Here is a 56,004-nt window from a genome sequence, read left to right on the forward strand (position 1 = left end):
GCGCAGGGAAGGCCGTGTGTTGGGCTTCACCTGTATGCTGCTGTGCGGTTTCCTGCGTGCACCTTTTTGCGCAGCAGACCGCGGGTGCCGCCGGCACCCGGCCTTCCCTGCGCCCTCTTGGACGAGAGGGCGGAGCGATCAAGCAAAGCTCGGGCGAAACACGCCGCGAGAACAAGAAGGCGTGTCTTGCCACCTCACGTTCGCTGTCATCGCCCGGTTCGACCGCACGACAGTTCCGAGACGGCAGCAGCACTTCGCGCTGCATCGCGTCCGGGATAGCGGGTCCGATCACCAGGAAATCGGAATTCGCTGCATGAGTCCGCCCAGGTCCGCATCCGGGCTCAGCGGCTGTCTATCGAGCGGCCGGTTGTTGTTGCTACGCGCGAACGAAGCACCGGGTGGAAAGGCATAGTCTGTGAACTTCCGCTCGCCGGGCAGCACTTCGGTCCCGCCATCCAGCCACGACCGCTTGCTCACATAGATGCGCGTTCGCGGACCGGATTGGTAAGACCGATTGGGGCCGCGCGGACCGTACTCGTAGACGGCATTCTGCGTCGTCTGTTGTTGATCGCGCTTGCCGGTGTTTGCGGCATGCGCGGTGAGGGTAGAACTGAGGAGGAGGGCGACCAGCACCGTTCTGGTCGCGACGAGCGCGTTCATCGGCAGATAATCCATGCATGTTCACGATGCCGCGGCCTCTCGCACCGGCGTGGGAGGCTGTAAAGAACTCTGGCGTTGCGCGATGTTGCTGCGCCCTTGTGCGGACTGGCGGCATGCCCGGCACGCGCATTGCGGTCGTTCGCTCCCGTAAGGCTCGCGCGGTCGGCATGGTGTCCGTATTGGCGCGGCTCATCCGCCCATCAATTTCAACGACCTGAAACAGTGCAGCAATCTGGAAGCCACATCGCGGCCACAGCCGTTTCGTTTCAGAGCAGCAGGTGCTCTTGAGGTGTGGAATGTCGGTTTGGCGGGCCTTGCTGATCGTGGTGGCGATGAGTGGTGTATCGATTGCGAGTTCAATTCCAGCGGTGCTATTGCCGCAGCCGGCGTCCGCGCAGAACGTGGACACGATCGTGGTCGAGGGTAACCGCCGCGTCGATGCCGAGACGATCCGCTCCTACTTCCGGCCCGCCGCGGGAGGCCGCCTCGATCAACCGGCCGTCGATGAGGGAATCAAGGCTTTGATCGGGACAGGCCTGTTCCAGGACGTGAAGATCAGTCGGGCCGGCGGCCGCCTCGTGGTATCGGTGGTGGAGAACGCCGTGATCGGTCGCGTCGCCTTCGAAGGCAACAAGAAAATCAAGGACGAGCAACTCTCGGCCGAGATCCAGTCCAAGCCGCGCGGGACCTTCTCGCGGGCGCTGGTGCAATCCGACACGTTGCGTATCGCCGAGATCTATCGGCGCTCGGGCCGCTACGACGTGCGCGTCACGCCCGAGATCATCGAGCAGCCGAACAGCCGCGTCGACCTCATCTTCACGATCGAGGAGGGCGGCAAGACTCCGGTCAAGTCGGTCGAGTTCATCGGTAATAGTGCATTCTCGGCCTCGCGCCTGCGCGACGTCATCAAGACTCGCGAGAGCAACCTGCTCAGCTTCCTCGCCAGCAACGACATCTACGATCCTGATCGCGTCGAGGCCGATCGCGACCTGATTCGCCGCTTCTATCTCAAGAATGGGTTCGCCGACGTCCAGGTCGTCGCAGCGCTTACAGAATACGATCCCGAGAAGAAGGGCTTTCTCGTCACCTTCAAGATCGAGGAAGGACGGCAATATCGAGTTGGATCGGTCGACTTCCGTTCCAGCATTCCCAGTTTCGACGCCGGTTCGCTCCACACCTATTCGCGCGTCAACGTCGGCTCGCTCTATAACGTCGAAGCGATCGAGAAGTCGACCGAGGAGATGCAAATCGAGGCCTCGCGCCGCGGCTACGCCTTTGCCGTGGTTCGCCCCGCCGGCGACCGCAATTTCGAGGCGCACACCGTATCCGTCGTGTTCAACGTCGACGAAGGTCCGCGGACCTATATCGAGCGCATCGACCTGCGCGGCAACACGCGCACGCGCGATTACGTGATCCGCCGCGAATTCGATCTCTCGGAGGGCGACGCCTACAACCGTGCGCTGGTCGACCGCGCCGAACGGCGGCTGAAGAACCTCGACTTTTTCAAGAGCGTCAAGATCGTCACTGAGCCCGGCTCCTCCAGCGATCGCGTGATCCTGATCGTCGATATGGAAGAAAAGTCGACAGGCGACTTCTCCGTCTCGGGCGGCTATTCCACCAGCGACGGTGCGCTGGCCGAGGTCTCGATCTCCGAGCGCAACCTGCTCGGTCGCGGTCTGTACGGCAAGGCGTCGGTCAGCTACGGCCAATATTCGCGCGGCATATCGTTGTCCTTCGTCGAGCCCTATCTGCTCGGCTACCGGATCGCGCTCGGTTTCGACACATATTGGAAGCAGCAGAAGTCGAACAGCTATACGAGCTACGGCGTGACCACGCTTGGCTTCTCTCCCCGGATTGGGCTGGCCTTGCGAGAGGACCTCTCACTCCAACTCCGCTATTCGCTCTATCAGCAGAGCATCACGCTGGCCAGCGCCTACAACAACTGCAACAACAACGCGTCCAACCCCTCGCTCGCGTACAATCCCACACCGGCCTACATCCAGAGCGTACTGGGGGGCGCGGATCCGACCAACTCGACGGATTCGGGCGTCTATGGATATGGCTGCTACGGCGACGGCGAGTCGAGCCTGCCGGTTCGGAAAGAACTGGCCAACGGCGCGGCCTGGACCTCGGCGCTCGGCTACACGCTGAACTACAACACGCTGGACAACACCAGGAACCCGACGGACGGGTTGCTGGTCGACTTCAAGCAGGATTTTGCAGGTGTCGGCGGTGACGTCACCTATCTGAAGACGGCGTTGGACACCAAGTACTACACTCCGCTCGTGTCTGACATTGTGAGCGTGATCCATCTCCAGGGCGGTCTCCTCAGCAAGCTTGGTAACCAGGATCTGCGCATGCTGGATCACTTCCAGATGGGCCCGAACCTCGTGCGCGGCTTCGCGTCCAACGGCATTGGTCCGCGCGACATCACCTATCGGAGCCTGGGTGCGAGCGGCGATTCGCTTGGCGGCACGAAGTATTGGGGTGCCTCCATGGAGTTGCAGATGCCGTTCTGGTTCCTGCCCAAGGAAGTCGGTCTGAAGGGCGCGGTCTACGCCGATGCCGGATCGCTCTGGGGCTACCAGGGGCCGACCTCGTGGTCGGCGACGGGCGAAGTCAACACCAAGGCGTGCCCGACCTGCGGACTGCAATACGACGACGGCAATGTGGTGCGATCGTCGGTTGGCGTCGGCCTGATCTGGGCCTCGCCGTTTGGACCGCTGCGCTTCGACTATGCCGTGCCGATCACGAAGGGCAAGTACGACACCGTCCAGGAGTTCAGATTCGGCGGCGGCACGTCGTTCTAGCCCCCGAGTATCCGCCGGCAGGCATCGACGAAGACCTCTGCGCCGGTGACGATGTCGGCATCAGCGGTATTCTCGGTCCAGTGGTGACTGATGCCGCCGATTGATGGCACGAACAGCATGCCTGCGGGCATCACGGTCGCGAGCATCTGCGCATCGTGCCCGGCCCCGCTGGGCATGCGGATGGACCGGGCACCGGCGACGGCCTTGCTGGCTGCCTCGATCGCGTCCTGAAAGCCCGCATCCATCATTGCGGGCGCACCAGTGCGCAGCTTCGTGACCGTGACGGTGCAGGGGCCAATCGCACTGGCCTCGTCCGCCATGGTCCGCAGCAGCTGCTCCAGCCGCGCGATCACGGCCGGATCATCGTCGCGCATCTGGAACAGCATCTCTGCCCCGCCTGGAATGATGCTCGGTGCGCCCGGATCGAGCGTGATGCGACCGGTGGTCCAGACCGTGCGCGGGCCGCAGTCAGTCGGAAAGCGCTCGTCGATCGCGACGCAGAACTTGGCCAGGGCGAGCCCTGCGTCCTTGCGCACCGCCATGCGCGTCGTGCCGGCGTGGTTCTGCTCGCCGACAAAGTTGATCTGGTACTGCCAGATGCCCACGATGGACGTCACGACGCCGATGGCGAGGCGCCCGCTCTCGAGCGTGTCGCCTTGCTCGATATGGGCCTCCAGATACCCGACGTGTCGTCCCGGCTCGGCGGTTACGCGCGGGCGTCCCGCGAGGCCCATGTCGGCAAGGGCCTCGCGCATGGCGCGGCCGCTGGTGCGGTCACGCGCGGCATCGATTTCGGTGTCGGTCACTTGTCCGACATAGGAGCGCGAGCCGAGGAAATGACCAAAATGTCCTTCCTCGTCGCACCAGGCGGCGACTTCCACTGCGCCATTGAACGAAGGATCGGTGTTCAGCACGCGCGCAGCTTCCAGCGCGTAGACGACGCCGAGCGGGCCGTCGAGCCAGCCGGCGTAGTTCTGGCTCTCCAGATGCGAGCCTGCCAGCAGCTTGGGCCCATGCTTCGCGCTTGTGCCGAAGACATTGCCGATGCCGTCTACAGCCGCGGAGAGATTGGCCTCTGGCAGCTTCTGCACGAGCCATTCCAGGGAGAGCTTGTGCGGCTCTGAGAAGGTCGGCTTGTGCACGCCGGTCTTGTAGGCGCCAAAGGCGCGCAGCGCATGGAGGTCAGCGAGGACGCGATGTCCGTCGGCGCGAGTGTCAGGCATGTTCAGCAACCTTGAGCGCTTCAGCGCGGATCTCCTCGACCAACCGTTCCTTGAGCTGGACGAATTCCGGCGTGGTCTTGATCTTGTAGGAGCGGGGATGCGGCAGGTCCACATTGATCTCGGCCTTGATGCGGCCGGGACGCGCGCTCATGACGATGACGCGGCTGCCGAGGAAAATGGCTTCCTCGATGTCGTGGGTCACGAACAGCACCGTCTTCTGGTCACGCTCCCAGATCCCGAGCAGCATCTCCTGCATCAGCGCGCGCGTCTGGTTGTCGAGCGCACCGAAGGGCTCGTCGAGCAGCAGGATCTTCGGATCGTTGGCGAGCGCACGCGCAATGGCCGTGCGCTGCTGCATGCCGCCGGAAAGCTGCTTCGGCCAGTGGTTCTCGAAGCCCGACAACCCGACTTGGCGAATGAAGGCGTCCGCGACCTTGTTCCGCTCCGCCTCGGCCACGCCGCGCTCGCGCAGGCCGAAGGCGATGTTCTCGCGCACGGTCAGCCAGGGAAACAGCGTATAGGACTGGAACACCATGCCGCGATCGGCGCCCGGGCCGGTTACCTCGCGTCCGTCGAGCGTGACCCGTCCGCTGGTCGGACGGTCAAGGCCGGCGACGATGCGCAGCAGTGTGGATTTGCCGCAGCCGGAGGGGCCGAGGATGGTGACGAAGTCGTTGTTGCCGATGACGAGGTCGGTCGGCTCCAGCGCTTTCGTGGGCGCATTGCCGTGACGTGCGGGAAAGGTGCGAGAAACCTGTTCGATCCTGAGCGTCGTCATGCCAGCTTCCACGGAAAGAGCCAGGCGTTGAACGCCTTGAACAGAAAGTCCGAGACGAGGCCGATCAGGCCGATCACGATGATGCCGAAGATGATCTGGCCGGTGTTGAGCAGGGCCTGACTGTCGGTGATCATATGACCGATGCCTGAGGACGAGCCGATCAGTTCGGCGACGATGACATAGGTCCAGGCCCAGCCCAGCACCAGCCGCAGGATTTCGGCGATATCAGGCGCAGAGGAGGGCAGCAGCACGCGGCGGATGATGCCGCGATCGCCGGCGCCCAGCGTATAGGCTGCCTCGACAAGGTCGCGGCGCGTGGCGCCGACGGTCACCGCAACCATCAGGATCACCTGGAACACCGAGCCGATGAAGATGACGAGCAGTTTCTGCAACTCGCCGATGCCCGCCCACAGGATCAAGAGCGGGATGAAGGCGGAGGCAGGCAAGTAACGGGCGAAGGAGACGAACGGCTCGAGGAACGCTTCGACCGGCTTATAGGCGCCCATCAGAACGCCGAGCGGCACGGCGATGATTGCCGCGAGCGCGAAACCGCCGACGACGCGCCAGATCGTCATGCCGATGTCGAACAGGAAGCCGTGCTTGGTGAGGAGCTCAAGGCCTTCCTGCACCATGGTCAGCGGATTGGCGAGGAAGGTCTTCGACACATGGCCGCCGAACGTCGCCCAGGACCAGAGGGCGACGAACAGCACGAAGAACGCAAGGCCATAGGCCGCGCGCTGCCTCGATGTAACGGGATCCAGAGGGCGCATCAGACTGCTTATCCGAGAATCGACGCGCCGGTCCCGCACTCGGGCGGCACCGGCGGCGCGAAGGTGTTACTTGATGAAGCTGGCGTCGTAGAGGTCCTCGACCTTCGGCACGGCCTTGATGATTCCGATCTCGAGCAGGAGCTCGGCCGCCTCCTTGTTGAAGGTCAGGAAATCGCCGGCGAAGAACTTCTGGTTCGCGGCCTTGTCCTGCCAGCGCAGATACTTCGCCGAATTGCCGAACTGCTCGCCGGTCTGCTTCACGTCGGCGCCCATGATCTCGTAGGATTTGGCCTGGTCCTTGGCGATCATCTCGAGCGCCTCGAAATAGCTGTCGGCGAGGGCCTTGGCCGCCTTGGGATTCTCGGTCAGGAACTTCGGCGTGCAGCCGAAAGTATCCATGACCATCGGATAGTCGAGCGTGGTCGCTATGATCTTGCCCTTGTCGGGCGCTGCACGCACCGTCGAAAGATAAGGCTCATAGGTCATCGCGGCGTCGTTCTGCCCGGAAACGAAGGCCTGCGCAGCGGCAGCCGGCTCCAGGTTCACGACGGTGACGTCCTTCACGGACAGCCCGTTCTTCTTGAGCATCCAGGCCAGCGCAAAGTAGGGCGAGGTGCCTGGTGCGGAGGCGGCGACCGTCTTGCCCTTCAGGTCCTTGATCGCGGCGACGTCGTTGCGCACGGCCATGCCGTCGGCGCCATAGCTCTTGTCGAGCTGGAAGATCTGCTTGGTCGCAACACCGTTGGCGTTCCAGGAAATCCAGGTCTCGACCGTGGTCGCCGCGCACTGGATGTCGCCGGATGCGATGGCGAGATGGCGGTCCTTCTGCGGGATCTTCTTGATGGTGACGTCGAGGCCGTTCTTCTTGAAGATGCCGGCCTCCTTCGCCAGCGTCAGCGGCGCGAAGCCGGTCCATCCGGAAATGCCGATGCCGACCTTGACGCCGTCGGCGAGCGCGGGAGTGGAGGCGGCGAGAGCAATGATTGTCGCAAATACCTTTGAACTACGCATGATTGTCGTCCTCTTACAGATCGGTGGATTGACGTTCTGTTGATCACTGCCGGCCCATCCGGACCGTTGCTCGAAGCTTTGCACGATTTGTGCCGACATCTCCTCTCAGCCTCCCTTGAATCGTGCGACAAGGCGGTGAGAGTCACCGGGATAGAGCAGGCGCACGGCGGTGATCGTGCGCGCGCTGCGCCAGGTGTAGCGGTCGATCACGAGGCAGGGCGCGCCGACGGCGATGTCGAGCGCTTCCGCCGCGCGTTCGTCCGCAACGATGGCACTGATGGTGTGTTCCGCCTCCGTCCATGGGACATGGTGAAGCAGCCAGGAGCCGGGCGGCTCGCGCGAGAAATCCGCGGTCGCGGCATCAGGGACGGACGACAAATCGATCAGCCTGTCCTCGACGGCGAAGGGCACGTTGTCGGCGCTGTGCCGGCAGGCGATCGCGACGACCTTGCCGGCTTTCGAGACGCCGAGACGATCGCGGTCAGCGCTGGTCGCTGTCCGCAGCTTGCGTTGGATCAGCTCGTAGCCGTAGGTGCGGCCGAGCGCGGTAATTTCGGCGCGGATGTCCGCGATCTTGAGCACCGCCGACTGATGCTGCGGCCGCCGCACGAACGAGCCGGCCCGGCGGCGCCGCTCGATCAGATCGGCCTGTGCCAGCTCCGACAGTGCCTTGTTCACCGTCATGCGCGAGCAGCCGTAGCGTGCCACCAGTTCGTGCTCGAAAGGGATGCGGTGACCGGGCGGCCACTCGCCGGTCAGGATGCGCTTTTCGATGTCGGCGCGGATGCGCTTGTAGAGCGTCGGCTTATCGGTATCAGTCACGAGGCTCATGCGACGAGCCTCCGCACCGTCGCGTTGAATCGCTCGCGCGCGGCTTGGCGCAATCCGTGCCGGCCGCCTTCGACGACCTTGCGGCCGCCGGCCCAGACGCAATCGATCGCACCGCTGCCCGCCGCAAAGATCCAGCCGTCGATGGCGGCATCGCCGGTGCGTCCCGCCAGCGATGGATGCGACGTGTCAAGTGTGACAATGTCGGCGTGCGCACCTGGCGTGAGGCCCGCCTTCGTTTGCGCCAGCGCTTGGGCGCCGCCAGCGAGTGCGTGGTCGAACAACGTGCGACCGGTGGAACGTCCGGCGCCGCTTGAGAGCACGTTGCGCTGGCGATGCTGCAGCCGCTGGCCATATTCGAGCTGGCGCAGTTCATCGGCGACGCCGACCAGCACGTTGGAATCGGTGCCCACGCCGAATGCGCCACCTGCGGCGAGAAATTCGTGCGCCGGGAATATGCCGTCCCCGAGGCTCGCTTCGGTGACAGGACAGAGGCCGGCGACCGCACCCGTTTCGGCAAATGCGCTGATCTCTTGGTCGGTCATGTGGGTTGCGTGGATGAGGCACCAGCGCTGGTCGACCGGCGCGTGCTCCAGCAGCCATTGCACCGGGCGCCGCCCGGACCAGGCCAGGCAATCCTGGACCTCCTTCACCTGCTCAGCTGCGTGAATGTGCACCGGCCCGCCGTCGGCCAGCGGAACGATCGCCGTGAGCTCGTCCGGCGTCACCGCGCGCAGGCTGTGCGGCGCAATGCCGATATTGCCGCCAGGCAATGCTGCGACCGCCTTGCGCGATGCGGCCATCAATGCGGCGAACTGATCGACCGAGCAGACGAAGCGGCGCTGGCCGGCATGAGGTGCAGCACCGCCGAAGGAGCCGTGCGCATAAAAGCTGGGCAGCAGCGTGAGGGCAATGCCCGACGCCTCGGCAGCCTGCGCAATCTTCGTAGCCATTTCGGCGACGTCGGCATAGGGCGAGCCGTCGCGATCATGATGCAAGTAATGAAATTCGCCGACACGGGTAAAACCCTGCTCGAGCATCTCGACATAGAGCAGCGTCGCAACAGCCGCGACGTCGTCCGGCGTCATTGCGAGCGCGAAGCGATACATTGTTTCGCGCCAGGTCCAAAACGTGTCGGTGGAATCGCCGCGCAGCTCGGCCAGCCCCGCCATGCCACGCTGGAAGGCGTGGCTGTGCAGGCTCGCCAATCCCGGAAGCGCGATGGCGTGGCGCTCGTCCCCGACAGCCGGCGCCACGCCCGGCATCACCTCTGCGATCGTGCCGGCGGTGATCACCACCTGCACGTCATGGGCCCAGCCTGAAGGCAGGAGCGCGGAGGCGAAATGCAGTCGGGACATGATTGATGACACGCCGGCTGGACAGAACGGTCCCACGATTATATGTCTAGACATATAAGTCAAGCATCCCACGCGAAGGGACCGTTGCATGGCAGAGCGCTTCGACCGGATCTGGCACAATGCCCGGCTCGCCACGATGCGGGCCGACCGTCCCGATCTCGGCGAGATCGAGCTTGGCGTGATCGCAGCGCTCGGTGGCCGGATCGTCTATGCCGGAGCGCAGGCCGATTTTCCGGCGGACGCCGATGCGATTGAGCGGATCGACTGCGACGGACGCTGGATCACCCCCGGCCTCATCGACTGCCACACTCATCTCGTCTACGGCGGCAACCGCGCGCACGAATTCGAGTTGCGCCTGAAGGGCGCGAGCTATGAGGAGGTCGCGCGCGCCGGCGGCGGGATCGTGTCGACCGTGGCCGCGACGCGCAGGGCGAGCGAGGCGGACCTCATCGCGAGCGCGTTGCCGCGGCTCGATGCGCTGATCGCCGAGGGCGTCACCACGATCGAAATCAAGTCCGGCTATGGTCTCGACACTGAAACCGAGATGCGCCAGCTCGCCGCCGCGCGCAACCTTGGCCGTCAGCGTCCGGTTGCGATCCGTACCTCCTTTCTCGGTGCACATGCGCTACCGGTCGAGGCTGATGGCGACAAAGACCGTTACATCGACCTTGTCTGCAAGGAGATGCTGCCGGCGGTGGCAAGGACTGGACTTGCCGATGCTGTCGATGCGTTCATGGAAGGCATCGCGTTTTCCGCCGACCAGACCGCTCGGGTGTTCGAGACGGCGAGGGGACTTGGACTGCCAGTCAAGCTCCATGCCGACCAGCTGTCGAATCTTGGCGGTGCCGCACTCGCCGCGAAGTTCTCGGCGCTCTCGGCTGATCATCTGGAGCACACCGACGAAGCCGGCGCTGCCGCAATGGCGAGATCTGGAACGGTGGCCGTGCTGTTGCCTGGTGCGTTCTACTTCATCCGCGAGACGCAGAAACCGCCGGTCGAGACGTTTCGCGAGGCCGGCGTCCACATGGCGTTAGCGACCGACTGCAATCCCGGCAGCTCGCCGCTGACCTCGCTGCTGCTCGCGATGAACATGGGCGCGACGCTGTTCCGGATGACGGTCGCCGAATGCATCATCGGCGTCACCCGTGAAGGCGCACGGGCACTCGGCGTGGTCGATGAAACCGGCACGCTGGAAGCAGGCAAATGGTGTGACCTTGCGATCTGGGACATCGAGCGCCCGGCCGAGCTGGTCTATCGCATCGGCTTCAATCCGTTGCATCGCCGGGTCTGGAGGGGACAGTGACGGAGCAGAACGCAGCGATCGTCGTCACCCCAGGAACGGTCGGTCTTGATGACCTCGCGTGTGTGCTCGAAGGTGCGCCCGTTGTGCTCGATGCCTCGTTCTGGCCGCGCGTGGAGGCCGCGGCGGAAATTGTCGCGAAGGCGGCGCGAGCTGACACGCCGGTCTACGGCATCAACACAGGCTTTGGGAAGCTGGCGTCGAAGCGCATTCCGCCCGATCAGACTGCACGGCTCCAGCGCAACCTGATCCTCTCGCATTGCTGCGGTGTCGGCCAGCCGACACCCGAGCCGATTGTTCGCCTGATGATGGCGCTGAAGATCGTCTCGCTGGGTCGCGGCGCCTCCGGCGTTCGCCGCGAGGTGATCAAGCAGCTGCAGGACATGTTGGCGCAGGCCGTCCATCCGCTGGTGCCGCAGCAGGGCTCCGTCGGTGCCTCTGGAGATCTTGCACCGCTGGCGCACATGGCGGCCGTGATGATCGGCGAAGGGCAGGCGATCATCGACGGGAAAACCGTATCCGGCGCCGAGGCCCTCAAGCGCGCGGGCCTCACGCCGCTGACGCTTGGTCCCAAGGAAGGCCTCGCGCTGATCAACGGCACGCAGTTCTCGACGGCTTATGCCGTCTCAGGCGTGCTGCGCGCGTTTCGCCTGGCGCGCGCGGCTCTCGTGACCGGTGCATTGTCGGTGGACGCGGCCATGGCCTCGACGGCGCCGTTCCGCCCCGAGATCCAGGCATTGCGGGGCCATGCCGGGCAGATCGCGGCGGCCGCGACGCTGGTCGCGTTGCTCGACGGCAGCGACATCCGCCTGTCTCACCTCGAAGGTGACGAGCGCGTGCAGGATCCCTATTGCCTGCGCTGTCAGCCACAGGTTGCCGGCGCAGCGCTCGATCTGATCACGCAAGCCGCGCGCACGCTGATCGTTGAGGCCAATGCAGTCACCGACAATCCGCTCGTCCTGGTCGAGACCGGCGAGATCGTCTCCGGCGGTAACTTCCACGCCGAGCCGGTGGCCTTTGCTGCCGATGCGATCGCGCTGGCTCTGTCCGAGATCGGCGCGATCAGCGAGCGGCGCATCGCGACGTTGGTCGATCCCGCGCTCAATTTCGGCTTGCCACCGTTCCTTACCCCCGATCCCGGCCTCAATTCCGGATTCATGATCGCCGAAGTCACCGCCGCGGCGCTCTATGCCGAGAACAAGCAGCGCGCGCTCGCCTGCTCTATCGACTCGACGCCAACCAGCGCCAATCAGGAGGACCATGTCTCGATGGCCGCGCATGCCGCGCGGCGGCTGTCCGACATGGCCGACAATCTCGCCGCCATCCTCGGCATCGAGCTCCTGGTCGCAGCCCAAGGCATCACGCTGCGCGCGCCGCATGCGACCAGCAGGCCGCTGGCTGCCGTTATGACTGCATTGCGCGAGCAGGTGCCCGCACTCGGTGCTGACCGCTACATGGCCGGCGATCTTGCCAGGGCCGCCGCATTGATCGAAGCCGACGCTCTCCCGGCCATTGCGATCACCACACTTCCATCCGATCCGTTTCCGAGACTCGATTAAGAGGTCTGCATGAACCGCCGACTGGATAATGACCGCACCATTCGTGCCCCCCGCGGCAGCGAGATCAGTGCCAAGAGCTGGCTCACGGAAGCGCCGTTGCGCATGCTGATGAACAATCTCGATCCTGATGTCGCGGAGCGCCCGAGCGAACTCGTGGTCTATGGCGGCATCGGCCGCGCCGCACGCGACTGGGAGAGTTTCGACCGGATCGCGGCGGCTCTGCGCAAGCTCGAAGCGGACCAGACGCTGCTGGTCCAGTCCGGCAAGCCGGTCGGCGTGTTCCGTACCCATGCCGACGCCCCCCGCGTGCTGATCGCGAATTCGAACATCGTGCCGCATTGGGCAACGCTCGATCATTTCAATGAGCTCGATCGCAAGGGCCTGATGATGTACGGCCAGATGACCGCGGGCTCCTGGATCTATATCGGCAGCCAGGGCATCGTGCAGGGCACCTACGAGACCTTCGTCGAGGTCGGCCGTCGCCACTATGGCGGCAGCCTCGCCGGCAAATGGATTCTCACCGCCGGCTTAGGCGGCATGGGCGGTGCACAGCCGCTGGCAGCAACCATGGCCGGTGCTTCGATGCTCGCGGTCGAATGCCAGCCGAGCCGCATCGAGATGCGCTTGCGCACCGGCTATCTCGATCGCCAGGCCGCGAGCCTCGACGAGGCGCTCGCGATCATGGCGGATTCGGCGAAGACGATGAAGGCGGTATCGGTCGGCCTGCTCGGCAACGCAGCGGAGATCTTTCCGGAACTCGTGCGCCGCGGCGTCAAGCCCGACATCGTCACCGACCAGACCAGCGCACACGATCCGATCAACGGATATTTGCCGAAGGGCTGGACGCTGGCGGAGTGGGAAGCAAAGCGCGCTTCCGATCCCAAGGGAGTCGAACGCGCATCGAAGACCTCGATGGTCGAGCACGTCCAGGCCATGCTGGATTTCCACGCGCTGGGCATCCCGACACTCGACTACGGCAACAACATCCGCCAGATGGCGCAGGACATGGGCCTGAAGAACGCCTTCGATTTCCCAGGCTTCGTCCCCGCCTATATCCGCCCCTTGTTCTGTCGTGGCGTCGGGCCGTTCCGCTGGGCCGCGCTTTCAGGGGATCCAGAGGACATCTTCAGGACCGATGCCAAGGTCAAGGAACTGATGCCGGACGACAAGCATCTGCACAATTGGCTCGATATGGCCAAGCAACGCATCAAGTTCCAGGGCCTGCCTGCGCGCATCTGCTGGGTCGGTCTTGGCGATCGTCATCGCCTGGGCCTTGCCTTCAACGAGATGGTGGCGCGCGGCGAACTGAAAGCGCCCATCGTGATCGGCCGCGATCATCTCGACAGCGGCTCGGTGGCGAGCCCCAACCGCGAGACCGAGGCGATGAAGGACGGATCGGACGCGGTGTCCGACTGGCCGCTGCTCAACGCCTTGCTCAATTGCGCCAGCGGCGCGACCTGGGTCTCGCTGCATCATGGCGGCGGCGTCGGCATTGGTTATTCCCAGCACGCCGGCATGGTGATCGTTGCCGACGGTACGCCGGAAGCGGCAGAGCGGATCGAGCGCGTGCTCTGGAACGATCCCGCCAGTGGCGTCATGCGGCATGCCGACGCCGGTTACGACATCGCGATCGACTGCGCCCGCGACAAGGGGCTCGATCTGCCGAGCATGGCGAGCTAGCGGCCTCAGTCGCTTTCCAGGAGCCTTGGCATCGTCGTCTTGGCGCCGTCCATGAAAGTCCGGACCGCGTCGCGGACAATGGCGTCGAGGTCGGATGGAATTGGCGTCGCGTAGATGAACTTGCGAATGGCGAGATAGAAGATGCGGCCGTGCAGGCCCCAGAACAGCTCGGTCTCGCGCTCGCTCAAGGCGTGAACCTCTGTCCCGGGCAGCTTCAGCTCATGACGCAGCTCGGCCGCCGCCGGCTCGATGATCTCGCGGCGGACGATGTCGAGATAGCGGCTGGTGATGCCGAACGACTTCATGCCGGAGAACACGAAGATCCGTACCCAGTTATATTCGAACACGCGGTCGACATAGTCGAGATAGAAACGCGTGAGCCGGGCCTCCAGCGGCAGGGCCCGCTCGCGGATCATGGCACCCCAGTCGGGCGACCAGCGGCTGAGATAAACCTCCTGATAGACTCGCTCGATCAGCGCCTCCTTGCTCGGGAAGTGCCGGTAGATTGCCGAATGTGTGATGCCCATCCGCTTGGCGAGCTCACGTGTCTGGCCTTCGAAGCCGTGCTCGGCGAAGAAACGGATCGCCTCCTCGACGATCGCACGCTCGCGATCTGCCGCACGCATGTTGCGGCGCTTTGGCGCAGACTTGCTGCCTGCCTCGGTCCGCTTGCGGACCGGTCGTTTCGCGGTTCTCTGCGCTTTTCGGGCCATTTCGTCGATGAATCGCACGTATCGAGTCCTTCTTAGCCCAAGGTGCATTTGTGACCAAATGGTCATTTCCTATTGACCGATCCTGGGCGGCGTGTCAGGATTTTGAGACCAGATGGTTACAAATCTGACGTCCCGGCTGATGAGCCGACGGATCTCGAGGAAACGGCAGTGAAGGCGAGGGCTTTCAGCTATTTTCGTGCTGCGACCATCGATCAGGCGCTGGACGCTCACGCGCGCGCAGGGGACGATGCTCGCTTCATTGCCGGCGGCCAGAGCCTCGTGCCGGCGCTTTCGCTTCGGCTGCAGGCGCCGCGGCTCTTGATCGACATCACCCACATCGACGAGCTTCGCGGGGTCAGGCGCGAAGGCGGTTACCTGCGCATCGGCGCGCTGACACGTCATTGCGAGATGCTGACTGAGGCGTCGATCGCCGAGTCCGCCCCGCTCTTGCACGTGGCGGCGCCGTTCGTCGCCCATCCCGCGATCCGCAACCGCGGCACTATTGGCGGCAGCGTTGCGCTCGCCGACCCCGCTTCTGAATTTCCGGCGATGACGCTGGCGCTGGACGCCGAGATCGAGATCGTCGGTCCCTCAGGTCGCCGCCGCGTCAAGGCCGATGATTTCTTCATCGACCTGTTCGAGACGGCGCTGCAACCCGGAGAGCTGATTGCGGCGATCCACGTTCCACTGTTCAGGGCCGATCAGCGCTTTGCGTTCGATGAGCTGGCGCGGCGGCGCGGAGACTACGCGCTGGTCGGTTGCGGGATCATGGCGACGTGTCAGGGCAGCCGCATCGAGGACATCCGCATCTCGTTCTTTTCCGTCGGAAATACGCCGACACGGGTGAAGGGGGCTGAACGCGCCCTGATCGGCGCGCGTCTCGATGTTGAGCGTATCGCGGCCGCGCAACGAGCGCTCGAATGCGATCTCGCCCCGCCCGAGGGTGACGAGGTGCCGCCGGCCATGCGGCTGCATCTTGCCCGCGTGCTGCTTGGCCGCCTACTCGGACGTCTTGGAGAGGGCGCATGAGCGGCTTCGACGAGACCCTGTTGGGTGAGGCCGACGAGACAGTGCGGGTGCGTTTCGTCGTCAACGGCCGCAAGGTCGCCTGCGAGGTCGCGCCGCGCGAGACGCTGGTCGACTGCCTGCGCGAAAAGCTCGAGCTGACGGGCACGCATGCCGGCTGCGAGATGGGCGCCTGCGGTGCCTGCCTGATCCAGCTCGACGGCCGCGCCGTGCATTCCTGCCTTATCTTCGCGGTGCAGGCCGACGGCGCCAGGATCGATACAATCGAGGGGCTGTCGGAGAGCGGCGTGATTGCGGACCTCCAGGCCGAATTCCACCGCCGAAACGCGCTGCAATGCGGCTTCTGCACGCCGGGTATGCTGGTCAATGCGGAAGAACTGCTGTCGCTTGTGGCGCAGCCGAGCCGCGAGCAGATCCGCGATGCGTTGTCGGGCAATTATTGTCGCTGCACAGGCTATGAGGCGATCATCGACGCCATCTACGCGGTGGCCAAAGCGCGCTCCGGCGGAGTCACCACATGAGCGCGCCTCTGATTTCGCTCGACCGGCCCAATTCCTATATCGGCCGTTCCCTGCCGCGGCCGAATGCCAAGCGCCTGCTTGCCGGGCGAGGCCGGTATGTCAGCGATCTCCATCTGCCACGCATGCTCCATGCTGCGTTCCTGCGCAGTCCGCATGCCCATGCGAAGATCGTTTCGATCAATACCGACGCAGTGCGCGCGGTCGAAGGTGTGCATCTCGTCGCGACGGGGCCGGATCTCGCAAAGATCTGCACGCCCTGGATCGGCACGCTCGACCATTTCAAGGGCATGACCTCTTCACCGCAATTGCCGCTGCCGCTGGATCGCGTGGTCTGGTCCGGGCAGGCGGTGGTCGCCGTCGTCGCTGAAAGTCGCGCGATCGCGGAAGATGCGCTCGAGCTGATCGAGGTCAACTACGAGGAGCTTCCCGTCGTCGTCGATGTCGACGGCGCGCGTGAGGTCGGCAGCCCCTTGGTCAATCCGGGCAGTGCCAATAACGTTTGCTTCCGCAGCCAGCTTGATAACGGCGCTGTCGACGACGCGTTTGCGAAAGCCTCCCATGTGGTGGAGGAGGAGTTCTCCTTCGGCCGCCATACAGCGGTGACGCTCGAGCCGCGCGCCATCGTCGCCGACTACGATCCGGCAGCCGGCATGCTGACCGTGCATCATGCGACGCAAACGCCATACCAATTCCAGGACCTCTACTCGCGGCACTACGGCATTCCCGAGGCCCGCGTTCGCGTGATCGCGACCGACATTGGCGGCTCCTTCGGGATGAAGCTGCACGTCTATCATGAGGACATGGCGGTGGTCGGGCTCTCGATCCTGCTGGGACGGCCTGTCAAGTATGTCGCCGACCGTATCGAATCCTTCGTCTCCGATATCCACGCCCGCGACCACCGCGTCCGCGCGCGCATGGCGCTGGACGCCAGGGGCGGGATTCTCGCAATGGACGTTGTGGATCTGACCGCGATCGGCGCTTTCTCGACCTATCCGCGCACCAGCGTGGTCGAGGGCAACCAGGTGATCCGCCTGATCGGCGCGCCCTATTGCTTCAGGAACTACCGCGCCACGCTGGAGGTGATCTTTCAGAACAAGGTGCAGACCAGTCAGTACCGCGCCGTCGGCCATCCCATTGCCTGTGCCGTCACCGAGCGGCTGCTCGACATGGCGGCAAGCAAGGTCGGCCTCGATCCCTTCGCCATACGCGCGCAGAATGTCATTGCCGACGATGCCTATCCGCATACCTCGCCGACCGGCTACCGTTTCGAGGCGCTGTCGCATCAGGCCTGCCTCAAGCGCCTGCATGAGATCATGGACTATGACTCGCTGCGAGCCGAGCAGGCGGACTTGCGCAAGCGCGGCGTCTATCGCGGCATCGGCATTGCCACGTTCGTCGAGATCACCAATCCCAGCCCGGCATTCTATGGGGTTGGCGGCGCCCGCATCTCCTCTCAGGATGGCGCGATCGTCAGCCTGACGCCGTCAGGTGAGGTGCGTTGCCTGATCTCGGTCACCGAGCAGGGGCAGGGCACCGAGTCGATCATCGGCCAGATTGTGGCCGATCAGCTCGGCCTCGCGCAGGAGCGCATCAAGGTCATCACGGGAGATACCGAGGTGACGCCGCATGGTGGTGCCACCTGGGCCTGCCGCGGTGCCGGCATCGGCGGGGAAACCGCGCTGCAGTCCGCCCGCGCGCTCAAGCGTAACATCCTGGAGATCGCGGCGCTCGTCCTGCAGGAGCAGCCGTCCGCGCTCGACATCGTCGATGGCGAGGTCGTGGACGCGTCGACCCGGAACCAGCGGATGCCGATCTCCGAGATCGCGCGCATCGTCTACTTCCGTTCTGATACGCTGCCACCCGGTACGCAGGCTCAGCTCACCGTCAGCCATCATTTCGCGCCGCAGGGCTATCCGTTCGCCTTCACGAACGGCATTCAGGGCTGCCTGCTCGAGGTCGACGTCGAGACCGGCTTCGTCAAGCTTCTCAAGCATTTCATTGTCGAGGACTGCGGCCGTGTCATCAATCCGATGCTGGTGGACGAGCAGCTCCGCGGTGGCATCGTGCAGGGGCTCGGTGCAGCATTATTCGAGGAGTGCCGATATAGCGAGACCGGCCAGCTCGTGAACGGCTCGCTCGCCGACTACCTCGTGCCGATGCCGATGGAGATGCCCGACATAGTCATCGCCCATGTCGAGACGCCGACCGCCGACACCGAGCTCGGCGCAAAGGGTGTCGGCGAGGCCGGCACCGCAGCTGCGTCTGCCTGCGTGCTCAATGCCGTCAACGATGCACTCGCGCCGCTGGGCGCGACCATCAACTCCATCCCGATTACGCCCGCAAGAGTCCTAAAAGCCCTGAAGCGATTCTAGAAAAAAGACAGTTGGAGGAGATCATGCCCAAATCCGGTTCGACTTGGAAGATAACCCGCCGCGCCGCGCTCGCCGGCCTCTCGGCCAGCGCAGCGCTGCTCGCCGCACCCCGGCTCGGCCGCGCCGCGGACGAGACGATCCGCATCGGCTTTCCGACTCCGCTGACCGGGCCGTTCGCGGCGGAAGCGCGCGATCAGGTCAAATGTGCTGAGCTGGCGGTGAAACTCGTCAACGACAAGGGCGGCGTTGCCGGCCGCAAGGTCGAACTCCTGGTGCGCGACGACAAGCTCAATGCCGGTGAAGCCGCGACCCGCACGCTCGAGCTGATCGAGAAGGACAAGGTTCACGCGGTGGTCGGCGCGCTCTCCAGCGCCGTGCAGCTCGCGGTCAACGAGGTCACCCGCGCCCGCGGCGTGATCTACGTGTCGATCAGCCAGTCCGACACCATCAACGAGGCCAAGGATTTCAGCAAATACACCTTCCATGAGGCGCTCAATCCGCACATGACGACAGCCGCGGTGGCGCGCCAGACCCTGAAGAAGGGCATGAAGGTCGCCCATCTCGTCGCCGACTATGCCTACGGCCACGAGATGCTGCGCGGCTTCAAGCGCGCTCAAGCGGCGATCGGCGCGGACAACGTTGGAGAGATCCTGCATCCGTTCGGCGCCGCGGACTACTCGACATTCATGCCGCGCCTGATGTCGATGCGGCCGGATGTGCTGTGCATCTCAAATTTCGGCCGTGACCAGGCCAATGCGATCAAGCAGGCGGTGGATTTTGGCGTCAAGCAGCAGATGAAGATCGTTGTCCCGGTGATCCTGCACAACCAGCGCCTGGCCGTCGGCCCCGACGTGTTCGAGGGTGTGATCGGGGGAGCCAATTACTACTGGGGCCTCGAGGCGCAAAGCAAGTCGGCAGCGGCTTTCAACGCAGCCTTCAAGGCGGCCAATGGCGGCGCGATTCCGACCGATTACGGCGCCTATGGCTACTCAGGCGTTGCCTCGCTCCTGCTCGCGATGCAGGCTGCCGGCGGCACCGATACCGACAAGGTCGTCGAAGCGCTGGAGAAGCTGAAGTACGACCTCACCAAGGGCCCGCAACACTACCGCAAATGCGACCACCAGTCGGTGCAGTCGGTGCTGGTGCTGGAGTCCAAGAAGAAGTCGGCCATGACAGGCGAGAGCGACCTGTTCGCGATCCTCGCCAGCGATGCCGGTTCCGAGGACATGCTGCGCAGCTGCAGCGAGCTCGGCCACGCGACCTGAAGCCTGTCAAGATGGATCTGTCGCTTATCATCATGCAGCTTCTCTCCGGGGTCGCCCTTGGGGCGGTCCTGGTGATCACTGCGCTTGGGCTGACGATCGTGTTCGGCATGCTGGGGGTGGTCAACTTCGCCCACGGTGCGCTGTTCATGGTCGGGGCCTATGCGGGACTGTATCTGGCGTCGCTCACCGGGAGCTTCTGGTGGGGTCTGCTGCTTGCTCCCGTCCTGATCGGCGCCTTCGGCATGCTGATCGAGCTCGTCCTGATCCGCAGGCTCTATGGACGCTCAATTGACGATCCGCTGCTGCTCACCTTTGGGCTCAGCTACATCCTGGTCGAGGGCGTACGCATTGTGTTCGGCAGCGATGGTATCCCGTTTCCAACCCCGCCGCAGCTGATCGGTGTGGTCGATCTCGGCATCGGTTTCTTCCCGCGCTACCGTCTGTTCGTTATCGTGCTGGTGGCGGTGGTGCTGCTGGCGCTCTGGCTGACGCTGGAAAAGACCCGCGTCGGCCTGATCGTGCGTGCCGGCGCCCGCGACCCCACCATCATGCAGGTGCTCGGTGTCGATATCGGCCGGGTCTGGCTCGCGATCTTTGGGCTCGGGGTGGGGCTCGCCGCGCTTGGCGGCGTGCTCGCCGGGCCCATGCGTAGCGTCAATCCGGAGATGGGCTCGCTGGTTCTGGCGGAAGCCTTCGTGGTCACGGTAATAGGCGGGCTCGGCTCGATTGTCGGCGCGGTCGTCGCCGGCCTCATGGTCGGCATATCCATCAGCATGGTAGCGCTGTTCGCGCCTGAGATGGCGACCATCGTCATGTTCGCGCTCATGGCTGTGGTGCTGCTGATCCGCCCGCAAGGCCTGTTCGGCGTGAGAGGGAGGACGGCGTGACGCACCCTTCGAGCGGCGAGGCGGTCGCCAAACCCTCACCCGGCGGGCTCGGCCGGGTTCTCGACCAGCGGGTGCTGCTGTCCATCGCCGTGCTCGCCCTGCTACCCTGGCTGCTGCCGTCAAAAGCGCTGGCCGTCAACGTCCTGATCTACGGTGTCGTGGTGATGGGCTACAATTTGCTGTTCGGCTATACCGGATTGCTGTCGTTCGGCCAGGCGGCCTTCTTCGGCGCGGGCGCCTACTTCACCGGAATCGCGATCGGTCGCTACGGCGTGCCCTGGTTCGCCGCGGTGCCGGCCGCGGTCTTGCTCAGCACCTGCCTCGCCGCCGCAATCGGCCTCGTCTCGACGCGCACCCGCGGCATCTACTTTTCGATGGTCACGCTCGCGCTGGCGCAGCTCGTCTACTACGTCGCACTCCAGGCGGCGTCCTTCACCGGCGGCGAAAACGGCCTGCGCGGCTTTACCGTCGACCGCATCAGCCTGCTCGGCTTTCAGGTGAATTTCCTCGACCCCGTCAACAAATACTACGTGCTGATGGCCTTCGCGGCACTGGCGATGTGGTTCCAGTCGCGCATCCTGAATTCGCCGTTCGGCGCCGTCATCGAGGCAATCCGCGAGAACGAGCAGCGGGCGCGCGCCTGCGGCTATGACGTCGAACGCAGCAAGCTGGTCGTGTTCATGCTATCGGGCGCGATCTCATCGCTCGGCGGCTGCATGCTGGCGTTGCATCTGTCGATCGTGCCGCTGGACATCCTGCACTACCAGACGTCCGGCATGATCGTGATGATGGTGCTGCTCGGTGGCGCCCGCAGCTTCTTCGGGCCGTTCGTTGGTGCCGCCAGTTTCCTGATCCTGGAGGACGTGATCTCGCTCTGGACGCCGCATTGGCAGATCTTCGTCGGCGCGATCTTCGTGCTGTTCGTGCTGTTTCTGCCCAGGGGTATCTGGGGCACGCTTCTCGATGCCATGGGCAGCGGAAAGGCGCGGCGATGAGCGGCGAGCTGCTTCGCGCCGAAGGCATCGGCAAACGTTTCGGCGGCTTCGTCGCGCTGGAAGGCATCACTCTTTCGTTCGCAGCCGGCCAGCTCACCTCGATCATTGGGCCGAACGGCGCCGGCAAGAGCACCTTCTTCAACATCCTCTCGGGAGTGTTGACGCCGAGTTCGGGCAAGCTGCACTTCAGAGGACGGGAGCTGAATGGCCTGCCGCAGCATCGCTTCGTCCATCAGGGCATCTCGCGCTCCTACCAGATCACGAACATCTTTCCGGATCTGTCCGTGCATGAGAATGTGCGCGTAGCAGCCCAGGCGCTGATCGTGAGCTACGATATCTTGCGAAACCGCGCGCAGCTGGTTGAGCTCGGTGCGCGCGCAGACGCTGCGCTCGACGCTGTCGGGCTGCTGACCAGGCGCAGCGAACTCGCAAGATTCCTGTCGCACGGCCAGCAGCGCGCGCTGGAGATCGCGATCGCGCTGGTCTCGGAGCCGGAATTGCTGTTGCTGGACGAGCCGACCGCCGGCATGGGCCCGGAAGAAACCAAGGACATGGTCGCTCTGCTCGAACGTCTCGCCGACAAGCGCACCGTGCTCCTGGTGGAGCACAAGATGAAGATGGTGCTGGGGCTCAGCAAGCGCGTCGTGGTGCTGCATCACGGCCGTTTGCTGGCCGACGGCGCGCCGGATGAGATCCGGAGCAATCCGGAAGTTCGCCGGGTCTATCTCGGACAGAGTGAGGGCTATGGCTGAGACCGCGTTTCTCCAAGTCGACGATCTCCATGCCTGGTATGGCGCCAGCCATATCCTTCATGGCATCACCCTGCATGTGGACCCGGGCGAAGTGGTCGCCCTGGTCGGCCGCAACGGCGCCGGAAAGACGACGACCTTGCGCGCGATGATAGGCCTGATGCCGAAGGCGACGGGGCGCGTGCGCTTCGCAGGCAGGGAACTGTTGCCGCTCCGCGCGCATCAGCGCTTCCATCTCGGCCTCGCCTACGTTCCCGAAGAGCGCCGCATCGTCCCCGGCCTGACCGTCCGAGAGAACCTCCGGCTCGGCCTCGTCGCAGTCGGCTCCGATATCGAGGAGCGCGCGGCGATCGACGAGATCGCCGAAACCTTTCCGCGCCTGAAGGAGCGCCTCGATCAAGAGGGCGTGACGCTATCGGGCGGCGAGCAGCAGATGCTGGCGATTGCGCGCGCGCTGATCGCAAAGCCCAAGATGATCCTGCTGGACGAGCCCTCCGAGGGCATCATGCCCGTGCTGGTCGAGGAAATGGGCGTTCTGTTCCGTCGCTTGCGCGACGAGGGCAAGACGCTGCTGCTAGTGGAGCAGAACGTCGAATGGGCGCTGCGGCTCGCCGATCGCGCGGTGATCATCGATCAAGGCGAGGTCGTGCATCAAAGCAGCGCAGCGGCACTGCTCGCGGACAGAGATATCCAGGAGCGGTACTGCGCGGTGTGATCTCAGGCGACGACCTTTGCTCCGTTGGCTTCAAGGCGCCGGTCTTCTTTCGCGAGATACGCGCCAATTGCCTCGGCCGGCATGGGCTTCGCAAAATAGTAACCTTGAATGAAGTCGCAGCCCAGGCGGCGCAGGCTGTCGAGCTGGGCGCGGGTTTCGACGCCCTCGACGACGCAGGCGATCTCCATGTCGTCGCAGAGGCCGGTGAGCGACTTGATGATCTTGTGGCTCACCGGATTTTCGTTAATGTCGGAGACGAAGCTGCGGTCGACCTTGATCTTGTCGAGCGGTAGCCGGTGCACGTGGCTCAGGGACGAATAGCCGGTGCCGAAATCGTCCAGCGAAACGCCGCAGCCCATCGCCTTCAACGACGCAATCGACTGCTGTGCGCGCACGAAGTCGAAGGTCACGGCGGTCTCGGTGATCTCGAAGTCGATCCGATGTGGCGCTAGCCCGCTTTTCTCGACGATGGAGATCAGCGGCAGGATGCCCTCTGCGGCGCAGACATCATGGGCGGAGAGGTTGAACGATAGACGGATGTGATCGGGCCAAGTTCTGGCAGTCGCGAGCGCGCGTACCAGTAGCGCCTGGGTCAATGGCCGGATCAGACCGATACGCTCGGCGGCGGGAATGAAGTCGGCCGGGGAAACTAGGCCGAGACGGGCGCTGCGCCAGCGCGCGAGGACCTCGAAGCCGGCGGTATGCTCGCTCATGGCGTCGACGATCGGCTGGAACACAAGATCCATCTCGCTACTGAAATCGGCCGTGCGCAGCAGGTTCTCGATGACACCGCGGCTGCGGATCTCGGCCTCGAGCGCGCTCGAGAAGATCACGGTGCGGCCGCGCAAATGTCGCTTGGCGTGATACAGCGAGTAGTCGGCGCACTCATAAAGCGCCTCCGACGTCGTCGCGGAGTCCGGGAACGATGCGAAGCCGATCGAGCAGGACAGCCCGGTATGGGCCGTGTCGAGTTGGTAAGGCAGCCTGACCTGGCCGCCGATGCGTTCGCCGAGCCGCATGAGGTCGGCGTCGTCGGGATCGCCGCACACGACGAGGCCGAATTCATCGCCGCCAAGCCGGGCGAACTCCACGCGCTGTGGGCCGAAGCCCTCGCAGACCTCACGGATGCGCTGGCCCGCCTCGATCAGGACGCGATCGCCGACCGAATGGCCGTAATTGTCGTTGACGGGCTTGAAGCCGTCGAGGTCGATGATTCCGACCGCAACGCGAACTTTCCTGCGCTCGGCATCGGCGAAGGCGCTCGACAGCTCGGCGAAGAAGCGGCGGCGGTTCGGCAACTCGGTGAGCGAATCGAGATTGGCCAGGCGGAAATTCTCGTCCGAGAGCGCCTGCGTCGCTGCCTGCTGCGCAAGCAGCGACTTGCGGCTGGCGACGAGATCGGCGAAGTCGCGATAGTAGATGAACAGCACCGTCACCATCGCGCCGGAGACCAGGAGGTTGTTGACGGCGATCGCCTTCAACGTCGGCTCGCCCGTTGCGAAGAAGAACAGCACATAGGGCACGTCAACGATCAGCGTCACGATCAAGGCCGGCGAGCGCAGATGCATCAGTGAAAAGATGCAGCCGATCACGGTGACCGCCATGTAGAATGCGACCTGGCTCTTGGCGAAGGGGTCGCCGTAGGGGTAGAGCGCAAAGGACCAGGCGGTGAAGCCCGCCCCGATCGGCAAGGTCAGCCAGTTGGTGGTGCGCAGATTGCGCAGGATGTCGCCGTCGCTGCGCACGAGGTGACGCTGACGCAGCCACCAGAAGGTCCGCAAGCCTGCGAGCACGGTCAGCACGCTCGGCACGATGATCGTCAGCCAGTCCGGCGCCACGTTCACATAGGTGTAGGCGACCGCGATCGTGTTGCTGATGAGGATGAAGTAGAGCAGCGGGATCTGCTTGGAGAACGCGTCGAACTGCGCGCGCGTCAGATCCGGATTGTCGGCCGGAACGCGAAACAACCGCATGGCGGCGGCAAGATAAGACTTCAAATCAATAATCGGCATGAAATATGGGCCCCGCTCTTCTAAAAAACGCCGGCGATCTTGCACGGCGGGGGTAAAGGGCGGGTTAGATCGGGCCTGCGCGGGACGCCAGCGCAGGTTGCGCGCTACCTCAGGATTTTCCGGCGCCGTGCATGTGGTGAGGCCGCGTTAAGGATATCCGGCGCCATGGCCAAGTGTTTCGGGCACAATTTCGCCTGCCGCAGCTACGGCCTGCTAACCATGGCTGCCAGCACGGCGCAGGGGGGAAGTGCGCATGCGATCACCAAGGCAGGGACATCAGCCTAGTGTGTCGCGCCGCTGGTCGCAGAAAAAGGATCAGGCGAGAACGGCTTGGCGCTCCCGCGTCGGCTCGCGGACTCGCTCGGTGTTCCTGGGTTCGACGAGCCGCGTAAAGCTGCGGTTGCCCGGCTGTGCGGGTGCCTCGACGATGACGCCCTCGCAGACGATCTGTCCGCCGAGCATCTTGAACTCCAGCTTGTCGTAGCGCGGCATAGTCTCGCCGGCCGCCGGCGGCAGTAGCCCGATGCTTCCCTGGATGTTCAGCGCGGCCTCGCCTGTGCCGTGAAGCCGCGGATTCCACATCCTGATTCCGGTCTCGGCCCAGCGCTGCCGGATCAGCGCGGTGCGATCCGTCGGTTCCGCGGGCCGCGCGCGCACTTTCGGTGCATTGCGCATCTCCGGGGCAGGAGGCTCGTGCGCTGGAGCCGGTTCGATCTCGCCAACGCGGGCTGGCTCGTTTGTCTCCGGCGCAATGGCTGTAGTGAGAGGAACATCGCTCGCGGAGGTCTGCGCGATCTCGACGATCAGCACTGGTTCGCTGTCGGGATTGGCTTCGACCGCGACGCTGTCGGCCTCGACGAGGAGCACCGGCATTGTCTCGACGACAACCGATTCGAAATCGGTGGAAACCTCGGGTGAGGAAACTGCCTCGAGGATGACGTCGGGGAGAATAGTCGAAGCGGTCGCGCCGTCCGCTGATGAAGCCACAATCTCTTCTGCGAGGACGGAGTCAACCTCTGCGCAGTTGCCAGCGGGCGCTTCATCGTCGGCAGCGATGGCGAGGTCAGAGACTGCAGTTGGTTCGTTCTCCGCTTCGGCCGACGAAGCTAACACCTCTGCGGCGACTGGTGTCGTCGCGGGTGTCTCGATTTCCGTCGCTCGATCCGAAGATGAGACGTCGCTGACGCAGATATCGGTGAACGGTTTCTCCGCGACGACGGACGCAGCCGCATCCTTCTCTGGGACCGGAGCCTCGGTGGCGAAGTCAGCGTCACGCACCGGAGCGCTGCTGACCTCGGGGATTGGAGCTGCATCAGTGGAAGTGGTGTCCTCAATGATGGCCGGCGAAGCGTCTCTGTCGGTCGGCGCGACCTCAATATTGCCGCTGTGCGGCGAAGGCCGAAGTCGGGCAAAGGCCCAGTCTACCGCAGGGATGCGGCGCAGCAACGATATCAGTCTCGAAAGCACTGGGAGTTGTCCAAGAGGTACTCGGCGTGAGGCAATCGCTGATTCGTCAGCAATGCGAAAACCTGCCCCGGCCGTCACACCCGTGTCAATGTTGGGAAGACCAATTGCAGAACATCCCCCGCGCCCGGCGCGCGGGGTTTATTTCAACTCTGCTTTGCTTCGCGATGCCGGCGATTGACATGCTGCTTGGCGTGGAAGGGAACGGACATCCCTCCGGCTTTCGATCGTCAGATCATTTGCCGGCGCCGGCGCCTCCAGAACCTGCGCTGCCGCCAGCCTGACTGCCCATATTGTTCGCGTTGCTGCCGCCGGCCGAGGGCGATTGGGCGCCCTTGCTGTCGCTGGCCTCGTTCTGCATGTTCGACGAACGTCCCGTCGTCATTCCCTTCGTCCCGGGGCCCCGTGACGAAGGACCAACATCGCCCTGAGTTCCGGGAGCAGGTTGTGTCTGCGCGAAAGCACCACCTGTCGCCAGCGCCATGATGCATGCGGATGCCAGGATGATCTTTTTCATCGGACTCTCCTTGATTACGTCCCCAGACAACCCGCTTGCACCAACGACGTTCCTGCCGACGCGCGCCAGCCCTTTGCATCAATTGTCGTTGCTGCCTAAGGTCGGGGTTCCAGTCCTCAACGCCAGCGGCTATTGAGGACCTCATTGTCTTGCTGAGGACGCGCATGAGAAAACTTGCCACCGTCGGAGCGGTCTTGCTCTGGTCCACCATCGCATTCGCACAGGATCGCACTATCACCGTAGCCTCGACCACCTCGACGGAGCAGTCGGGGCTGTTCGGCCATCTGCTGCCGTTGTTCGCTAAGGCTGAGGGCATCAGCGTGAAGGTCGTCGCGGTCGGCACCGGCCAGGCGCTGGATATCGGACGGCGAGGGGATGCCGACGTGGTGTTCGTCCATGACCGGCCCGCCGAGGACAAGTTCATGTCCGAAGGACAGGGCGTGAAGCGCTTTGACGTCATGTACAATGACTTCGTCATCGTCGGGCCAAAGAGCGATCCTGCGCGGATAACGGGCAGCAAGGATGTGGTCGATGCGCTGCGCAAGATCGCGGCGGCCAAGGCGCCGTTCATCTCGCGCGGCGACAAGTCCGGCACGCACGCGGCCGAACTGAGGTTATGGAAAGAGGCGGGTGTCGACCTCAACTCCGGCAAGGACAGCTGGTACCGGGAGATTGGTCAGGGCATGGGGCCGGCGTTGAACATGGCATCGTCGTCGAACGCCTATGTTCTGTCGGACCGCGGCACCTGGCTGTCGTTCAAGAACCGCGGCGAGCTCGCCATCCTGACCGAGGGCGACAAGCGGCTCTTCAATCAGTACGGCGTCATGCTGGTGAATCCTGAAAAGCATCCGAACGTGAAGGCGAAGGACGGAAAGGCCTTCATCGACTGGCTGGTTTCGCCGAAGGGGCAGGACGCGATAGCCGGCTACAAGGTCGGCGGCGAGCAGCTATTTTTCCCTAACGCGTCCCACTAGCACGAACGCGACGGTCGACACCGCGACGCTGAGTGCAAGCAGGATCAATCCGAGACCCAGCGCCAGTGGCAGGTCGCCCTTACTGGTTTCGAGAGCGATCGCTGTCGTCATCGTGCGCGTGAAGCCGCGGATGTTGCCGCCGACGATGATGATGGCGCCGACTTCCGCAATGGCTCGCCCGAACGCCGCAAGAAAGGCGGTCAGCAGCGAGGTCCGGCCCAGCGCGAATAGCAGGGCCATGCTGCGGAGGGCTGACAGTCCGTCGATCCGCGCCAGATCGCCGTACTCCGCCCACAGCAGGCTCGCCGGCCGGTGCACCAGCGCCACCACGATTGGCGTGGCCAGCAGCGTCTGCGCGATCACCATGGCGGCCGGGGTGAACAACAAGCCCGCCGCCCCGAGCGGGCCGGACCGCGACAGCAGCAGATAGAGGACGAGCCCGACCACGACCGGCGGAAGGCCGAGCAGCGCATTGGTCAGCACGATGACGACTTGCCGGCCGCGGAAGTGCGTGATCGCCAGCAGGGCGCCGAACGGGGCGCCGATCAGCAGCGCCACAATGCTGGCCGTCAGGCTGACCCGTACCGAGAGAGCGACGATGCCCAGCAGCTCGGCGTCGGCGTTGCCGATCAGCGTGAAGGCGGCCCCGATGGATCGCGCGAAATCGTTCATCCGGCCTGACGCTGTTGCGCCGGCTCGATGCCGGTGATCCTGGTCACGTCCATCGCGAAATCCTTGGTCCTCGGCAGCCCGCCCTGACAGCTTCGGTCCACCTCGGCGGCAGGCCGGGCCGTCCACGCACATTCACGGACGGCAACTGCACCGGTTCTCGCCGCTGCGGTCGCCACAATCAAGGGGGCGAAATTCAGTGGAGCTCGGGGTGCGCTATTGTCCCCTGGGCAGGGCGCCCGAAGCCCGGCCATCATCAGGGTGCTCTGGGGGCCCCCGGGCCAAGTCCCGGCAGTTTTGGGCAGAGAGAGCCCGAATCCTGGCGCGGCGCGGCCGTGAGTGGCTTTATTCTGCCGGTGGATGCACTAAGGAGAGGACGGGATCAGGTCGCACCCGCCCGGGGGCGGTGCTAGACCCTGATGCAGGAACATGGGCCGGGCCGCTCCTGGCTCGCCCGCAAAGATGAAGGATGTGACGCAATGATCCAAACCGTTGGCATCATCGGGGCAGGGACCATGGGGAACGGCATCGCGCAGGTCTGCGCGGCGGCCGGGCTTTCGGTCGTGATGGTCGATATTTCCGATGCGGCGGTGAACCGCGGACTTTCGACCGTCGGTGGCAGCCTCGAGCGCCTGGTCAAGAAGGAGAAGATGTCGGCGGCCGAACGCGAAGCGACGCTCAAGCGCATCACCGGCACGACCGATCGGGCAAAGCTTTCGGATTGCGATCTCGTCATCGAAGCCGCGACCGAGAACGAGGAGCTCAAGGTCAAGATCCTCAAGGACCTCTGCGCCACGCTGTCGCCGCGCACCCTGGTCGCGACCAACACCTCGTCGATCTCAATCACCAAGCTCGCCGCCGCAACGGATCGTCCCGACCGCTTCATCGGCATGCACTTCTTCAACCCGGTGCCGGTGATGGCATTGCTCGAGCTCATCCGCGGCCTGCAGACCTCCGATGACACCCATGCCAAGGCGCTGGACTTCGCCAAGCGCGTCGGCAAGGTGGCAATCACTGCCAAGAACAGCCCGGGTTTCGCTGTCAACCGCATCCTCTGCCCGATGATCAATGAGGCGATCTTCGCGCTCCAGGAAGGGATCGCGACGGCAGAGGAGATCGATGCTGGCATGAAGCTCGGTTGCAACCATCCGATCGGCCCGCTGGCGCTGGCCGATCTCGTCGGGCTCGACACCATGCTTTCGGTGATGGAGGTCTTTTATAGGGGCTTCAACGACCCCAAGTATCGACCGGCGCCGCTGCTGAGGGAGATGGTCGATGCCGGTCATCTCGGCCGCAAGACCGGGCAGGGCTTCTACACCTATAGCGCCTGATCAAGGCATCGGCGGCGGGCGTGCCAGTCCGCCGCCAGATCCCGCAATTTGCGCTGCGACAAAGACGCCGTGCGCAATTGGCCCGACAATGCCGAACGGGCGCGTGCGGGAACAATGAACGGATAGCAGAGGACATGTCGGATCGATTGAAGGCCGAACGCGAGGCGGCGGCTGCGCGGCGGAGCCTGTTAACCCAGGATGCGATCGAGCGCACCGGGATCACCGAGGAGATGATCGGGGAACTCGTCACCCGCTTTTATGGACGCGTGCGCGAGGACGCGCTTCTGGGGCCGGTGTTTGCCGTCGTCCAGAACTGGGACGAACATCTGGCCAAGCTCCGGGATTTCTGGTCGTCGGTCGTGCTGATGAGCGGGCGTTATCATGGCTCGCCTATGCGGGCGCACCTGCCGCTGAGCCTGGCCGGCGATCATTTCGACCGCTGGCTCGATCTGTTCGAGCAGACCGCGCGCGAAGTCTGCCCGCCGACAGCAGCTGCGCTCTTCATCGACAAGGCGCGGCGCATCGCCGACAGTTTCGAGATGGCGTCAGCAACGGTCGCAGGCCGTATCGCATCGCCGCGTCACGTGCTCAGGTCGTGAATACAAGGAGCCCTCCTGACAAGCGTGCGGCTCGCGCCGGCCGATGGCGCGTTGCACCAATTCCAGCAGCAGTTGGCTGACCTGCATAATCATCATGCTGCTCGCGCGATCAGATGTAGAACTTACGAAAACAGGCCTGAACGCGTGCAGTATCATTCAATCACTGCGAGCAAAGCCATATTGATGCACTGCGGTGTCAATTCTTCGCCTTGTTTTCGGCAGAGTTCCAGCGCCTGCTAGCGGGCATGTCGAGAGCATCGTGCAACGTCAACTCACCACTACCTGGGAATATTGCGGAAGCTGACGCCGACGCGCGAACCGGGCAAACGCGGCGCACGCTGCTGCTCGGGGCGCTTGCGACCAGCGCGTGTCTCGGCTGTTCCCCCCAAGTGCGAGCAGGCGAAGATCCGCCTGGCTCCGACGAACGCCCGCGGAAGGGCGATCTGCTCGTCTTCTCCGAGGGCGACAACGAGGGAAAGCTCATAACCGCAGCAGACGTGCCAGCTGGTGGACCTCCCGTGCATGCGTGGCCGAAAGATCCGAACACATCGGTCGTGCGGAGCGCCTCGCGGCTCAATGAAATCCTGATCATCCGGCTCGATCCGGCCGAGCTCGATGAGAAGACTCGCGCGCGCGCCGTCGACGGCATCATCGCCTATTCGGCGATCTGCTCGCATGCGGGCTGCCCCGTCACCGCCTGGGTGAAGAGCGATGTCGGCGACAAGGAGGTGTTCAAGTGCATGTGTCACAACTCCGAATATGATCCACGCTCGGGCGCGCAGGTCGTGTTCGGACCGGCGCCGCGACGGCTCGCGGCGTTGCCTCTGGCGCTGGCAGACGGATCGCTCAGCGTCGCCGGCAATTTCATGGGAAAGGTAGGTGGCGCGCAGCCAGGATGACCGACCGTTGCGGGCGCTGCCCGCGTCACGAGAGGCCACCTCCGCCGGCAGGCGGATGACGGAAACGAGCGACAAGAATTCAGAACAAGAATTCAAACGGATGAAAAAGGGGAACGTCCATGAAAACTTCCATGACCAGGAAGCAATGGTTACTGTCCGGCATCGTTGCCTTCACCTGCCTCGCCTCGACCGCCGCCATGTCAGGCCCGATCGAGAACTATTCTCCGGTCACCGCGCAGCGCCTGGAAAATCCGGAGCCAAGCAACTGGATGCTCTACCGGCGCACCTATGATGGGCATGGCTACAGTCCGCTCGACCAGATCAACACCTCGAACGTGAAAAACCTCACGCCGGTCTGGACCTTTGCCACCGGTGTGGTCGAGGGCCACCAAGCGCCGCCGATCGTCAATAATGGCGCGATGTTCGTGACGACCCCGATGGGTCAGGTGATAGCGTTGAACGCGAAGACTGGCGACGAATATTGGCGCTACAAGCGGCAGCTTCCCGACGATCTTTTCCAGCTGCATCCGACCAACCGCGGGGTCGGCCTGTGGGAGGACAAGCTTTTCCTCGCCACCACGGATGATCACGTGGTCGCGCTCGAAGCAAAGACCGGCAAGGTGGTGTGGGACACCAAGGTGCAGGACTACAGGAAGGGTCAGTACATGACCCTGATGCCGTTGATCGTCGACGGCAAAGTCATCGTCGGCGGCTCCGGCGGCGAGTTCGGCGTGCGCGGCTATATCGCCGCTTTTGACGCCAAGGACGGCAAGGAGCTGTGGCGAACCTATACGATCCCCGGCGAAGGCGAGCCCGGTCACGACACTTGGCAGGGCGACGACTGGAAGAATGGCGGTGGGTCGGCCTGGATGACCGGCAATTATGACAAGGAGACCAGGACGATCTATTGGGGTGTCGGAAACGCGGCGCCATGGCCCGGTGAGACCCATCCTGGCGACAATCTCTACACCGCATCGGTGCTGGCGCTCGATCCCGACACCGGCAAGATCAAGGCCTATCACCAGTACCACCAGAACGATTCCTGGGATTGGGACGAGGTCGAGGCGCCGATGCTGATCGATCTGCAGCGCAACGGTCGCACCATCAAGAGCCTGGTCCATCCGGGACGCGACGCGATCTTCTGGGTGCTCGAGCGGACGCCCACCAAGATCAACTATGTCGCCGGCTGGCCGTTCGTCTTCACCGATGTCTGGAAGGGCATCGACGAGACCGGCAAGCCGATCGTGGATCCTGCACACAAGCCGGTCATCGGTAAGCGCGTCGAGTTCTGTCCATCATTGTGGGGCGGGAAGGATTGGCCGTCGGCCGCCTATAGCCAGAGAACCGGGCTCGTGTACGTGCCTGCCAACGAGAACTTCTGCGGCGGTTTTACCGGCGAGAAGGTCCCCCTCAAGCCGGGCGAGCTCTGGCTCGGCACCAAGCCGGAAGATATCGGCCTGAAAACAAAGCCGGGCGCGGATCATTTCGGCGAGCTCCAGGCTTGGGATCCTTCCACGGGCAAGAAGGTGTGGCAGCACAACTTCCCCAAGTCGCAGCTGTTCGGATCAGTCACGGCGACGGCGGGCGATCTTGTCTTCGTCGGTGGGACCAACGACCGCAACTTCCGAGCCTTCCATGCCAAGACGGGCGAATTATTGTGGGAGCAGAAGACCAACTCCGGCATCGTCGGCATGCCGGTGTCCTATGAGATCGACGGTACGCAGTACATCGCGATCCAGTCGGGCTGGGGCGTGGACGCGCAGCGCATCCAGGATGCGCTCGTGACGAACAATATCGGCATCGAAGCCAACGTGCCGCAGGGCGGCGTCGTCTGGGTATTCGCGCTGAAGAAATAGCTCCGCGGGCGGATCGAAAGAAGCGGAGCAGCCGGGGGGTGGCGAATGCGGCGGACGGCAACGTCCGCCGCATTTGTGTGAGATGGGATGCTTCCCCGGCGCAAACGGCACGAGGTGCGCAAAGCCTGAGATCGCTATTTGCCCATACGTTCGACCTTGTCCTTTTCCTTCTGGTTCATCTCACGAATCTTCGGATCGGGATTGTGTTGCCCGGTGGTCTGGTTGGTCGAGGCGGGCGGGGCGTTGGCGTTTGGAAGGGAGTTCTGGTCCGGTCCAGTCGGCCGCGGGGCCGTGGCGGGCGGGGCTGTATTGCTCTGGGCCAACGCGCCGGAGGCCGTCAAAAGAAAGGCGCTCGCCAGCGAGACCGCGAGCGCCTTTGAGATGTTGATCATCGATCTGCTCCTGTCAGATCGATGGAAACGGTGTGAAGCCGCTTGTGTTCCGAAGCGCGATAGACTTCTGCCGCGCTCCTCTCTTTTCTGAGCATGATCAATCTGGAAAAGCGGGGTCCACTCTTCCGCATCATGCTCTATGCCTCCAATTGCTTGCCAATCGGAAGCGCGCGGATGCGTTTTCCCGTCGCGGCGAAGATCGCATTGATCAGTGCCGGCGCGAACGGCGGAACGCCGGGCTCTCCGACGCCGCTCGGCGGCGTGTCCGGATCGGCCGGCACGATGTAGACGTTGGTGACGACGGGAGAGTCATCCATCCTGACGACCTGGAAGTCGTCAAAATTCTTCTGCTGGACCTTGCCGTCCTTGAAGGTAATCTCGCCGAATTTGGCGAGGCTCAACCCCATGATCGCGGCACCCTCGATCTGCGAGGCAATGCGCTCGGGGTTGACATAGGTGCCGCAGTCGATCGCCGTGTCGACACGTGGCACCGTCAGTTTCCCCTTGTCGTCGACGGCGACCTCGACGATCGTGGCGATGTAGCTGACGAAGCTGCGGTGCACCGCGATGCCGAGACCGTGGCCCTTCGGCACCTTTCGCCCCCAATCGCCCTTCTCGGCAACCAGCTCGACCACCTTGCGCAGCCGCGCGGTATCGATCGGGTAGCTGTCGTAGGGTTCGCCATAGTTCCAGAGGTCCTTGACGTTGGGCTTGACCATGCGGGACGAGCCGATCAGCTCGAGCAGCATGTCTTTCTGATCGCGGCCGGTCGCCTGCGCGATCTCGCCCACCATCGATTGCACCGCGAAAGCGCGCGGGATGTTCGAGACCGAACGGAACCAGCCGATGCGGGTATGCGCGGCCGCTTCCGGATTCTCACAGGAGATGTTTGCAATCTCGAACGGCATATCGACGAGGCCCATGCCGACCTCGAACGGCGCTTGATGCACCGTGCCGGCGGCAAAGGTCGAAGCGATGCTCGGAGCGACGCTGCGGTGCCGCCAGGCGACCACCTTGCCGCTCTTGTCGAGGCCGGCTTCGATGCGTTCGACTGAGACAGTGTGCAGGAAGCCGTTGTGGATGTCGTCTTCCCGCGTCCACTGCACCTTCACCGGCGCGCCGAGCTCTTTCGACAGCAAGGCGGCTTCGAGCGCGAAGTCGCATTTCGACTTGCGGCCGAAACCGCCGCCGAGCAGCGTCACGTTGACGGTGACATTGCCTACGGGGATGCCGAGCGTCTTGGCAACGTCCTCGCGGGTACCGCCGGGGCTTTGCACCGGCGCCCAGATCTCGGCCTTGTCGCCCTTGACGTCGGCGACGGCCACCGGCGGCTCCATCGCGACATGGGCGAGATGCGGAATGTAGTACTCTCCGACGATCACCTTGTCGGCGCCCTTCAAGGTAGCGTCCGCATCGCCCTCTTTGCGCAGGACGAGGCCGGGCTTGCGCGAGGCTTCCTCGAGCTCCTTGCGATAGGCGACGGAGTCGTATTTGCCGTTGGGCCCGTCGTCCCAGACCAGCTTCAAGGCGTCGCGGCCCTTGATCGCGGCGCCGGTGTTGCGCGCGATAACGGCGACGCCGCCAAGCGGTTGGAATTTGGAGGGCCACGGCCAGCCGCGCACCTGCATCACCTTCTCGACGCCGGGGACTTTCAGAGCCGCGTCAGGCTCGAACGAAACCAGCTTGCCGCCCGTCACTGGCGGGCGGGCGATCACGGCATACTTCATACCGGGCAAGCGGACGTCCGCGCCGTAAAGCGCCTTGCCGGTGGTGATGTCGTGAAGATCGACGATGCCCACCTGTCCCTTTCCGAGATAGCGGAAGTCCTTGGGATTCTTCAGCTTCAGGCCTTCGATGCTCGGCACCGATTCCTTGGCTGCGTCCGCGGCGAGCTCGCCGAAGCCGAGCTTGCGGCCGCTGGCGCTGTGGACGACCTCATGGTTGACCGCCTTGACCTCGGTGGCCGGCACGCCCCAGCGCTTGGCCGCGGCCTGCTCCAGCATGGTGCGGGCGGAGGCGCCGATCTGGCGCATCGGCATCAGATAATGGCGCGTGCTGCGCGAGCCGTCGGTGTCCTGGTTGCCGAACTTGACCTCGTCGCCATGGGCCTGCTGCACCTTGACCCTGGACCAATCGGCTTCCATCTCCTCGGCCACGATCAAGGGTAGGCTGGTGCGCACGCCAGTGCCCATTTCCGAACGGTGCCCGATGATGGTGACGATGCCGTCCGGAGCGACCGAAACGAACACGCGCGGATCGACCACGACACCGTGCGGCATCTTGCCGGCGCCGGTCTCATAGGCGAGGGCCTGGCGCGAGATCACGGGGGCGGCGAGCACGAAGCCGCCGGTAACGCCGAGTCCTTTCAGGATGCTGCGGCGCGAGATCTTCTCGACCTTGATTTGCCTTTCGAAGCCGCGAAGCTTGCGGGGATTGTCGATGAAATTCATGTCACACCCCCGTCGATGCCAGATGGACGGCATTCTCGATGCGCTGATAGCAGCCGCAGCGGCAGATGTTGCCGGACATCGCCTCGCGGATCTGGTCATGCGAGGGTTTTGGATTTTCCATCAACAGCGCGGCCGCCTGCATGATCTGGCCGGCCTGGCAGAAGCCGCATTGTGGCACGTTGACCTGACGCCAGGCCTTCTGCACCGGATGATCGCCATTCGGATGCAGTCCCTCGATCGTGGTGACCTCGCGTCCGGCAACGTCGTTGACCGACGTGATGCAGGCGCGCACGGCCTGCTTGTCGACGATGACCGTGCAAGAGCCGCACAAGGCCTGGCCGCAGCCGTACTTGGTGCCGGTCAGCCCGGCTTCGTCACGCAGGAACCAGAGAAGCGGGAGATCCGGGTCGCCGTCCCAGCTCTGTTCCTGGCCGTTGATCTTCACCTTGATCATGATCATCCCTCGCTCTTCATAAGCATGCCCAATTCAACTTTCACCGACGCCGCCGGGCGACGGGTTCTTGCGTCGTTTCGCCCACATTCCGCCGTCGTCCCGAACGGGCAAATCCCGGAGGGAGGCAGGAACGCCATGGCGATGTCTGGATGTGCTCGATACCTCCCGTTTGTTCTTGATTGATTGAATTCGCGCGGCATCGTGAGGCGCGATCGTAACAGAGATCGCTCCGGCCCGGCGTTCACAGCCGAGTGTTCTCACCGGGAAAAGATTGCATCCACGGTTTGTCAAAAGCAGGGCGCGTCATCCCAGGTGTGCTTGCGAGATGGGCGCCAAACAAAAAAGGCTTCGTCCGCCACAAGACCGTGCGGACGAAGCAGGATGCCTCAGTCGAGGGAGGGAGAAACGCAGGCACCGCGACTTCAAGCAGGAAGCAAGCGGCCCTGCGCAGTCATTCAGAGACCAGGACTGAGGAGCCAATGGTCCTCAAATATGCGTGGCGCAGAAGCGGCGGCATCGCCGCGGTGGTCCCCGTGTTGGGGACCACTCCGGCTCGCTGGCGTCATACATGCCAGCGAGCGGATGGGGCCGAAGCTCGGCGGCCCCGATCAGGCGGCCATCTCAGGCCGCTTTGGCTTTCGCCACGTGAGTAGCGATCGCGTCCATCAGCGCCGGGGACAGGCAGTCGTAGGGCTCGAGGCCGAGCTCCTTCAGCCGCGAGCGGATGCCTGCCATCTGCTCGGGCTTCACGCCCGACTCGATCACCGAGGAGACGAAGGCGGCGAATTGCGGCGCCTGCGAACCCTGCTCCTGGAACAGTTCGGGATGGATGAAGTCGAGACCATAGAACGGGTGGCCCTTGTTCTCGATGCGTCCGTACATGTGCGTGCCGCAGGCCTTGCAGGCATAGCGCTGGATCACCGCGGAGGGATCGACGATCTGCAGCTTGTCGCCGTTCTCGAGCACGGTGACGTTCTGGCGCGGGACCACGGCGACGACGGAGAAGGTCGCGCCCTGCGGCTTCCAGCATTTGGTGCAGCCACAGGCGTGGTTGTGCGCGACGTCGCCCTTGATGCCGACCTTGACCGGGTGATCCGTGCATTTGCAGACCAGGGTGCCACCGGCGAAGCTGCCGCTGCCCTGCTTGATGCCGTTGTCGATCGAGGGATGGAGTGCAACAGTCATGGGTCGATCCTCCTTGTGTGATGGCTGTGAGCTAGAACACGACGACTGAACGGATGGATTTGCCCTCGTGCATGAGGTCAAAGCCCTTGTTGATCTCCTCGAGCTTCAGCACGTGGGTGATCATCGGATCGATCTGGATCTTTCCGTTCATGTACCAGTCGACGATCTTCGGCACGTCGGTGCGCCCGCGTGCGCCGCCGAAGGCGGTGCCGCGCCAGTTGCGCCCGGTGACGAGCTGGAAGGGGCGCGTGGAGATCTCCTTGCCGGCTTCGGCGACGCCGATGATGATCGAGGTGCCCCAGCCGCGGTGGCAGGCTTCCAAGGCCTGACGCATCACAGTGGTGTTGCCGGTGCAGTCGAAGGTGTAGTCGGCGCCGCCGTCAGTGAGGCCAACGAGGTGCTGGACGATGTCGCCGGTCACCTTCTTCGGGTTGACGAAGTGGGTCATGCCGAACCGCTTGCCCCACTCCTCCTTCGAGTCGTTGATGTCGACGCCGATGATCTTGTCGGCGCCGGCCATCTTGGCCCCCTGGATGACGTTGAGGCCGATGCCGCCAAGGCCGAACACGACCACGTTTGCGCCCGGCTCGACTTTCGCGGTGTTGACAACGGCCCCGACGCCGGTGGTGACGCCGCAGCCGATGTAGCAGCTCTTGTCGAACGGCGCGTCCTCGCGGATCTTGGCGACCGCGATCTCGGGCAGCACGGTGAAGTTCGAGAACGTCGAGCAGCCCATATAGTGGTAGATCGGCTTGCCCTTGTAGGAGAAACGGCTGGTGCCGTCGGGCATCACGCCCTTGCCCTGCGTCGCACGGATCGCGGTGCAGAGATTGGTCTTCTGGCTGAGGCAGCTTTTGCACTGCCGGCATTCCGGCGTGTAAAGCGGGATGACGTGATCGCCCGGCTTCACCGAGGTCACGCCCGGGCCGATCTCGCGGATGATGCCCGCACCCTCATGTCCCAGGATCGACGGAAAGATTCCTTCGCTGTCGAAGCCGTCGAGCGTGTAGGCGTCGGTATGGCAGATGCCGGTCGCCTTGATCTCGACCAGGACTTCGCCGGCCTTCGGGCCCTCCAGATCGATCTCGACGATCTCGAGCGGCTTCTTGGCCTCGAAAGCGACGGCGGCACGTGTCTTCATCGTAAAGCTCCTCAGATTCTCATAGGGCGCCGAGAGATGGTCTCGGCAGTCCCATAACGGTCATTTGTTGCCCATGCAGGCGTCTTCCGCCTTCTTGTACGCCTCTGTTTTCTCCTCCTTCTTGGCGGGACGCTGCCGGCCCCATGCTTCGGTGGAGCGGGCGCGCAGATAGACGTACAGGTCGTCCATGTAGCAGGCGACGTTCGGATTGTCGCCGAAAGCCGGCATGACGTTCTCCTGTGCGGTCGAAATATTCTTGCGACCGGAGGCGACTACGCCGAGGAAATCGCCGTAGCTCATGGTCTTGACAGAATCCTTGAGTGCCGGCGCGTAAGTGGAGCCCATGCCGTCCGGGCCATGGCAGACGTGGCAGTCGGAGTGATAGCGGCGATATCCGGAATAGGTGAACCAGTCCACGGTGCCGTCGGCCGAAATCTTGTAGGTCGGAATTCCTTCCTTATCGAGCCACTTTCCGTCGTCTTCCTTCTTCACGGCGGCCGGATCGCCCGGACCGTCCGCGATTGCAGTTCCTGCGGACGCAACGAAGATCATCAGCACGGCAATGACAGAGCAGATTTTACGCAAGAGATTGTCCTCGAGGCGTTCGGTGGAGACGAGCCGGCGCGTGGAGTTGATCCACGCGCCGAAGCGATGCTGAGCGAGGCCTAGTTCGGCAGCGAGAACACGGTCAGCGTACCGCCGAGTGCCGTGTAGTTGCTCAGAGCCGCATAGCCGCCGACTGCACCGAGACCTGCGGTCGGATCGGTCAAGCCTGCCGCCAGACCGATGCCGGCCCAACCACCTACGCCGGAGAGCACGGCAATGTACTGCTTGCCGTTGTTCTCATAGGTGGTGACGTTGCCGATGATGCCGGACGGAGTCTTGAACTTGTAGAGCTCCTTGCCCGACTTGGCGTCGACCGCCTTCAGGTAGCCTTCGAGTGTGCCGTAGAACACCACGCCACCTGCCGTTGCGAGCGCACCAGACCAGACCGAGAACTGCTCCTTGTTCGACCAGACGATCTTGCCCGTCTTGTTGTCCCAGGCGATGAAGTTGCCCATGTGGCTCTCACCCGGGGGCGGGTACATCGAGAGCGTCGCACCCACATAGGGCTGGCCCGCGGTGTAGCTCACCTTGAACGGCTCGTAGTCCATGCAGACGTGGTTGGTCGGGACGTAGAACAGCTGCGTGTCCGGCGAGTAGGCCGCCGGCTGCTGGTCCTTGGTGCCGAGCGCGGCCGGGCAGATGCCCTTCGTGTTCTTGTCCTCTCCGCCGTGCTCGGTCGAATATTGAGCAACGACTTTCGGCCGGCCGTAGGTCGGCGAGTTCTTGTCCATGTCGACGCCGCTGGTCCAGTTCACCTTCGGGTCGTACTTCTCGGCGACCAGCAATTCGCCCGTCTCACGGTCCATCGTGTAGGCAAGGCCGTTGCGGTCGAAGTGCGTCAGCAGCTTGCGGTTCTGGCCGTTAATCTGCTGATCGGTGAGGATCATTTCGTTGACGCCGTCATAGTCCCACTCGTCGTGCGGCGTCATCTGGTACACCCACTTCGCCATGCCGGTGTCGGCATCGCGCGCGAAGATCGTCATCGACCATTTGTTGTCGCCGGGTCGCTGCTTCGGGTTCCAGGTCGAGGGATTGCCCGATCCGTAATAGACGAGGTTCAGAGCGGGATCGTAGGAAATCCAGCCCCAGGTGCAGCCGCCGCCGATCTTCCACTGATCGCCCTGCCAGGTCTTGAGGGACGAGTCGGGGCCGACCGGCTTGCCGAGCGACATCGTCTTGGCGGGATCGACCTTGATCTGGTCGTCCGGGCCCTCGGAATAGGCACGCCAGACTTGTTTGCCAGACTTGAGGTCGTATGCGGTCAGATGGCACTGCACGCCGAACTCGCCGCCGGAAATGCCGACCATGACCTTGTCCTTGACGACCAGGGCGGACGAAGTGCCAGTCTCGCCCTTTGCCGGATTGCCGTTGGTGGCGGACCACGCAACCTGACCCGTCTTGGCATCGAGCGCGACGAGATTGGTGTCGGCCTGATGCAGGATGATCTTGCCGTCACCGTAGGCCAGGCCGCGATTGACGGTGTCGCAGCACATCACCGGAATGACATTGGGATCCTGCTTCGGCTCGTACTTCCATACGATCTTGTTCTCCTGCGAAAGGTCCATTGCGTAGACCTTGTTCGGGAACGGCGTGTGGACGTACATCATGTTGCCGATGATCAGCGGTCCCCCTTCATGGCCGCGCAACACGCCGGTCGAGAAGGTCCAGGCGACCTGGAGCTTGCCCACGTTTTGTGCGGTGATCTGGTTCAGCTTCGAATAGCGGGTGTTGGCGTAGTCGCCCGCCGGCATCACCCAGTCCTTCGGGTTCTGCGACATCTTGATCAGCTCGTCATTGGCTGAAGCGCCGCCGGCGGCGAGAGCCGCCGCCGAACCAAGACAGGTCGCCAGTAGCACCTTGCGCATAGTCATTCCTCCGTTGGTCTCGTTTATTGTTTCCGAAGCATTGCTCAATCGCCGGGCTTCCCGTCCGGCGTCTGCTCGTGCAGGGCGGTCACGATTGGGACCAGAAACGATGCTTGTGCTGTTTCCTCCTCCTGATGAGAGCCACGGGTCCACGTGCAGGAGCGGCCCGTTCTTGTTGTTCCTGCTACCATCCCTACCCACTTCACCATTGGGAAACTTGCCCAAGAGAGAAGCCGGTTTGCTCGACAGCGCACGGGGGCAAAGATTTTGATTTTGCAGTAGCGAATTCAGTTGCTTCCGCCCCGACTTCGGGCCGCTTTCAACGCTCAGGTTCCCCTTGACGGCGCTGCAACTAAGGCGGAGGATTGACTTTGAAGAGCGGCAATGGAACGCGGCGCTTGTTCCACAAGATTGCTCAAATTCGAGGTAACGTCGACGCAGTCACGGCTGAGGGCTCCAGCAGCGCTGGTCGCGATTCGCATCGAATCTCCGGATCAAACCAGTGGCTGGATTAATGTCCGACACCATTCACACGCTCTCGACGACCGGAATGACGCCGAAGCGGCAGATCCAGAGCTGGATCGACGGACTGACGAGCCTGTGTGGGCATTTCGAGGTCGATCCGCTGGAGGCGTCCTCGCTCGAGGGCCGCATCGACTACACGAGCGTCTCGCGCCTGAAGCTCTGCCAAATCGAGGTGAGCCAGCATCGCATCGCGCACACGTTGGCGCGTGCCAAGGCCAATGAGCACCCCTACATCAAGATCCACTTCCAAACCTACGGGGTGTCTTATTTCGAACAAGAAGGCCGTCACATCGAAATCAACCCTGGCGACATCATCGCCTACGATGTCTCGTGTCCGCATTCGATCATCAGCCCGGCCTTCACGCGTCACGACGTGGTGATCGTGCCGAAGGCACTGCTGCGCGACCGCGGATTCCCGTCGCAGCGGATGCCCGCCTGCAAGCTGTCGTCGAAGACAGGGACAGGGCGGATCGCCCATGACTTCGTGCACGCTACTTTCGACGAGGCGGCAAAGCTGTCGGCGAACAGCGCGGTCGGCGTCGCCGACTCGCTGATCGACCTGTTGTTGCTGCCGCTGCGCGAGGCCGACACGATGTTCGATCGTGTCGGGCCCGAAGCGATGTATGTGCGCGCGCAGTTCTTCATCCGCGAGCACTTGCGCGATCCGGATCTGTGCATCGACCAGATCTCGGCCGAGCTCGGCTGCTCCAAGCGCTATCTGCACATGTTGTTCTCGGAGCGCGGCACCACGGTGAGTGACTACATCTGGCAGGCGCGGTTGCAGAACTGTCGCCAGGAGCTCGAGGCCCACGCCGGCAAGACCATCACCGACGTCGCGTTCTCGTGGGGCTTCTCCAGCTCGTCGCATTTCAGCCGGGTGTTCCGGAAGTATTTTGGCGTGGTGCCGTCCTCGATCCACAAGGCGCAGCAGGGCACCGCGAACTCGGGCGGGCATTAGGCGTCTTGAGGCAACTCGCGCCGCGCGGCTAAATTCACGCCGGCGTTGCCACCAAAGCGACCAGCAGCACGGCGTAGCCTGGCATCACGCTCCAGTGCAGCCGGCGCAACCGTCGTGCGGCATTGGCATCCCCGGCGTCTCTCGCGCTGAGCTGGTTGTCTACCCGTCTCATGAACCGGCGTCCTCCCCAGGTCGCCAGGGCCACGATCATGCCGAGGAGGAGAGGCGCCATCCCGATGATGCCGATCACGCGTTGAACATTCCGCGCAGCAATTGGGCAACGGGTTGGATATCTAGCTCACCAGCAGGAAGGCCGCGGCGCAAGCGTGAAATAGCTCATGGGAAAGAGCAGGATGATCATAGCGGCGACGGCATCCGTGACATCGGCCTTCGTCCGCAGAAGGGCACAATCATAGCGGGAAAACGCGCTTCCGAAACTGGGCTTTGGTCGGACTCCCGGGCGGAAAGGGAGCAACCGCCGTGCCGGCGATGTCGCGAAGGTCAGGCCGGCTCGAGGCCGAGCGACTTTGCGCTCTCGATCCAGATCGGCAGCTCGCGCTGATACAGCGCATTGGTTTCCTTGAAGCCGATTGCGGGTTCGAGCACGAAGGTCGAGAGAACCTCTTTCACTTTCGGATCGTTGTTGGCGGCCACGCAGAGCTCGGCGATGCGATCAACGACCGGCTGCGGCGTCGCCTTCGGCACGGCCCAGCCGGTGAATCCGCTCACCGTAAAGAATTTTGACGTCGCGCCCTGCTCGGGAAGCGTCTTGATGGCCGGGATTGCGTCGACCTTCTTCGAGTGCACGGCGAACACGGTGCCGCGGTCGCTTTGCAGGACAGACTGTGCGGCCGTGTAGCTGCCCATCGCGGCATCGAGGGTGCCTTCCAGCATTCCCGTCCACATCGGCGCTTCGCCGCGATAGTGCACCGGCTCGATGTTGAGGCCGTACTGCTTGTTGAGCTCGTTGACTGTCATGTGCGGGGCCGATCCCGCGCTGTAGGTGCCGAAGTTCACCTTGCCGCTCTTGCGCGCGAAGGCGACGAAATCCTCCAGTGTCTTGACCCCGGTTTTCGGGTTTGCCACCAGCAGCAGGCCGGCGCCCGGAATGACGCTGACGAGGGTCAGGTCCTTGTCCATGTCGTAGCCGGGGTTCTTCATCACCACCCGGTTCATGATGTAGGTGGTCGAGATCGAGCACAGGATGGTATGGCCGTCCGGCTCGGCGCGGGCGACCTCGGCCGTGCCGATCGCGCCGGAAGCGCCGGGCTTGTTCTCGATGACGACGGTCTTGCCGACCTGCTTGGAGATGAACTCGCCATATGCGCGCGCGAGTAGGTCGGTCTGTCCACCTGCGGGATAGCTGCAAATCATCCGGATCTGCCGCGCCGGCCAAGCGCCTTGCGACGTGCCTTGCGCCCATGCGTTGCGCGCAGCGAATGGCATGGCAAGTGCAGTAGTACCGGCGGCGATGAAGTGACGGCGATCGAGCTTGGTCGACATGATTCTCTCCCACATTCTCGCCGAAATTACTGTATCAGGCGGTCTCTGCCATCGGCTGCAGCCGAGACAGATTGGCGCATTGGTTACATCGGTCAGCTCGCGAGGCCTGCGCGCTGCGTCATTGGCCGACATGCCCGGTCGACGCATGGATTCCGGTTCGCCTGCGGCGCCCCGGAATGACAGGCAATCACCGCTGAATGATCTTCGTCCAGACGTCGCCCAGAATCGCTGGCTCTCGCGGCGGCAGATAGGTGAGGCCGGCCTGCTTGCCGAACTCGGCGATCTTGCCCTCAGCGGCGAGCTCCGTCAGTGCCTTGTTGACCGCATCGATCAGGGCTGGATCGCTGGCGAGCCCGACATAGCCGCGATTGGCGCCGATCGGGTAGTAATAGCCGGACGCAGTCACGCTCGTGTCTGGATGGGCGGCGCGATGGGCATCCAAGCGCGCAAGGTCGATCAGTGTCGCATCGTAATCACCGCGCTGCACCGCGCCGAGGAGGTCGTCGCGGCCAGGAACGAGATGGGTGATGCTGTCGATCAGGCGTCCTTTGTCGAAGGTCATCAGGATGGCATCGCCGAGCGAGCCGCTTTCGATGGCGAGACGAAGGCCGGCAAGATCGCCGATGCCGCCGATCTTGCGGCCCTTCGCCTTGGGCCCGAGCGCCACCGTCATGGGCGAATAGACGTATGGTTGGCTCGGCGCGAGCGCGCCGAGCTCGACGCGGCGTCGCCGGTCCTCGCGCGTGGCGCCGGCGAAACCCGGCAGGCGCGCCGTCTTCATGCCCGGCTTGACCAGGGAATCCGTCGTCAGCGCGTAGCCGCCGACCAATGCGCAGCGCCCGTCGGAGAGCAGCGCATTGGCCTCGAGCTGCGGGCTGGCATCCTCATCGAGCTTGCTCTCGAACCACAGGATCGTCAGCGGCCGGCGCAGGCGCTCGGCGACGGCTTGCGCCAGCAGCACGTCGAAGCCGGCATCCGGCTTGCCCTTTTGATGCACCGACAGCGGCGGCCGGTCTTCGTCGAGACAGATCTTCAGCGGATCCTCGGCCGCGTATGCGGCACGCGGCGCCGCTGCTAGGACCGCGGCGATGCTCCAGGCGACAAGCCAGCGTCTCATGGCTTCCTCCGGCTGGAGACGAAGGCCCACAGGTTCCCGATCTCGTCGTCGGTGAGGATGTCGCCCCAGGGCGGCATCTTGTTGTTCTTGCCGTTCTTCACCGTGGTGATGAAACGCGTCTTGTCGTCGGGTATGGCGCGCAGGTCCGGCGTGATGGTGCCGGAGTTCATCAGATTGGGGCCATGACAATGCGAGCATTTCGAGGCATAGGTCGACTTGCCATGATCGATCTGCGCCTGCATGGAATTGGCGGCAGCGTCGTCGGCGCGAACGGTCGCCGCAAGCGCGACCGACAGCACCGCGACGGCGGCGATCACCGCCGCCGTCTTGTGAGACATCACTTTCAGCATCGTGTCCGTGGTTACTGCTTCACTGCAAAGACCCACAGCGAACCGCCGGGCGGCACCTTGGCCAGCCGCTCGTCGCCCGAGAACAGCGAGTAGACGCCGCCATAGCCGCTCGTCACGGCAACGTATTGCACGCCGTCCTGCTGCCAGGTGACGGGTTGCCCCTCGATGCCGGACCCGGTCTGGAACTGCCAGAGCTTCTTACCGGTGTCGGCATCGAAGGCCTCGAACTCGCCGGTCAGGGCGCCCGAGAACACCACGCCTCCGGCCGTCGACAGCACGCCCGAGAAGCGCGGAATGTCGCTCGGCGCTTCCCACTTCGACTTGCCGGTCATGGGGTCAATGGCCTTGAGGTGTCCGCGCGGCCCGTCCCCGAACTCCCAGGGATCGGTCAGGTCCATGCCGAGATACCATTCACCCTGCTTGAAGGTGACAGGCTCGGCCTTGTACTTGCCGCCGAAGTTGAGCGTGTTGGCATAGGCGAGGCCGGTCTGAGGATTGAACGACATCGGCTCCCAATTCTTGCCGCCGAGAATGGACGGATAGACCGTCACCTTCTTGCCTTCCCTCGCGTCCTTCGCAACGTCCGTCTCGATCGGACGGCCGGTCTTCATGTCGACGCCGGTCGCCCAGTTCACCTTCACGTAAGGATTGGCCGCAAGCAGCTTGCCGTCGGTGCGGTCAAGCACGTAGAAGAAGCCGTTTCGGTTGGCGTTCATCAGCACCTTTGTCGGCTTGCCCCCGACGTTCATGTCGGCGAGGACCATCTCTGCGACTGCGTCGTAGTCGAACGGATTGTTCGGCGAGAACTGGTAGTGCCACTTGATCTTGCCTGTCTTGGGATCCATCGCGAGGACGGAGCAGGTATAAAGATTGTCGCCGGGCCGTACCGCTGCGTTGAACGGGCCGGGATTGCCGGTGCCCCAATAGACCGTCTTCAACTCGGGATCGTACGAGCCCGTAATCCACGTCGAGCCGCCGCCGAGTTTCCAGGTGTCGCCTTTCCAGGTGTCGCCGCCGGGCTCATCCGGCGAAGGAATCGAATGGGTGCGCCAGAGATGCTTGCCGGTCGCCGGGTCCCATCCGTCGATGAAGCCACGCGTGCCGAATTCCGCGCCTGAGACGCCTGTGATGACGACGCCTTCGGCCACCAGCGGAGCCACGGTCATCGAATAGCCTTCCTTGATGTCGGCCGCCTTCTGCCGCCACAGCTCCTTGCCGTTCTTGGCGTCGATCGCAATCACGTGGGCATCGAGCGTGGTGCGGAACAGCTTGCCTTCATGGATCGCGACGCCGCGGTTGATGATGCCGCAGCAGACGATCCGAGGCGTCTCGGCCGGATATTCGATTTTGCTCTTCCAGATCTGCTTGCCGGTTTTGGCATCGACTGCCATGGTGGCATTGTGCGTGGTCACGTAGATCACGCCCTGATAGACAATGGGCTGCGATTCCTCACTGCGATCGTCATTGAAGCTGTAATTCCAGATCGGGACGAGGTTCTTGACCGTATCCTTGTTGATCTGGTTCAGCGTCGAAAAACGCTGCAGATGATAGCCCATTCCATAATTGAGAACATTCGATGTGTCGGTCGCGCCCTTGACCAGCTGCTCGGTCGTTTGTGCATTTGCACAGGTTGACGCAAGCATGACGAGGCCTGCGGCCATCGCAAAGCGTTTCATCCGTTCCTCCCAATATGCGCGCCTTTTGACGCTGCAGGAGCAACACTCCGCCCGAATGCAAAACGCGTCAATACGAAAGTCGCAAATGGGACGCCGGATCTTGAACGGCAGATGCCGGTCACCTGACGGAAACCTTACAAGGTGCTAGCAATTGTGTGCAGACGCTGCAGAAAATTCGCGCCACGAAGCCCGTTTGGGCGCTTGGCGCGGCGGCCTTCCCTGAGTTGTGGCGCGGGCAGGTTGCAATTTTCAACTTGAACCCGGTCTCGTTTGTGGACTTATGTCGTCTCCGATCCTGCTCGGATCGAGGTTCTCAGGAGGTTTGGATGACGTCGATTCGCCCGTTTTCGCTTGCGCTCACGATTGCATTGCTGTCCGGCCCGGCCCACGCGGCATCCGGCAGCGCGGTCAAGATGTTCGATACAGACAATGATGGCACGCTCGATATGGCTGAGGTGAGAAAGGCTGCCAGCGCGCTGTTCACCAAGCTCGACCCCGATCGGGACGGCACGCTCGATGCGCGTGAGTTGCGCGGACGGTTGTCGGCGAAAGAGCTCGCAGCAGCCGATCCAGATCGCGACGGGACCCTGACGCTCGATGAATATCTATCGGTTGTGGAGCAGCGCTTCAATGCGGCCAATCCGGACAAGGACGGGACGCTGGATGCAAAGGAGCTGAACGCGCGGCCCGGCCGCGCGCTTCTGCGGCTCATGCGTTGACCCGGCTTTGCCGGCGAGTTTAATTCCGACCGGCAAGCCCGGAACATCGGGCGGCTCGCCCTGTTCTCTTCGCGATGTCCTGCTCGGCGCCGGGGCAGCGCAGCGGGAGAAGAGGAGAAGCAGATGAACACGAAGCGTTCCATTCTTGCTGCCTGCGCGATCCTGACCTTGAGCGCGGGGGTCGCCATTGCTGGCCCGTGCAACACGAGCAGCGCCAGCACTGACAAGACCGACAAGGATGCCGGCTCCGGCCCGGTCACAATAGGTTCGGCGCAGTCGCAGGGTTCGTCTGGCGAAGCGGGTCAGCATCCGCCCACCAGCACGATGAATCGCGCCAGCGGCGGTGCGGCTGCCTCGTCAGAAGACGCTCAGCGGCAAATGCAGAGCCAGCCAACCGCGGCGGAACGGGCGGAAGGTGCCAAGTCCAGTACGCAAACGGCGGGCAAGGACTGCTGACCGCGCGGCACATGTGTCGATTCGAGCGCCGCTTGAAGTGCCAGGTCTCTTCGCTCGGATCTGCTTGACCGAGAGTGAACCGGCTTTGCCCGAGAGGGAAGTGCGGTCGCGAAGAATCGACATTGGTGCATTCGACAGCTGAATCTGCGCTTGAACTGGCGGGGAGCCAGCCCTAGGTTTTGCGCCGCGCGATGTCGCGCTCATTACTTGGGGAGACCCGCATGGCTTGGAAAGCTCCGAAGATTGTGGAAGTGCCGGTCGGCATGGAAATCAACATGTACGCCTGCGCTTCGCGCAAGTAAGACTGACGCTTGCCGCGGCCTCGATGGCGAATGCCGTCGGAGCCGCGGCACTGTCGTATCTCGGCCAACCTCGTTGTGTTCGGTGCTTTGCGAGTGACGCAAGGTTGCGCGACGTCAGCTCCAGTGCTCTCCCATCAAAATCTCGACCGTGCTCTGCGGCAGCGTGTTACGCTGATGCGCGGTCAGTGCTGCTGCCACGTCTGGGCAGCGCGCGCCTTCGGAGCAGGGGATGGGCGGCAGAGCCTGCAAGTTCTGGACGGTGGTGGGGTGCGTGATCGCACTGACACCGGCACGCACCAGCGCCGAAGAGGGCTTTGATACCGAGCACATTTTCGGCTTCATGATCGGCAGCGATGTCGGCAATGTCGGCGAGCGCGAATTCCAGACCCAGACGACGGGCCGGCTCGGCAAAGGCGGGGGAACCTATCGCGCCCTCGAGCACGAAGTCGAGATCGAGGTGGTGCCGCTGCCGAACTTTCGCATCGAGGTTGGCGGCACCGCGAGCTTGCACGACATCACCGGCGTTCCTGATCTCGATGACCGTCGCCAGTTCAACTTTCAGGGCGCCTCGCTCGACTTGCGTTATCGCCTGCTCAATCGCGAGCGCGCGCCGTTCGGTCTCACTATCGCTGCCGAGCTCCACGGCGGCCGCATCGAGGAGACAAGCGGCGCGAAGGGGCGGATGTACGGCACCGAATTCGCACTGGCCTTTGACCGCGATCTGATTCCGAACTTCGCCATCGCTGCGCTCAACCTGATCTATCAGGCGGAGTGGGCCCACTTCGAGGTGGCAGGAGCATCCGACAGGGGCTCGACGATCGGCGCGGCGATTGCCGGCCTGGTGCGCGTGCGGCCGAATGTGCTGCTCGGCGGGGAGATGCGTTACTTTCGGCAATATGAGGGCGTCGGTCTCGGTGAGTTCTCTGGGCAGGCCCTGTTCGTCGGCCCCACAGCCTATTTCCAGCTTTCCGAGCGTTCGCGGCTCACGATGAGTTGGAGCATGCAAGCATGGGGGCGTCCGGCCGGATCAGGGACCAATCTCGATCTCGCCAATTTCGAGCGACATCAGGCACGACTGGTATTTGGGATCAATTTCTAGGGCCGGATCTTCGCCTCTGCACCAGCCCGGAAGAGGAACCGTCGGCCCCCATTTCACATGCCGGATTGAAACTTTCCCCTCCTCGCGACGTAGCTCCATGTGCTAGTCTGACCAGCGCGTTCCGAGAGGACTCCGGCATGAGCCCGATTGACCTTGTGGTGACCGTATGTGCAGTGCTCTCGCCTGCGACCTGCGAGGAGAAGCATCTGATATTCCAGTATTCCGGGTCGCCGCGGCAATGCGCAATGGCTGCGCCGCCCTACATCGCGCAATGGGTCGGCGAGCATCCCAAGTGGCAGGCGGTGCGCTGGCGCTGCGAATATCCGCGCCCAAACGACAGGGCGTAAGGCACCCGCTCTATTTGGTGCAATCCTTCAGATCCTTGTCCGCGATCGAGAACACCGCATCTGCCCTGATCTCGATGTCGCGGACGATGCATTGGCGTGAGCTGGGATAGCTGACCTTGGCGTCATAGCGGCCCGGCTCGACGCCCACAATGCGCAGCCGCTCGTCGTGGTCGACCTCCTTGTCCTTGTCGTTCAGGCACTGGTTCGGACCCCAGTCGGTCTTGCCCGCGGGCGAGAGCTGGAAGCCGGAGATCGTCTCCGTCGTCAGATTCCAGAGCCGGATGCCCTTGCCCTTGGCCTGCGCAAGTACCGCGCCCGGCATCGCGACCACGAGGATGCCGATCGCGATCAGCCTACGACGCATGATGAACCTCCCTCGATGAATCTCGTTGCATCCAGTTGACCACGAGTTTTCATTTCGATTCAAGCTGTAGCCTCGCAAGCTCGCCCTTGATCCTGCCGAGATCGGCTTCGCTGCGCTCCGCGCGTGGAATGGTGATCGGCACCTCCCGCATGATGCGCGCGGGGCGCGGCGACAAAAAGAACAGACGGTCGCCAAGCCTGATCGCATCGTCGAGACTGTGCGTGACGAGCAGCGTCATTACGGGGCGGCTCGCCACCAGCGTTGCGATCTCGTCGCGCAAACGGCTGGCGAGGGCGTCGTCGAGCGAGGCGAGAGGCTCGTCCAGCACGAGCAGATCGGGCTCCACCGCGAAGGCGCGGGCCAGCGCCACGCGCCGGGCGAGGCCGAGCGACAACTCGCCGGGGAAGTGATCGCGATGCGCCTCCAGCTCCAGGATCCTGAACAGCTCGGCGAGCTTCGCGTCGGCCACGCCAGGGGCAGCCAGCCGCACATTCTGCTCGACCGAGCGCCACGGTAACAGCCGCGGCTCCTGGAACACCATGCCGATCCGCGCCTGCGGCGGCCGCGCGACGCCGCCTGAAAACTCGGGGTCCAATCCCAGGATGATGCGCAGCATGGTGCTCTTGCCGCAACCGGACGGGCCGATCAGGACGCCGACCTCGCCCGATTGAAGCGCGAACTTCACCGGCGCCAGCACCTCCTGGATCCCGCCCGCGGCACTCCTGAAGGTCTTGCCTTTGATGTCGACCTCAAGCCGCACGGGGCCGCCACCGGTTTGCGCGGGTTTCGAACGGCTGTACCAGCAAGGTTTCGATGACGAGCACGACGGCGGCGAAGGTCAGCGAATAGGCCAGCAGCCGCGGCGTATCGAACAACTGGAAGGCGACGCCGATCTCGAAACCGACGCCGTTGGGACGTCCCAACAGTTCTGCGACCAGCACGATCTTCCAAACCAGCGACAATCCGGAACGGGCGGAGGCGGCGATATACGGCGCGAGCTGCGGGAGCACGACGTGGCGGAACGCGCGCCAGCGCGGCATCGCGAATACGCGCGCCATCTCGTCGAGCGAGCGATCGAGTGCACGCGCCCCCTCGCGCAAGGTGACGATGGCGGTCGGCAGCTTGTTGATGGCGATCGCCGCGATCGCGGCGGCTTCGGTGAGCCCGGCCCATATATAGGCGAGCACGATCACGACCAGCGCGGGCAGGTTGAGCAGGAGAATCAACCAGGGATCGCCGAGCCGGTCGGCGAGCTTCACCCGGCCCATCAGGTAGCCGATGGCGCTGCCGATCGACATCGCCAATGTGAAGGCGAGCGCGACGCGCGCCAGCGTCGCGCCGAGATGCAGGAAGAGGGCGCCGGAGGAGGCTTCCGCGATCATGACGTGAAGTACGGCCGGCGGGGCGGGCAGCTTTGCACCGCCGACGAACAGCGCGGCGGTCCACCACGTCCCCAGGAGCAGGGCGAACGAGAGAAGACGCAGCACCTCAGTCTCCGGGGACTGCGTGATAGAACGTGCCGGGATCGAGCTCGGCCGCCGGTCCGACGAGATCGCGGCCGCCGATCTCGGCGAGCACGCGGTAGAGCACGCGTGCGTCCTTTTCCTCGTCGGCAATGCTCCGGCGCGGGATGCCGTCGCGATAGCGGTCGCGATAGGCCTTGAGCAGGGTCGGATCTGTGGTGCCGGTGAGCGGCGCGACCTTGTCCCAGGCGGCATCTGAGGTCGCCAGCAGCTCCTTGGCCTTGCGGGTCATCGCGATGAAGCGCGCCACCGCCTCGCGATGCTTGGCCGCCCAGCCTTCGTCGAAGACATAGCCGACCGCGGAGACGGCACCCTCGGCGCCGAGCTTCGGCAGGATGTCCTCGATGCCGGCAAGGCGGTGAAATCCCTTTGCCTCGAGCTGCGCGCAGAAATTCCAGAAATTGAGGCTCGCGTCCATCTCGCCGTCGAGCGCCTTGGCCGCGATCAGGGGCGGGGCGCCATAGACGATGGTCGCCGCGGATTTCAGATCGACGCCATCCTGCTTCATGCGTGCCTGGAGCAGCAGCCAGCTCTTGTCGATCGCTCCGCCGGCCACGGCGAGCTTGCGCCCCTTCAGGTCCGCGAGCGTCTTGATGGGCGAGTTGGGCGGCACCATCACCGCGCCGAGCGCGCTGGAATAGGGATAGAAGGTGAGCTTGGCGCCGAGCGCGCGCTCGCGCGACACCCACAGCCAATCCGACAGGATGATGTCGGCGCTGCCCGCGCGCATCGCGATCTTGCCGGCCTCGGTGCTCGCGAGCTCGGTGACCTCGAGCGACAGATCGGCCTCCTTGTCCAGGCCGGCCGCGCGGATCGCGGCCAGCTCCCAGGAGAATGTTCCGGTCTTCTGCACTGCAAGGCGGATGGCGTCGGCGGCGCGGCCGGGCGCGGCTAGCGTCAACGCCAGCGTCACCGCGAGCGCGAATGTTCGACCAGAAGCTCTCATCACCTTGTGAGCCGTTTCCTCTGACAGAGTGCTTTTCAGGACAATACGCATAGCATAGCCTTGCTCGCAACCAGCGGGAGGATGCGCATGAATCTGGCGGGACAGCTACGACCGATTGTCGCCGCATTGATAGTGCTGGCCGCGAGCGCGTCCATGGCACGGGCCAGCGAGGCCAATGATTATCCCACCTCGGCGCGCGCCGAGTACGTCTATGGCTGCATGAAGGCCAACGGCGAGACACGAGCTGCGATCGAGCAATGTTCCTGCTCGATCGACGTGGTGGCCTCGATCGTCCCCTATGAGCGCTACGTCATGGCGGAGACTGCGCTCAGCATGTCGCAAGTGCGCGGCAATCTCGGCGTCCAGTTCCGTACCTCGGAGCAGGCGAACTCGGCCGTGAATGACCTGAGGCGTGCGCAGGCGGAAGCCGAGGTGAGGTGTTTTTGATTTGACGCCGTCATCCCGGGGCTGCCGGCAGAGGCCGAAACCGGAATTTCGAGATTCTCAGGTGCGCAACCGCGCACCATGGTTCGCGCTTTGCGCGCCCGGAATGACGATAAGGACAATAAGAGAGACTCACGTCCCCGGCTTGTCGATATCCCACTCGTTACGGAACACGTGCCCGCCCGTATCCTTCGCCTCCGCGCGAAAGCGCTTGGCGCCATTGGAGACGTACGTGAAACGCAGATTGGGATCTTCCGAGATCGAGATCCCGCCTTCCATCGACAGCACGGGACTGTCGCCCTGCGTCAGCTTCAACTGGTTGATGAAGAACGCCGGAATGTAGAGTTGCGTGACCTGATCCATCTGCAGTCCGGAATTGTTGGGATGGCCGATCATGATCTGCGCCTCGCGCACGCGGCTCGCCGGCGCATCCTCGCGTGCGAACTGCCTATAGCGCATCTGGCCAAGCCGGTTGCGGGCTTCCTCGACGTTCTTGACTGCCGGTGCCGAGCAGCCGCCCGATGCCTTCACGTACGTCTTGGACACGTAGAGCTGACCATCGCTGAGCTCGGCGACCGCGTGCACATCGGTGTAGTTGTTGACGCGCACGCGTGTCGAGATCTCGCTGACATTGGCGTCGGGCCCGAGCTCGAACTTCGCCGCCATCGGCGCGGGATTGCGGTCGATGACGAGCGTGATCGAACGGATACGCCGTGCATCGCCAGGCGACAGCTTGCTGCGCAGGGTCACCGGCACGATGGCTGCATCCTCGGCGCGATACGGCATCTCGATGCCGATGACGGCGCTGCCGTCGTTCATTGGACGATTGCTGAAGATGTCCTGCACGAGGCCCGGCCAGGGATCGGGGGCCTCCTCGGCCCGCACCGGCGCAGCGAAGGAGATGCCGAGCATAACGGCGATAAGAGTCAGGCGGCGTGTGCATCCCGTCATGGTCGTGATCCCGCGCGGACGAAACAATCGTTGGGTACAGCCTAGCGCGTCCGCTATTCCCATTCAATTTCCGAGAATGCTGCGGTTGCGTTGCGGGCGTTGTAATCGTCGAACAGCAGCCAATGCGGCCGTTCCGAAGCGGCCGCCTTGTCTGCGGCGGCGCGGATCGGTTCGCCATTCTTGTTCAACCTGCGGACATCGGACAGCAGCGTTGACAGATAGCGTCCTTCATCGCGCAGCGCCGCGGGCCAGCCGCTCACGGGACCGTGACCGGGAACAACCCTTAGCGCCGGGATCGCCTCTAGGCTCTTCAATGCGTCGAGCCAGCCGCGGATGCTGCCATCCATCACCGGAACGTGCCGGAGAAAGACGAGGTCGCCCGCAAACAATGTTCTCGTCGTCTCGTCGAACACGGTCAGATCGGCGTCGCTGTGCCCTGTCGGCCAGGCGCGCAGAGACAGTCGGCGCGACCCCAGATCGAGCGTCATCGTGTTGCTGACGAGCAAGGTCGGCGTGATGATCTTTACGGGATCGATCAACTCGCTGCCCATGATGCGACGGAAATTTTCGAGATAGAAAGGCCCGCGCGTCGCGAGCGCCTGCGGCAGCTTGTGATGGCCGACGAAAGTGGTGCTTCCGGCCGCGAAAGCCGCGTTGCCGAAGACATGATCGGGATGGCCGTGAGTGTTGACGACGTAGCGGATCGGCTTGGGCGTCTTCGCACGCACGGCGGCCAGAAGCGCTTCGCCTTCACGAAGGCTGCCGCCGGTGTCGATCACGGCCACGGCCTCCTCGCCCACGATGAAGCCGACATTGGCGATGTCACCCTCGTTCTCGCGGCTCATCAGGGCGATGATCCCGGAGTGTACAAAGATTCCCGGCGCGACTTCGCTCACAGGCAATTCGGCTGCCCCGGCGCGTGCTAGCGTCGCTGTCCCCAGTAGGAACAAGGCTGCGATCATAGAAGCGATGCGAGACACTTTTTTGCCTCAGTTCAGGGAGCCTGTCGCGCTGCGCTGCAACAAGGAAGCCAACGCCAAGTTGAGCAACGATGGCGCGTCAAGCGTCGCATGGATAACATTCAACGACA

The 56,004-nt window shown here is 63.7% G+C and carries 54 protein-coding genes; 24 read left to right on the forward strand and 30 right to left on the reverse strand.

Going from position 1 to position 56,004, the window contains the following annotated elements; genetic code table 11:
* Positions 1–288: 288 nt before the first annotated feature.
* Entirely contained in the window at positions 289–675 is a 387-nt protein-coding gene (locus tag ASG57_RS18210; RefSeq protein WP_057196920.1) for a hypothetical protein, read from the reverse strand.
* Positions 676–992: 317 nt separating this feature from the next.
* Between ASG57_RS18210 and bamA the strand changes: the two genes are divergently transcribed.
* On the forward strand, positions 993–3,470 hold the full coding sequence (gene bamA / locus ASG57_RS18215; protein WP_502690802.1) for an outer membrane protein assembly factor BamA: 2,478 nt from the start codon (positions 993–995) through the stop codon (positions 3,468–3,470).
* Here the strand turns inward: bamA and ASG57_RS18220 are convergent.
* The 6 genes from ASG57_RS18220 to ASG57_RS18245 all read right to left on the reverse strand — a co-directional run bounded on the left by ASG57_RS18220 (position 3,467) and on the right by ASG57_RS18245 (position 9,438).
* The gene (locus tag ASG57_RS18220) at positions 3,467–4,693 is read right to left on the reverse strand and encodes a Zn-dependent hydrolase (protein ID WP_057196922.1); all 1,227 of its coding nucleotides are present in this window, start codon (positions 4,691–4,693) and stop codon (positions 3,467–3,469) included. The two genes, bamA and ASG57_RS18220, sit on opposite strands and share 4 nt — an antisense overlap.
* Complete coding sequence (locus tag ASG57_RS18225) at positions 4,686–5,471, reverse strand: ABC transporter ATP-binding protein (protein WP_024342593.1); 786 nt, start codon at positions 5,469–5,471, stop codon at positions 4,686–4,688. The genes ASG57_RS18220 and ASG57_RS18225 overlap by 8 nt, the downstream gene beginning before the upstream one ends.
* A complete protein-coding gene (locus ASG57_RS18230) occupies positions 5,468–6,241 on the reverse strand; it encodes an ABC transporter permease (protein ID WP_024342592.1) in 774 nt (257 codons plus the stop codon). Before ASG57_RS18230 ends, ASG57_RS18225 begins: the two co-directional genes overlap by 4 nt.
* Positions 6,242–6,307: 66 nt before the next feature.
* On the reverse strand, positions 6,308–7,252 hold the full coding sequence (locus ASG57_RS18235) for an ABC transporter substrate-binding protein (RefSeq protein ID WP_024342591.1): 945 nt from the start codon (positions 7,250–7,252) through the stop codon (positions 6,308–6,310).
* Positions 7,253–7,357: 105 nt separating this feature from the next.
* Positions 7,358–8,083 (reverse strand): histidine utilization transcriptional repressor HutC, encoded by a 726-nt coding sequence (gene hutC, locus ASG57_RS18240; RefSeq protein ID WP_057196923.1) that lies wholly within the window; start codon positions 8,081–8,083, stop codon positions 7,358–7,360.
* Entirely contained in the window at positions 8,080–9,438 is a 1,359-nt protein-coding gene (locus ASG57_RS18245; protein ID WP_057196924.1) for a formimidoylglutamate deiminase, read from the reverse strand. The genes hutC and ASG57_RS18245 overlap by 4 nt, the downstream gene beginning before the upstream one ends.
* A gap of 88 nt (positions 9,439–9,526) precedes the next feature.
* Here ASG57_RS18245 and hutI point away from each other — a divergent pair, with 88 nt between their 5' ends.
* From hutI to hutU, 3 genes are read left to right on the forward strand one after another with little or no spacing between them, the layout of a single operon-like run.
* The gene (gene hutI, locus ASG57_RS18250) at positions 9,527–10,741 is read left to right on the forward strand and encodes an imidazolonepropionase (protein WP_057196925.1); all 1,215 of its coding nucleotides are present in this window, start codon (positions 9,527–9,529) and stop codon (positions 10,739–10,741) included.
* Entirely contained in the window at positions 10,738–12,297 is a 1,560-nt protein-coding gene (gene hutH, locus ASG57_RS18255; RefSeq protein WP_057196926.1) for a histidine ammonia-lyase, read from the forward strand. The genes hutI and hutH overlap by 4 nt, the downstream gene beginning before the upstream one ends.
* 9 nt (positions 12,298–12,306) lie before the next feature.
* Positions 12,307–13,977, forward strand: coding sequence for a urocanate hydratase (gene hutU, locus ASG57_RS18260; protein WP_024342586.1), 1,671 nt, complete (start codon positions 12,307–12,309; stop codon positions 13,975–13,977).
* 5 nt (positions 13,978–13,982) lie between these two features.
* Here hutU and ASG57_RS18265 read toward each other — a convergent pair whose 3' ends face one another.
* Positions 13,983–14,603, reverse strand: a complete 621-nt coding sequence (locus ASG57_RS18265; protein ID WP_057196960.1) for a TetR/AcrR family transcriptional regulator — start codon at positions 14,601–14,603, stop codon at positions 13,983–13,985.
* 255 nt (positions 14,604–14,858) lie between these two features.
* Between ASG57_RS18265 and ASG57_RS18270 the strand changes: the two genes are divergently transcribed.
* The 8 genes from ASG57_RS18270 to ASG57_RS18305 are packed head-to-tail and all read left to right on the forward strand — an operon-like array spanning position 14,859 to position 23,220.
* Positions 14,859–15,719, forward strand: coding sequence for an FAD binding domain-containing protein (locus ASG57_RS18270; protein ID WP_024342584.1), 861 nt, complete (start codon positions 14,859–14,861; stop codon positions 15,717–15,719).
* Complete coding sequence (locus ASG57_RS18275) at positions 15,716–16,237, forward strand: (2Fe-2S)-binding protein (protein ID WP_024342583.1); 522 nt, start codon at positions 15,716–15,718, stop codon at positions 16,235–16,237. The genes ASG57_RS18270 and ASG57_RS18275 overlap by 4 nt, the downstream gene beginning before the upstream one ends.
* A complete protein-coding gene (locus ASG57_RS18280) occupies positions 16,234–18,609 on the forward strand; it encodes a xanthine dehydrogenase family protein molybdopterin-binding subunit (RefSeq protein ID WP_057196927.1) in 2,376 nt (791 codons plus the stop codon). The genes ASG57_RS18275 and ASG57_RS18280 overlap by 4 nt, the downstream gene beginning before the upstream one ends.
* A gap of 23 nt (positions 18,610–18,632) precedes the next feature.
* Positions 18,633–19,874 carry an ABC transporter substrate-binding protein gene (locus tag ASG57_RS18285; RefSeq protein ID WP_024342581.1) on the forward strand — a complete coding sequence of 414 codons (1,242 nt, stop codon included), beginning with the start codon at positions 18,633–18,635 and terminating at the stop codon, positions 19,872–19,874.
* An 11-nt stretch (positions 19,875–19,885) separates the two neighbouring features.
* Positions 19,886–20,761, forward strand: coding sequence for a branched-chain amino acid ABC transporter permease (locus tag ASG57_RS18290; RefSeq protein ID WP_024342580.1), 876 nt, complete (start codon positions 19,886–19,888; stop codon positions 20,759–20,761).
* Positions 20,758–21,756, forward strand: a complete 999-nt coding sequence (locus ASG57_RS18295; protein ID WP_024342579.1) for a branched-chain amino acid ABC transporter permease — start codon at positions 20,758–20,760, stop codon at positions 21,754–21,756. Before ASG57_RS18290 ends, ASG57_RS18295 begins: the two co-directional genes overlap by 4 nt.
* A complete protein-coding gene (locus ASG57_RS18300; protein ID WP_057196928.1) occupies positions 21,753–22,508 on the forward strand; it encodes an ABC transporter ATP-binding protein in 756 nt (251 codons plus the stop codon). The genes ASG57_RS18295 and ASG57_RS18300 overlap by 4 nt, the downstream gene beginning before the upstream one ends.
* Positions 22,501–23,220, forward strand: a complete 720-nt coding sequence (locus ASG57_RS18305; RefSeq protein ID WP_057196929.1) for an ABC transporter ATP-binding protein — start codon at positions 22,501–22,503, stop codon at positions 23,218–23,220. Before ASG57_RS18300 ends, ASG57_RS18305 begins: the two co-directional genes overlap by 8 nt.
* A gap of 2 nt (positions 23,221–23,222) precedes the next feature.
* Here the strand turns inward: ASG57_RS18305 and ASG57_RS18310 are convergent, their stop codons facing one another.
* The 3 genes from ASG57_RS18310 to ASG57_RS18320 all read right to left on the reverse strand — a co-directional run bounded on the left by ASG57_RS18310 (position 23,223) and on the right by ASG57_RS18320 (position 27,213).
* Entirely contained in the window at positions 23,223–25,232 is a 2,010-nt protein-coding gene (locus ASG57_RS18310; protein ID WP_057196930.1) for a putative bifunctional diguanylate cyclase/phosphodiesterase, read from the reverse strand.
* Between the two features lie 315 nt (positions 25,233–25,547).
* Positions 25,548–26,699 (reverse strand): hypothetical protein, encoded by a 1,152-nt coding sequence (locus tag ASG57_RS18315; protein ID WP_230646694.1) that lies wholly within the window; start codon positions 26,697–26,699, stop codon positions 25,548–25,550.
* A gap of 232 nt (positions 26,700–26,931) precedes the next feature.
* On the reverse strand, positions 26,932–27,213 hold the full coding sequence (locus tag ASG57_RS18320) for a hypothetical protein (protein WP_057196931.1): 282 nt from the start codon (positions 27,211–27,213) through the stop codon (positions 26,932–26,934).
* Between the two features lie 164 nt (positions 27,214–27,377).
* Here ASG57_RS18320 and ASG57_RS18325 point away from each other — a divergent pair, with 164 nt between their 5' ends.
* Positions 27,378–28,187, forward strand: a complete 810-nt coding sequence (locus tag ASG57_RS18325; RefSeq protein WP_057196932.1) for an ABC transporter substrate-binding protein — start codon at positions 27,378–27,380, stop codon at positions 28,185–28,187.
* Here the strand turns inward: ASG57_RS18325 and ASG57_RS18330 are convergent.
* Positions 28,161–28,859: an ABC transporter permease gene (locus ASG57_RS18330; RefSeq protein WP_057196933.1), complete on the reverse strand. Its 699-nt coding sequence runs from the start codon at positions 28,857–28,859 to the stop codon at positions 28,161–28,163. The two genes, ASG57_RS18325 and ASG57_RS18330, sit on opposite strands and share 27 nt — an antisense overlap.
* A 476-nt stretch (positions 28,860–29,335) precedes the next feature.
* Here ASG57_RS18330 and ASG57_RS18335 point away from each other — a divergent pair, with 476 nt between their 5' ends.
* The 4 genes from ASG57_RS18335 (at position 29,336) to ASG57_RS18350 (ending at position 33,541) form a co-directional block, all read left to right on the forward strand.
* On the forward strand, positions 29,336–30,187 hold the full coding sequence (locus ASG57_RS18335; protein WP_057196934.1) for a 3-hydroxybutyryl-CoA dehydrogenase: 852 nt from the start codon (positions 29,336–29,338) through the stop codon (positions 30,185–30,187).
* A gap of 134 nt (positions 30,188–30,321) precedes the next feature.
* The gene (locus ASG57_RS18340; protein ID WP_024342570.1) at positions 30,322–30,786 is read left to right on the forward strand and encodes a group III truncated hemoglobin; all 465 of its coding nucleotides are present in this window, start codon (positions 30,322–30,324) and stop codon (positions 30,784–30,786) included.
* Positions 30,787–31,031: 245 nt separating this feature from the next.
* Positions 31,032–31,685, forward strand: coding sequence for a QcrA and Rieske domain-containing protein (locus ASG57_RS18345; protein ID WP_024342569.1), 654 nt, complete (start codon positions 31,032–31,034; stop codon positions 31,683–31,685).
* Positions 31,686–31,816: 131 nt separating this feature from the next.
* Positions 31,817–33,541 carry a methanol/ethanol family PQQ-dependent dehydrogenase gene (locus tag ASG57_RS18350; protein ID WP_024342568.1) on the forward strand — a complete coding sequence of 575 codons (1,725 nt, stop codon included), beginning with the start codon at positions 31,817–31,819 and terminating at the stop codon, positions 33,539–33,541.
* 134 nt (positions 33,542–33,675) lie between these two features.
* Here ASG57_RS18350 and ASG57_RS18355 read toward each other — a convergent pair whose 3' ends face one another.
* The 7 genes from ASG57_RS18355 to xoxF5 all read right to left on the reverse strand — a co-directional run bounded on the left by ASG57_RS18355 (position 33,676) and on the right by xoxF5 (position 41,634).
* Positions 33,676–33,933, reverse strand: a complete 258-nt coding sequence (locus ASG57_RS18355; RefSeq protein ID WP_057196935.1) for a hypothetical protein — start codon at positions 33,931–33,933, stop codon at positions 33,676–33,678.
* Positions 33,934–34,070: 137 nt separating this feature from the next.
* Positions 34,071–36,383 carry a xanthine dehydrogenase family protein molybdopterin-binding subunit gene (locus ASG57_RS18360; protein ID WP_057196936.1) on the reverse strand — a complete coding sequence of 771 codons (2,313 nt, stop codon included), beginning with the start codon at positions 36,381–36,383 and terminating at the stop codon, positions 34,071–34,073.
* A 1-nt stretch (position 36,384) separates the two neighbouring features.
* Positions 36,385–36,837 carry a (2Fe-2S)-binding protein gene (locus ASG57_RS18365; RefSeq protein WP_024342565.1) on the reverse strand — a complete coding sequence of 151 codons (453 nt, stop codon included), beginning with the start codon at positions 36,835–36,837 and terminating at the stop codon, positions 36,385–36,387.
* Positions 36,838–37,458: 621 nt separating this feature from the next.
* Positions 37,459–38,022 (reverse strand): S-(hydroxymethyl)glutathione synthase, encoded by a 564-nt coding sequence (gene gfa, locus ASG57_RS18370; protein WP_057196937.1) that lies wholly within the window; start codon positions 38,020–38,022, stop codon positions 37,459–37,461.
* Positions 38,023–38,053: 31 nt separating this feature from the next.
* Positions 38,054–39,163: an S-(hydroxymethyl)glutathione dehydrogenase/class III alcohol dehydrogenase gene (locus ASG57_RS18375; RefSeq protein WP_024342563.1), complete on the reverse strand. Its 1,110-nt coding sequence runs from the start codon at positions 39,161–39,163 to the stop codon at positions 38,054–38,056.
* Positions 39,164–39,223: 60 nt separating this feature from the next.
* Entirely contained in the window at positions 39,224–39,715 is a 492-nt protein-coding gene (locus tag ASG57_RS18380) for a c-type cytochrome, methanol metabolism-related (protein ID WP_024342562.1), read from the reverse strand.
* Between the two features lie 113 nt (positions 39,716–39,828).
* Positions 39,829–41,634, reverse strand: a complete 1,806-nt coding sequence (gene xoxF5, locus ASG57_RS18385; protein WP_024342561.1) for a lanthanide-dependent methanol dehydrogenase XoxF5 — start codon at positions 41,632–41,634, stop codon at positions 39,829–39,831.
* A gap of 514 nt (positions 41,635–42,148) precedes the next feature.
* Here xoxF5 and ASG57_RS18390 point away from each other — a divergent pair.
* A complete protein-coding gene (locus tag ASG57_RS18390) occupies positions 42,149–43,117 on the forward strand; it encodes a helix-turn-helix domain-containing protein (protein WP_024342560.1) in 969 nt (322 codons plus the stop codon).
* A 34-nt stretch (positions 43,118–43,151) separates the two neighbouring features.
* On the opposite strand, the gene ASG57_RS18395 is transcribed toward ASG57_RS18390, so the two are convergent.
* The 5 genes from ASG57_RS18395 to ASG57_RS18415 form a co-directional block, all read right to left on the reverse strand.
* Entirely contained in the window at positions 43,152–43,367 is a 216-nt protein-coding gene (locus ASG57_RS18395) for a hypothetical protein (protein ID WP_230646695.1), read from the reverse strand.
* Positions 43,368–43,618: 251 nt separating this feature from the next.
* Positions 43,619–44,620, reverse strand: coding sequence for a Bug family tripartite tricarboxylate transporter substrate binding protein (locus tag ASG57_RS18400; protein WP_024342559.1), 1,002 nt, complete (start codon positions 44,618–44,620; stop codon positions 43,619–43,621).
* Between the two features lie 187 nt (positions 44,621–44,807).
* Entirely contained in the window at positions 44,808–45,737 is a 930-nt protein-coding gene (locus ASG57_RS18405; RefSeq protein WP_057196938.1) for a substrate-binding periplasmic protein, read from the reverse strand.
* Positions 45,734–46,087 (reverse strand): c-type cytochrome, encoded by a 354-nt coding sequence (locus tag ASG57_RS18410; protein WP_024342557.1) that lies wholly within the window; start codon positions 46,085–46,087, stop codon positions 45,734–45,736. Before ASG57_RS18410 ends, ASG57_RS18405 begins: the two co-directional genes overlap by 4 nt.
* Positions 46,088–46,098: 11 nt before the next feature.
* On the reverse strand, positions 46,099–47,763 hold the full coding sequence (locus ASG57_RS18415) for a methanol/ethanol family PQQ-dependent dehydrogenase (RefSeq protein ID WP_057196939.1): 1,665 nt from the start codon (positions 47,761–47,763) through the stop codon (positions 46,099–46,101).
* 326 nt (positions 47,764–48,089) lie between these two features.
* Between ASG57_RS18415 and lanM the strand changes: the two genes are divergently transcribed.
* The 5 genes from lanM (at position 48,090) to ASG57_RS18440 (ending at position 50,686) form a co-directional block, all read left to right on the forward strand.
* Positions 48,090–48,482 (forward strand): lanmodulin LanM, encoded by a 393-nt coding sequence (gene lanM / locus ASG57_RS18420; RefSeq protein WP_024342555.1) that lies wholly within the window; start codon positions 48,090–48,092, stop codon positions 48,480–48,482.
* Between the two features lie 123 nt (positions 48,483–48,605).
* Positions 48,606–48,938: a hypothetical protein gene (locus ASG57_RS18425; protein WP_057196940.1), complete on the forward strand. Its 333-nt coding sequence runs from the start codon at positions 48,606–48,608 to the stop codon at positions 48,936–48,938.
* 221 nt (positions 48,939–49,159) lie between these two features.
* Positions 49,160–49,240 (forward strand): pyrroloquinoline quinone precursor peptide PqqA, encoded by an 81-nt coding sequence (gene pqqA, locus ASG57_RS18430; protein WP_008562446.1) that lies wholly within the window; start codon positions 49,160–49,162, stop codon positions 49,238–49,240.
* 229 nt (positions 49,241–49,469) lie between these two features.
* The gene (locus tag ASG57_RS18435; RefSeq protein WP_024342553.1) at positions 49,470–50,339 is read left to right on the forward strand and encodes a DUF6662 family protein; all 870 of its coding nucleotides are present in this window, start codon (positions 49,470–49,472) and stop codon (positions 50,337–50,339) included.
* Between the two features lie 137 nt (positions 50,340–50,476).
* On the forward strand, positions 50,477–50,686 hold the full coding sequence (locus tag ASG57_RS18440; protein WP_024342552.1) for a hypothetical protein: 210 nt from the start codon (positions 50,477–50,479) through the stop codon (positions 50,684–50,686).
* Between the two features lie 10 nt (positions 50,687–50,696).
* On the opposite strand, the gene ASG57_RS18445 is transcribed toward ASG57_RS18440, so the two are convergent.
* Genes ASG57_RS18445 through ASG57_RS18460 form a run of 4 tightly spaced genes read right to left on the reverse strand, consistent with a single transcriptional unit; the run spans position 50,697 to position 53,519 of the window.
* Positions 50,697–51,050 carry a hypothetical protein gene (locus ASG57_RS18445; RefSeq protein WP_024342551.1) on the reverse strand — a complete coding sequence of 118 codons (354 nt, stop codon included), beginning with the start codon at positions 51,048–51,050 and terminating at the stop codon, positions 50,697–50,699.
* Between the two features lie 49 nt (positions 51,051–51,099).
* On the reverse strand, positions 51,100–51,810 hold the full coding sequence (locus ASG57_RS18450) for an ABC transporter ATP-binding protein (protein ID WP_024342550.1): 711 nt from the start codon (positions 51,808–51,810) through the stop codon (positions 51,100–51,102).
* Positions 51,800–52,537: an ABC transporter permease gene (locus ASG57_RS18455; RefSeq protein WP_024342549.1), complete on the reverse strand. Its 738-nt coding sequence runs from the start codon at positions 52,535–52,537 to the stop codon at positions 51,800–51,802. Before ASG57_RS18455 ends, ASG57_RS18450 begins: the two co-directional genes overlap by 11 nt.
* A gap of 1 nt (position 52,538) precedes the next feature.
* Positions 52,539–53,519, reverse strand: a complete 981-nt coding sequence (locus ASG57_RS18460) for an ABC transporter substrate-binding protein (RefSeq protein WP_057196941.1) — start codon at positions 53,517–53,519, stop codon at positions 52,539–52,541.
* Positions 53,520–53,606: 87 nt separating this feature from the next.
* Between ASG57_RS18460 and ASG57_RS18465 the strand changes: the two genes are divergently transcribed.
* Positions 53,607–53,966, forward strand: a complete 360-nt coding sequence (locus ASG57_RS18465; protein ID WP_057196942.1) for a hypothetical protein — start codon at positions 53,607–53,609, stop codon at positions 53,964–53,966.
* Between the two features lie 129 nt (positions 53,967–54,095).
* On the opposite strand, the gene ASG57_RS18470 is transcribed toward ASG57_RS18465, so the two are convergent.
* Both ASG57_RS18470 and ASG57_RS18475 read right to left on the reverse strand, forming a co-directional pair.
* Positions 54,096–54,914: a quinoprotein dehydrogenase-associated SoxYZ-like carrier gene (locus ASG57_RS18470; protein WP_057196943.1), complete on the reverse strand. Its 819-nt coding sequence runs from the start codon at positions 54,912–54,914 to the stop codon at positions 54,096–54,098.
* A 53-nt stretch (positions 54,915–54,967) separates the two neighbouring features.
* A complete protein-coding gene (locus ASG57_RS18475; RefSeq protein WP_057196944.1) occupies positions 54,968–55,894 on the reverse strand; it encodes a quinoprotein relay system zinc metallohydrolase 2 in 927 nt (308 codons plus the stop codon).
* Positions 55,895–56,004 lie beyond the last annotated feature (110 nt).

The sequence above is a fragment of the Bradyrhizobium sp. Leaf396 genome, from assembly GCF_001424605.1.
Taxonomy (GTDB): Bacteria; Pseudomonadota; Alphaproteobacteria; order Rhizobiales; family Xanthobacteraceae; genus Bradyrhizobium; species Bradyrhizobium japonicum_C.

Bases quoted from the DNA above. Each gene is read 5' to 3' on its own strand.
- ASG57_RS18210 (WP_057196920.1), bottom strand. From the start codon at position 675: ATGGATTATCTGCCGATGAACGCGCTCGTCGCGACCAGAACGGTGCTG.
- bamA (WP_502690802.1), top strand. From the start codon at position 993: ATGAGTGGTGTATCGATTGCGAGTTCAATTCCAGCGGTGCTATTGCCG.
- ASG57_RS18220 (WP_057196922.1), bottom strand. From the start codon at position 4,693: ATGCCTGACACTCGCGCCGACGGACATCGCGTCCTCGCTGACCTCCAT.
- ASG57_RS18225 (WP_024342593.1), bottom strand. From the start codon at position 5,471: ATGACGACGCTCAGGATCGAACAGGTTTCTCGCACCTTTCCCGCACGT.
- ASG57_RS18230 (WP_024342592.1), bottom strand. From the start codon at position 6,241: ATGCGCCCTCTGGATCCCGTTACATCGAGGCAGCGCGCGGCCTATGGC.
- ASG57_RS18235 (WP_024342591.1), bottom strand. From the start codon at position 7,252: ATGCGTAGTTCAAAGGTATTTGCGACAATCATTGCTCTCGCCGCCTCC.
- hutC (WP_057196923.1), bottom strand. From the start codon at position 8,083: ATGAGCCTCGTGACTGATACCGATAAGCCGACGCTCTACAAGCGCATC.
- ASG57_RS18245 (WP_057196924.1), bottom strand. From the start codon at position 9,438: ATGTCCCGACTGCATTTCGCCTCCGCGCTCCTGCCTTCAGGCTGGGCC.
- hutI (WP_057196925.1), top strand. From the start codon at position 9,527: ATGGCAGAGCGCTTCGACCGGATCTGGCACAATGCCCGGCTCGCCACG.
- hutU (WP_024342586.1), top strand. From the start codon at position 12,307: ATGAACCGCCGACTGGATAATGACCGCACCATTCGTGCCCCCCGCGGC.
- ASG57_RS18265 (WP_057196960.1), bottom strand. From the start codon at position 14,603: ATGCGTGCGGCAGATCGCGAGCGTGCGATCGTCGAGGAGGCGATCCGT.
- ASG57_RS18275 (WP_024342583.1), top strand. From the start codon at position 15,716: ATGAGCGGCTTCGACGAGACCCTGTTGGGTGAGGCCGACGAGACAGTG.
- ASG57_RS18280 (WP_057196927.1), top strand. From the start codon at position 16,234: ATGAGCGCGCCTCTGATTTCGCTCGACCGGCCCAATTCCTATATCGGC.
- ASG57_RS18285 (WP_024342581.1), top strand. From the start codon at position 18,633: ATGCCCAAATCCGGTTCGACTTGGAAGATAACCCGCCGCGCCGCGCTC.
- ASG57_RS18290 (WP_024342580.1), top strand. From the start codon at position 19,886: ATGGATCTGTCGCTTATCATCATGCAGCTTCTCTCCGGGGTCGCCCTT.
- ASG57_RS18300 (WP_057196928.1), top strand. From the start codon at position 21,753: ATGAGCGGCGAGCTGCTTCGCGCCGAAGGCATCGGCAAACGTTTCGGC.
- ASG57_RS18305 (WP_057196929.1), top strand. From the start codon at position 22,501: ATGGCTGAGACCGCGTTTCTCCAAGTCGACGATCTCCATGCCTGGTAT.
- ASG57_RS18310 (WP_057196930.1), bottom strand. From the start codon at position 25,232: ATGCCGATTATTGATTTGAAGTCTTATCTTGCCGCCGCCATGCGGTTG.
- ASG57_RS18320 (WP_057196931.1), bottom strand. From the start codon at position 27,213: ATGAAAAAGATCATCCTGGCATCCGCATGCATCATGGCGCTGGCGACA.
- ASG57_RS18325 (WP_057196932.1), top strand. From the start codon at position 27,378: ATGAGAAAACTTGCCACCGTCGGAGCGGTCTTGCTCTGGTCCACCATC.
- ASG57_RS18330 (WP_057196933.1), bottom strand. From the start codon at position 28,859: ATGAACGATTTCGCGCGATCCATCGGGGCCGCCTTCACGCTGATCGGC.
- ASG57_RS18335 (WP_057196934.1), top strand. From the start codon at position 29,336: ATGATCCAAACCGTTGGCATCATCGGGGCAGGGACCATGGGGAACGGC.
- ASG57_RS18340 (WP_024342570.1), top strand. From the start codon at position 30,322: ATGTCGGATCGATTGAAGGCCGAACGCGAGGCGGCGGCTGCGCGGCGG.
- ASG57_RS18345 (WP_024342569.1), top strand. From the start codon at position 31,032: ATGTCGAGAGCATCGTGCAACGTCAACTCACCACTACCTGGGAATATT.
- ASG57_RS18350 (WP_024342568.1), top strand. From the start codon at position 31,817: ATGACCAGGAAGCAATGGTTACTGTCCGGCATCGTTGCCTTCACCTGC.
- ASG57_RS18355 (WP_057196935.1), bottom strand. From the start codon at position 33,933: ATGATCAACATCTCAAAGGCGCTCGCGGTCTCGCTGGCGAGCGCCTTT.
- ASG57_RS18360 (WP_057196936.1), bottom strand. From the start codon at position 36,383: ATGAATTTCATCGACAATCCCCGCAAGCTTCGCGGCTTCGAAAGGCAA.
- ASG57_RS18365 (WP_024342565.1), bottom strand. From the start codon at position 36,837: ATGATCAAGGTGAAGATCAACGGCCAGGAACAGAGCTGGGACGGCGAC.
- gfa (WP_057196937.1), bottom strand. From the start codon at position 38,022: ATGACTGTTGCACTCCATCCCTCGATCGACAACGGCATCAAGCAGGGC.
- ASG57_RS18375 (WP_024342563.1), bottom strand. From the start codon at position 39,163: ATGAAGACACGTGCCGCCGTCGCTTTCGAGGCCAAGAAGCCGCTCGAG.
- ASG57_RS18380 (WP_024342562.1), bottom strand. From the start codon at position 39,715: ATGATCTTCGTTGCGTCCGCAGGAACTGCAATCGCGGACGGTCCGGGC.
- xoxF5 (WP_024342561.1), bottom strand. From the start codon at position 41,634: ATGCGCAAGGTGCTACTGGCGACCTGTCTTGGTTCGGCGGCGGCTCTC.
- ASG57_RS18390 (WP_024342560.1), top strand. From the start codon at position 42,149: ATGTCCGACACCATTCACACGCTCTCGACGACCGGAATGACGCCGAAG.
- ASG57_RS18400 (WP_024342559.1), bottom strand. From the start codon at position 44,620: ATGTCGACCAAGCTCGATCGCCGTCACTTCATCGCCGCCGGTACTACT.
- ASG57_RS18405 (WP_057196938.1), bottom strand. From the start codon at position 45,737: ATGAGACGCTGGCTTGTCGCCTGGAGCATCGCCGCGGTCCTAGCAGCG.
- ASG57_RS18410 (WP_024342557.1), bottom strand. From the start codon at position 46,087: ATGCTGAAAGTGATGTCTCACAAGACGGCGGCGGTGATCGCCGCCGTC.
- ASG57_RS18415 (WP_057196939.1), bottom strand. From the start codon at position 47,763: ATGAAACGCTTTGCGATGGCCGCAGGCCTCGTCATGCTTGCGTCAACC.
- lanM (WP_024342555.1), top strand. From the start codon at position 48,090: ATGACGTCGATTCGCCCGTTTTCGCTTGCGCTCACGATTGCATTGCTG.
- ASG57_RS18425 (WP_057196940.1), top strand. From the start codon at position 48,606: ATGAACACGAAGCGTTCCATTCTTGCTGCCTGCGCGATCCTGACCTTG.
- pqqA (WP_008562446.1), top strand. From the start codon at position 49,160: ATGGCTTGGAAAGCTCCGAAGATTGTGGAAGTGCCGGTCGGCATGGAA.
- ASG57_RS18435 (WP_024342553.1), top strand. From the start codon at position 49,470: ATGGGCGGCAGAGCCTGCAAGTTCTGGACGGTGGTGGGGTGCGTGATC.
- ASG57_RS18440 (WP_024342552.1), top strand. From the start codon at position 50,477: ATGAGCCCGATTGACCTTGTGGTGACCGTATGTGCAGTGCTCTCGCCT.
- ASG57_RS18445 (WP_024342551.1), bottom strand. From the start codon at position 51,050: ATGCGTCGTAGGCTGATCGCGATCGGCATCCTCGTGGTCGCGATGCCG.
- ASG57_RS18460 (WP_057196941.1), bottom strand. From the start codon at position 53,519: ATGAGAGCTTCTGGTCGAACATTCGCGCTCGCGGTGACGCTGGCGTTG.
- ASG57_RS18465 (WP_057196942.1), top strand. From the start codon at position 53,607: ATGAATCTGGCGGGACAGCTACGACCGATTGTCGCCGCATTGATAGTG.
- ASG57_RS18470 (WP_057196943.1), bottom strand. From the start codon at position 54,914: ATGACGGGATGCACACGCCGCCTGACTCTTATCGCCGTTATGCTCGGC.